This window comes from Oricola nitratireducens (genome assembly GCF_014904745.1).
GTDB lineage: Bacteria > Pseudomonadota > Alphaproteobacteria > Rhizobiales > Rhizobiaceae > Oricola > Oricola nitratireducens.
In genome coordinates this window covers 1-55262 of record NZ_JACZCS010000023.1, presented here as the reverse complement: position 1 = coordinate 55262, position 55262 = coordinate 1, and the positions used below count along the sequence as shown (strand labels likewise).

The 55262-nt window shown below is 65.7% G+C and carries 56 protein-coding genes and 1 pseudogene (1 of these 57 running past the window's edge); 30 read left to right on the top strand and 27 right to left on the bottom strand.

From position 1 onward, the window contains the following. Together IG169_RS12075 and polX are read left to right on the top strand one after the other, a co-directional pair. Positions 1-1341 carry the 3' portion of an alpha-glucosidase gene (locus IG169_RS12075; RefSeq protein ID WP_193176465.1) on the top strand. It extends 312 nt beyond the left edge of the window, so 1341 of the gene's 1653 nt are visible here — the last part of the coding sequence; the start codon falls outside the window, past its left edge; it ends in the stop codon at positions 1339-1341. A 99-nt stretch (positions 1342-1440) separates the two neighbouring features. Beyond that, entirely contained in the window at positions 1441-3159 is a 1719-nt protein-coding gene (gene polX, locus IG169_RS12070) for a DNA polymerase/3'-5' exonuclease PolX (protein ID WP_193176464.1), read from the top strand. 6 nt (positions 3160-3165) lie between these two features. Here the strand turns inward: polX and IG169_RS12065 are convergent, their stop codons facing one another. Then, positions 3166-4911: a sugar phosphorylase gene (locus tag IG169_RS12065; RefSeq protein WP_193176463.1), complete on the bottom strand. Its 1746-nt coding sequence runs from the start codon at positions 4909-4911 to the stop codon at positions 3166-3168. Between the two features lie 155 nt (positions 4912-5066). Here IG169_RS12065 and IG169_RS12060 point away from each other — a divergent pair, with 155 nt between their 5' ends. Then, positions 5067-6221, top strand: coding sequence for a 6-phosphofructokinase (locus IG169_RS12060; RefSeq protein WP_193176462.1), 1155 nt, complete (start codon positions 5067-5069; stop codon positions 6219-6221). 8 nt (positions 6222-6229) lie between these two features. Here the strand turns inward: IG169_RS12060 and IG169_RS12055 are convergent, their stop codons facing one another. The 5 genes from IG169_RS12055 to IG169_RS12035 form a co-directional block, all read right to left on the bottom strand. Further along, on the bottom strand, positions 6230-6718 hold the full coding sequence (locus IG169_RS12055; RefSeq protein ID WP_246717338.1) for a GFA family protein: 489 nt from the start codon (positions 6716-6718) through the stop codon (positions 6230-6232). 64 nt (positions 6719-6782) lie between these two features. Next, a complete protein-coding gene (locus IG169_RS12050; protein ID WP_193176461.1) occupies positions 6783-8678 on the bottom strand; it encodes a CHASE2 domain-containing protein in 1896 nt (631 codons plus the stop codon). After that, entirely contained in the window at positions 8650-9429 is a 780-nt protein-coding gene (locus IG169_RS12045; RefSeq protein WP_193176460.1) for a FecR family protein, read from the bottom strand. The genes IG169_RS12050 and IG169_RS12045 overlap by 29 nt, the downstream gene beginning before the upstream one ends. A 10-nt stretch (positions 9430-9439) precedes the next feature. After that, entirely contained in the window at positions 9440-10774 is a 1335-nt protein-coding gene (locus IG169_RS12040; RefSeq protein ID WP_193176459.1) for a tetratricopeptide repeat protein, read from the bottom strand. Between the two features lie 165 nt (positions 10775-10939). Continuing rightward, the gene (locus IG169_RS12035; RefSeq protein WP_193176458.1) at positions 10940-12142 is read right to left on the bottom strand and encodes a pyridoxal phosphate-dependent aminotransferase; all 1203 of its coding nucleotides are present in this window, start codon (positions 12140-12142) and stop codon (positions 10940-10942) included. Between the two features lie 186 nt (positions 12143-12328). Between IG169_RS12035 and IG169_RS12030 the strand changes: the two genes are divergently transcribed. The 5 genes from IG169_RS12030 (at position 12329) to IG169_RS12010 (ending at position 16153) form a co-directional block, all read left to right on the top strand. After that, positions 12329-13162 carry an EAL domain-containing protein gene (locus tag IG169_RS12030; protein ID WP_246717346.1) on the top strand — a complete coding sequence of 278 codons (834 nt, stop codon included), beginning with the start codon at positions 12329-12331 and terminating at the stop codon, positions 13160-13162. 11 nt (positions 13163-13173) lie between these two features. After that, on the top strand, positions 13174-13806 hold the full coding sequence (locus IG169_RS12025; RefSeq protein WP_193176456.1) for a glutathione S-transferase family protein: 633 nt from the start codon (positions 13174-13176) through the stop codon (positions 13804-13806). A gap of 161 nt (positions 13807-13967) precedes the next feature. Continuing rightward, the gene (locus IG169_RS12020; RefSeq protein ID WP_193176455.1) at positions 13968-14441 is read left to right on the top strand and encodes a hypothetical protein; all 474 of its coding nucleotides are present in this window, start codon (positions 13968-13970) and stop codon (positions 14439-14441) included. Positions 14442-14502: 61 nt separating this feature from the next. Continuing rightward, on the top strand, positions 14503-15636 hold the full coding sequence (locus tag IG169_RS12015; protein WP_193176454.1) for a PQQ-dependent sugar dehydrogenase: 1134 nt from the start codon (positions 14503-14505) through the stop codon (positions 15634-15636). A gap of 13 nt (positions 15637-15649) precedes the next feature. Then, on the top strand, positions 15650-16153 hold the full coding sequence (locus IG169_RS12010; RefSeq protein WP_193176453.1) for a DUF1499 domain-containing protein: 504 nt from the start codon (positions 15650-15652) through the stop codon (positions 16151-16153). Between the two features lie 293 nt (positions 16154-16446). Here IG169_RS12010 and IG169_RS12005 read toward each other — a convergent pair whose 3' ends face one another. Further along, entirely contained in the window at positions 16447-17511 is a 1065-nt protein-coding gene (locus IG169_RS12005; protein WP_193176452.1) for a DUF1176 domain-containing protein, read from the bottom strand. A gap of 105 nt (positions 17512-17616) precedes the next feature. Continuing rightward, positions 17617-19242 (bottom strand): EAL domain-containing protein, encoded by a 1626-nt coding sequence (locus IG169_RS12000; protein WP_193176451.1) that lies wholly within the window; start codon positions 19240-19242, stop codon positions 17617-17619. A gap of 117 nt (positions 19243-19359) precedes the next feature. Between IG169_RS12000 and IG169_RS11995 the strand changes: the two genes are divergently transcribed. Beyond that, positions 19360-20247 (top strand): DMT family transporter, encoded by an 888-nt coding sequence (locus IG169_RS11995; protein WP_193176450.1) that lies wholly within the window; start codon positions 19360-19362, stop codon positions 20245-20247. A 31-nt stretch (positions 20248-20278) separates the two neighbouring features. Here the strand turns inward: IG169_RS11995 and IG169_RS11990 are convergent, their stop codons facing one another. Beyond that, on the bottom strand, positions 20279-21043 hold the full coding sequence (locus tag IG169_RS11990) for an SDR family NAD(P)-dependent oxidoreductase (protein WP_193176449.1): 765 nt from the start codon (positions 21041-21043) through the stop codon (positions 20279-20281). 177 nt (positions 21044-21220) lie between these two features. On the opposite strand from IG169_RS11990, the gene IG169_RS11985 reads away from it, so the two are divergent. The 3 genes from IG169_RS11985 (at position 21221) to IG169_RS11975 (ending at position 23199) form a co-directional block, all read left to right on the top strand. Beyond that, positions 21221-22114 carry an AraC family transcriptional regulator gene (locus IG169_RS11985; RefSeq protein WP_193176448.1) on the top strand — a complete coding sequence of 298 codons (894 nt, stop codon included), beginning with the start codon at positions 21221-21223 and terminating at the stop codon, positions 22112-22114. Between the two features lie 344 nt (positions 22115-22458). Beyond that, positions 22459-22713 carry a DUF1344 domain-containing protein gene (locus tag IG169_RS11980; protein WP_193176447.1) on the top strand — a complete coding sequence of 85 codons (255 nt, stop codon included), beginning with the start codon at positions 22459-22461 and terminating at the stop codon, positions 22711-22713. A gap of 243 nt (positions 22714-22956) precedes the next feature. Next, positions 22957-23199 (top strand): DUF1344 domain-containing protein, encoded by a 243-nt coding sequence (locus IG169_RS11975; RefSeq protein ID WP_193176446.1) that lies wholly within the window; start codon positions 22957-22959, stop codon positions 23197-23199. A 53-nt stretch (positions 23200-23252) separates the two neighbouring features. On the opposite strand, the gene IG169_RS11970 is transcribed toward IG169_RS11975, so the two are convergent. Genes IG169_RS11970 through IG169_RS11960 form a run of 3 tightly spaced genes read right to left on the bottom strand, consistent with a single transcriptional unit; the run spans position 23253 to position 25934 of the window. Continuing rightward, positions 23253-23606, bottom strand: a complete 354-nt coding sequence (locus IG169_RS11970; protein ID WP_193176445.1) for a cupin domain-containing protein — start codon at positions 23604-23606, stop codon at positions 23253-23255. 11 nt (positions 23607-23617) lie between these two features. Then, positions 23618-24829, bottom strand: a complete 1212-nt coding sequence (locus IG169_RS11965) for a mandelate racemase/muconate lactonizing enzyme family protein (protein ID WP_193176444.1) — start codon at positions 24827-24829, stop codon at positions 23618-23620. Positions 24830-24839: 10 nt separating this feature from the next. Continuing rightward, positions 24840-25934, bottom strand: a complete 1095-nt coding sequence (locus IG169_RS11960; protein ID WP_193176443.1) for a Zn-dependent alcohol dehydrogenase — start codon at positions 25932-25934, stop codon at positions 24840-24842. Positions 25935-26100: 166 nt separating this feature from the next. Here IG169_RS11960 and IG169_RS11955 point away from each other — a divergent pair, with 166 nt between their 5' ends. Together IG169_RS11955 and IG169_RS11950 are read left to right on the top strand one after the other, a co-directional pair. Further along, on the top strand, positions 26101-26493 hold the full coding sequence (locus IG169_RS11955) for an acyl-CoA thioesterase (RefSeq protein WP_193176442.1): 393 nt from the start codon (positions 26101-26103) through the stop codon (positions 26491-26493). Positions 26494-26639: 146 nt separating this feature from the next. Continuing rightward, a complete protein-coding gene (locus IG169_RS11950; RefSeq protein WP_193176441.1) occupies positions 26640-26879 on the top strand; it encodes a BrnA antitoxin family protein in 240 nt (79 codons plus the stop codon). 23 nt (positions 26880-26902) lie between these two features. On the opposite strand, the gene IG169_RS11945 is transcribed toward IG169_RS11950, so the two are convergent. Both IG169_RS11945 and IG169_RS11940 read right to left on the bottom strand, forming a co-directional pair. After that, a complete protein-coding gene (locus IG169_RS11945) occupies positions 26903-28858 on the bottom strand; it encodes an elongation factor G (protein WP_193176440.1) in 1956 nt (651 codons plus the stop codon). Positions 28859-29017: 159 nt separating this feature from the next. Beyond that, positions 29018-29623: a HupE/UreJ family protein gene (locus IG169_RS11940; RefSeq protein WP_428982247.1), complete on the bottom strand. Its 606-nt coding sequence runs from the start codon at positions 29621-29623 to the stop codon at positions 29018-29020. A 172-nt stretch (positions 29624-29795) separates the two neighbouring features. Here IG169_RS11940 and IG169_RS11935 point away from each other — a divergent pair, with 172 nt between their 5' ends. Together IG169_RS11935 and IG169_RS11930 are read left to right on the top strand one after the other, a co-directional pair. Further along, a complete protein-coding gene (locus IG169_RS11935; RefSeq protein WP_193176439.1) occupies positions 29796-30707 on the top strand; it encodes a peptidase inhibitor family I36 protein in 912 nt (303 codons plus the stop codon). A gap of 122 nt (positions 30708-30829) precedes the next feature. Then, complete coding sequence (locus tag IG169_RS11930) at positions 30830-32239, top strand: 1-acyl-sn-glycerol-3-phosphate acyltransferase (protein ID WP_193176438.1); 1410 nt, start codon at positions 30830-30832, stop codon at positions 32237-32239. Positions 32240-32266: 27 nt separating this feature from the next. Here the strand turns inward: IG169_RS11930 and IG169_RS11925 are convergent, their stop codons facing one another. From IG169_RS11925 to IG169_RS11915, 3 genes are all read right to left on the bottom strand, one after another. Beyond that, complete coding sequence (locus IG169_RS11925; RefSeq protein ID WP_246717337.1) at positions 32267-33181, bottom strand: extensin-like domain-containing protein; 915 nt, start codon at positions 33179-33181, stop codon at positions 32267-32269. 94 nt (positions 33182-33275) lie between these two features. Beyond that, entirely contained in the window at positions 33276-33818 is a 543-nt protein-coding gene (locus IG169_RS11920; RefSeq protein ID WP_193176437.1) for a PRC-barrel domain-containing protein, read from the bottom strand. Positions 33819-33928: 110 nt separating this feature from the next. Continuing rightward, positions 33929-34786 (bottom strand): alpha/beta fold hydrolase, encoded by an 858-nt coding sequence (locus tag IG169_RS11915; RefSeq protein ID WP_193176436.1) that lies wholly within the window; start codon positions 34784-34786, stop codon positions 33929-33931. Positions 34787-34928: 142 nt separating this feature from the next. On the opposite strand from IG169_RS11915, the gene IG169_RS11910 reads away from it, so the two are divergent. Then, positions 34929-35357: a hypothetical protein gene (locus IG169_RS11910; protein ID WP_193176435.1), complete on the top strand. Its 429-nt coding sequence runs from the start codon at positions 34929-34931 to the stop codon at positions 35355-35357. Between the two features lie 6 nt (positions 35358-35363). On the opposite strand, the gene IG169_RS11905 is transcribed toward IG169_RS11910, so the two are convergent. Next, positions 35364-36455: a GGDEF domain-containing protein gene (locus tag IG169_RS11905; protein ID WP_193176434.1), complete on the bottom strand. Its 1092-nt coding sequence runs from the start codon at positions 36453-36455 to the stop codon at positions 35364-35366. Positions 36456-36579: 124 nt separating this feature from the next. Continuing rightward, complete coding sequence (locus IG169_RS11900) at positions 36580-37524, bottom strand: hypothetical protein (RefSeq protein WP_193176433.1); 945 nt, start codon at positions 37522-37524, stop codon at positions 36580-36582. Between the two features lie 199 nt (positions 37525-37723). On the opposite strand from IG169_RS11900, the gene IG169_RS11895 reads away from it, so the two are divergent. The 3 genes and pseudogenes from IG169_RS11895 to IG169_RS24335 all read left to right on the top strand — a co-directional run bounded on the left by IG169_RS11895 (position 37724) and on the right by IG169_RS24335 (position 39423). Continuing rightward, positions 37724-38614, top strand: coding sequence for a DMT family transporter (locus IG169_RS11895; protein ID WP_193176432.1), 891 nt, complete (start codon positions 37724-37726; stop codon positions 38612-38614). 121 nt (positions 38615-38735) lie between these two features. Next, positions 38736-38924: pseudogene (locus IG169_RS24340) on the top strand (zinc metallopeptidase); the annotation flags it as partial. A 112-nt stretch (positions 38925-39036) separates the two neighbouring features. Next, positions 39037-39423, top strand: a complete 387-nt coding sequence (locus IG169_RS24335; RefSeq protein ID WP_343225643.1) for a zinc metallopeptidase — start codon at positions 39037-39039, stop codon at positions 39421-39423. Positions 39424-39429: 6 nt separating this feature from the next. Here the strand turns inward: IG169_RS24335 and IG169_RS11885 are convergent, their stop codons facing one another. Next, positions 39430-41478: an NADH:flavin oxidoreductase gene (locus IG169_RS11885; protein ID WP_193176431.1), complete on the bottom strand. Its 2049-nt coding sequence runs from the start codon at positions 41476-41478 to the stop codon at positions 39430-39432. A gap of 49 nt (positions 41479-41527) precedes the next feature. Between IG169_RS11885 and IG169_RS11880 the strand changes: the two genes are divergently transcribed. The 3 genes from IG169_RS11880 to IG169_RS11870 all read left to right on the top strand — a co-directional run bounded on the left by IG169_RS11880 (position 41528) and on the right by IG169_RS11870 (position 45448). Beyond that, entirely contained in the window at positions 41528-42136 is a 609-nt protein-coding gene (locus IG169_RS11880; protein ID WP_246717336.1) for a SixA phosphatase family protein, read from the top strand. Positions 42137-42214: 78 nt separating this feature from the next. After that, positions 42215-45169 (top strand): excinuclease ABC subunit UvrB, encoded by a 2955-nt coding sequence (gene uvrB / locus IG169_RS11875; RefSeq protein ID WP_193176430.1) that lies wholly within the window; start codon positions 42215-42217, stop codon positions 45167-45169. A 120-nt stretch (positions 45170-45289) separates the two neighbouring features. Then, positions 45290-45448 (top strand): hypothetical protein, encoded by a 159-nt coding sequence (locus tag IG169_RS11870; protein WP_193176429.1) that lies wholly within the window; start codon positions 45290-45292, stop codon positions 45446-45448. Positions 45449-45650: 202 nt separating this feature from the next. Here IG169_RS11870 and IG169_RS11865 read toward each other — a convergent pair whose 3' ends face one another. Then, on the bottom strand, positions 45651-47561 hold the full coding sequence (locus IG169_RS11865; RefSeq protein ID WP_193176428.1) for a methyl-accepting chemotaxis protein: 1911 nt from the start codon (positions 47559-47561) through the stop codon (positions 45651-45653). Positions 47562-47781: 220 nt separating this feature from the next. On the opposite strand from IG169_RS11865, the gene IG169_RS11860 reads away from it, so the two are divergent. The 3 genes from IG169_RS11860 (at position 47782) to IG169_RS11850 (ending at position 49130) form a co-directional block, all read left to right on the top strand. After that, positions 47782-48051 (top strand): hypothetical protein, encoded by a 270-nt coding sequence (locus tag IG169_RS11860; RefSeq protein WP_193176427.1) that lies wholly within the window; start codon positions 47782-47784, stop codon positions 48049-48051. Beyond that, positions 48048-48644: a DUF922 domain-containing protein gene (locus IG169_RS11855; protein ID WP_193176591.1), complete on the top strand. Its 597-nt coding sequence runs from the start codon at positions 48048-48050 to the stop codon at positions 48642-48644. The genes IG169_RS11860 and IG169_RS11855 overlap by 4 nt, the downstream gene beginning before the upstream one ends. A 117-nt stretch (positions 48645-48761) precedes the next feature. Further along, on the top strand, positions 48762-49130 hold the full coding sequence (locus IG169_RS11850) for a hypothetical protein (protein ID WP_193176426.1): 369 nt from the start codon (positions 48762-48764) through the stop codon (positions 49128-49130). 133 nt (positions 49131-49263) lie between these two features. Here the strand turns inward: IG169_RS11850 and clpS are convergent, their stop codons facing one another. From clpS to IG169_RS11835, 3 genes are all read right to left on the bottom strand, one after another. Continuing rightward, positions 49264-49575, bottom strand: coding sequence for an ATP-dependent Clp protease adapter ClpS (gene clpS / locus IG169_RS11845; protein ID WP_193176425.1), 312 nt, complete (start codon positions 49573-49575; stop codon positions 49264-49266). A 74-nt stretch (positions 49576-49649) separates the two neighbouring features. After that, on the bottom strand, positions 49650-50510 hold the full coding sequence (locus IG169_RS11840) for a DUF3037 domain-containing protein (protein WP_193176424.1): 861 nt from the start codon (positions 50508-50510) through the stop codon (positions 49650-49652). Continuing rightward, the gene (locus tag IG169_RS11835; RefSeq protein ID WP_193176423.1) at positions 50507-51331 is read right to left on the bottom strand and encodes a HipA family kinase; all 825 of its coding nucleotides are present in this window, start codon (positions 51329-51331) and stop codon (positions 50507-50509) included. Before IG169_RS11835 ends, IG169_RS11840 begins: the two co-directional genes overlap by 4 nt. Before the next feature lie 156 nt (positions 51332-51487). Between IG169_RS11835 and IG169_RS11830 the strand changes: the two genes are divergently transcribed. After that, positions 51488-52081: an HdeD family acid-resistance protein gene (locus tag IG169_RS11830; protein WP_246717335.1), complete on the top strand. Its 594-nt coding sequence runs from the start codon at positions 51488-51490 to the stop codon at positions 52079-52081. Positions 52082-52164: 83 nt separating this feature from the next. Next, on the top strand, positions 52165-52779 hold the full coding sequence (locus IG169_RS11825; protein ID WP_193176422.1) for a hypothetical protein: 615 nt from the start codon (positions 52165-52167) through the stop codon (positions 52777-52779). A 353-nt stretch (positions 52780-53132) separates the two neighbouring features. Here the strand turns inward: IG169_RS11825 and IG169_RS11820 are convergent, their stop codons facing one another. The 3 genes from IG169_RS11820 to IG169_RS11810 all read right to left on the bottom strand — a co-directional run bounded on the left by IG169_RS11820 (position 53133) and on the right by IG169_RS11810 (position 54195). Beyond that, positions 53133-53420, bottom strand: a complete 288-nt coding sequence (locus IG169_RS11820) for a GIY-YIG nuclease family protein (protein WP_193176421.1) — start codon at positions 53418-53420, stop codon at positions 53133-53135. A 120-nt stretch (positions 53421-53540) separates the two neighbouring features. Then, positions 53541-53804: a YARHG domain-containing protein gene (locus IG169_RS11815; RefSeq protein WP_193176420.1), complete on the bottom strand. Its 264-nt coding sequence runs from the start codon at positions 53802-53804 to the stop codon at positions 53541-53543. A 22-nt stretch (positions 53805-53826) separates the two neighbouring features. Then, complete coding sequence (locus IG169_RS11810; protein WP_193176419.1) at positions 53827-54195, bottom strand: protease inhibitor; 369 nt, start codon at positions 54193-54195, stop codon at positions 53827-53829. Positions 54196-54563: 368 nt separating this feature from the next. On the opposite strand from IG169_RS11810, the gene IG169_RS11805 reads away from it, so the two are divergent. Continuing rightward, positions 54564-54779 (top strand): cold-shock protein, encoded by a 216-nt coding sequence (locus IG169_RS11805; RefSeq protein WP_193176418.1) that lies wholly within the window; start codon positions 54564-54566, stop codon positions 54777-54779. Positions 54780-55037: 258 nt separating this feature from the next. Then, positions 55038-55262, top strand: a 225-nt coding sequence (locus IG169_RS11800) for a hypothetical protein (RefSeq protein ID WP_193176417.1), incomplete at its 3' end; no start/stop codon positions are given.

Genomic DNA, 55262 nt, shown 5'->3' with positions numbered 1-55262 from the left:
CTCGTCGTCAACCACACTTCCGACCGGCACGCATGGTTCGAGGCCGCCCGCTCGTCCCGCGACGATCCCAAGCGCGACTACTACGTCTGGCGCGACCCCGCCCCGGACGGCGGCCCACCCAACGGGTTGCGTTCATATTTCGGCGGCCCGGCCTGGAAACGCGACGAGGTGACGGGCCAGTATTACCTGCATCTCTTCGCCGCCGGCCAGCCGGACCTGAACTGGCAGAACCCGGTCCTGCGCGCCGAAATCCACGCCATGATGAACTGGTGGCTCGACCGCGGCATCGCCGGCTTCCGCATGGACGTGATCGACCTGATCGGCAAGGACCCGGACCGCGAGATCCTCAATAACGGCCCGCGGTTGCATGACTATATCCGGGAAATGCACCGCGAGACGCTTGCGGGGCGCAATGTGCTCACCGTCGGCGAGACCTGGGAAGCGACGCCGGAGATGGGCCTGTTGTTTTCCGGCCGCGACCGCCATGAACTCTCCATGGTTTTCCAGTTCCGGCATGTCACGAGCTTCTGGGGCGAAGCCGGCAAGTGGGACCCGAAACCCTTCGATCTCGTCACCTTCAAGCGCGCCCTTGACGACTGGCAGCGGGCGCTCGCGTCGGATGGCTGGAATTCGCTCTTCCTCTCCAATCACGACCTGCCGCGCGCCGTTTCCAAATATGGCGACGACACGCGCTACTGGCGCGAGTCCGCGACATTGCTGGCGACCGTCAACCACCTCATGCGCGGCACGCCCTATGTCTATCAGGGCGAGGAGATCGGCATGACCAATGCCGGCTTCACCGAAATCGGCCAGTACCGCGACGTCGAGACGCTCGGCCTCTACGCCGAACGCATGGCTGCGGGCGACGACCCCGCCGGCTTCCTGCGCGGCGCGGCCGCCAATGGCCGCGATAATGCCCGCACGCCAGTGCAATGGACGGCCGGGCCGAATGCCGGCTTCACCACTGGCACGCCATGGATCGGCGTCAACGCCAACCATGTCGCGATCAACGCCGAAGCGCAGATCGGCGACGACGCCTCCGTCCTCGCCCATTACCGGAAACTGATCGCGCTCCGCAAAACCCATCCCGTTATCGTCGACGGCGATTACCGCCCCTTCCTCGAGGACGATCCGCAGCTCTTCGTCTTCGCGCGCAATCTCGCCGGCACGCAGCTCGTCGTTGTCGCCAATTTCAGCGGCGAACCGGCCGCCTTCGAAACGCCGAGCGAACTGGAGATCGCGGGCGAATGCCTGATATCGAACCATGTGCCCCGCGACGCTGTCTCCGGCACGATGCGGCTCGCGCCGTGGGAGGCTTTCGCGGTCCTCGCCTCGACCTGATCCTTCGGACACACGAGTTAGAACCCGCCGCAGCGGCTCGGCGTTGCCGATAGTGGTCGGGGAGGGCTACTCTCCTGCAACGTCCAACGGGAAACAGCGATGCCGGTCCACAATGCCGATATAGCGGCCGCCTTCCGGCGTCTCGCCGACCTCCTGGAAATCGAGGGCGAAAATCCGTTCCGCGTGCGCGCCTACCGCAATGCCGCCGCCACCGTCGGCGGCCTGCCGCGCGATGCCGCCGGGATGATCGCCGACGGCGCCGACCTGTCGGAGCTTCCCGGCATCGGCGACGATCTCGCCGCCAAGATCGCCGAAATGGTCGAGAAAGGCTCGCTTCACCTGCTCGAAGAGATCGAGACCCGGGTTCCGCCCGGCCTGTCCGACATGGCCCGCGTTCCGGGCCTCGGCCCGAAACGCGTCAAGGCGATCCACGACGCGCTCGGCATCGATACGCTCGAGGCGCTCGAACGCGCCGCCCGCAAAGGCCGGCTGCGGACGTTGTCAGGCTTCGGCGCCAAGACCGAAAAGAACATTCTCGATCAGCTCGCCCGCTTCGAAGGCGTCGAGAAAAGGCTCCGCCTGATCGACGCCGAACACATCGCCGAACCGCTTGTCGCCTATATCCGCGGCATCGACGGCGTCAAACAGGCTGTCGTCGCCGGCAGCTACCGCCGCCAGAAGGAGACCGTCGGCGATCTCGATATCCTGGTAACGGCGAAGGACGGCGCCGCGGTCATTGCCCGCTTCGTCGCCTATGACGAGGTCGGCGACATCGTCTCGAAAGGCACGACGCGCTCCACCGTCATGCTGAAATCGCGCTTCCAGGTCGATCTGCGGGTGGTGCCGGAAGTCTCCTACGGCGCGGCGCTGTTCTATTTCACCGGCTCCAAGGCGCACAATATCGAGCTCCGCAAGCGGGCGATCAGACGGGGCTGGAAGCTCAACGAATACGGCCTCTTCGAAGGCGACGACCGCATCGCCGGCAAGACCGAGGAGGAGATCTACGAAAAACTCGCCCTCCCCTTTATCGTGCCGCAATTGCGCGAGAACCGCGGCGAGATCGAGGCCGCCGAAAAAGGCGCCCTGCCCGATCTGGTCTCGCTGCAGGATATTCGCGGCGACCTGCATTGCCACACCACGGCAAGCGACGGCAAATATTCGATCCGCGAGATGGCCGAGGCGGCGAAAGAGAGGGGCTATGCCTATCTCGGCATCACCGACCATTCGAAGAGCCAGACCGTCGCCGGCGGCATGAGCGAGGACGAGCTTGCCGCCCAGATCGACGAGATCGACGCGCTGAACGAGGAGCTCGACGGCATCCGCGTCCTGAAATCCTGCGAGGTCGATATCCTCTCCGACGGCAAGCTCGATTTTTCCGACAAGCTGCTTTCCCGGCTCGACTACACCGTCTGTTCGATCCACGGCGCGTTCAACCTGTCGCGCGAAAAGCAGACCGAACGGGTTCTGCGCGCCATGGACAACCCGCATTTCACCATTCTCGGCCATTCCACCGGTCGCCTGATCAACCAGCGCCCGCCTTACGATATCGACCTCGAAGCGGTCATGGACGCGGCCCGCGAACGCGGCTGCTATCTCGAACTCAACGCCCAGCCGAGCCGTCTCGACATCGACGACATCCACTGCAAGATGGCCAGGGACCTCGGACTGAAAGTGCCGATCTCCACCGATGCCCACTCGACCGACGGGCTGGAGATGATGCGCTTTGGCATCGCCCAGGCCGGGCGCGGATGGCTGGAGGCGAAAGACGTGCTCAACACGCTTCCGCTGGAAAAACTGCTGAAGGCGTTCGGGCGCTGACGGGCATCAGCCGCGGTTGGAAATCCACCGGCACTGATACGGCGCGAAGGTGATTTCGCCGCGCGACGGGTCGATCGCCTCGCCCGACAGCAGGTCCTTCCACTCCATCCCGGTGATCAAATTGACAGCCATCACCGGGATCGAGACCTCTTCCTTCGTGACGTTGTGAATGGCGAAGATCGACTGATCGCGGTCGAGGCTCTGGCGCCAGAAACCGAACAGCTGCTCGCCGAAATGCAGCGTGAACTGCGTCGCGTTCGGGTGGAACCCCGGCTGGCGCGCCCGGATGCGGATGCGCTCCTTCATCGCCGCCAGCACCCGCGCATGCTCGTTTTCCGGATCGTCGAGATACCAGCGCAATTCCGGATAGTCCCAGCGCTTGCGGTTGATAGCCCGGTTGTGGCCGGTCTTCTCGACGCCGGCATGGTCGTTGCCGGTGCCGAGCAGGGAATGGATGTAGAAGGCCGGGATGCCCTCCAGCCCCATCATGATCGTCTGGCTGGCGATAAAACGGTCGAACTGCCATTCGTCCTCGCCGTCGACCGTCCCCTTCATCGCCTCGTAGAAGGCGATGTTGAGTTCGTACGGCTTTTGCGTCCCGTCCGGCATGGAGCGCATGCTCACCAGCCCGCCGAAGCGCTGCACCGTGTCGATCACCCGGCCGAGCTCTTCCTCGTCGAGCAGGCCTTCCGCCGGGCGCATGCCGATCCCGTCATGCGAGGCGGTGAAATTCAGATAGGCGCAACCGAGCTGCGCCGGCGGCATCGCCATCTGCCAGGCATTGAGATAGCGCGACGTGCCGTTCATCAGCGCATGCAGCATCAGGGGCGGCAACGAGAAATTGTAGATCGCATGCGCCTCGTTGCGGTTGCCGAAATAGGACAGGTTCTCCGCGTTCGGCACATTGGTCTCGGTCAGCAGCACCACCCGCTCCTCGCAATAGTCCGCGAGCAGCCGCATCAGCCGCACGATCGCATGCGTCTGCGGCAGGTGAATGCAACTCGTGCCGATCTCCTTCCAGATGAACGCGACCGCATCGAGACGGATGATCCTGACCCCGTTGGCGATGTGCAGCCGCATGATCCGCAACAGGTCGACCAGCACGTCCGGATTGGCGAAGTTGAGATCGACCTGGTCGTAGGAGAAGGTGCACCAGACGTGCCGCGGACCGTTGGCGGTCTCCACCTCGCGCAACAGCGCATGCGCGCGCGGCCGCACCACGGCGGAGAGATCGTCGTCGGGCGAGGCCTCGAAGAAATATCTGTCGTACGGCTCGTGCCCTTGCAGATATTCGTTGAACCACTTCGACTGCGCCGACATGTGATTCAGCACCAGGTCCGACATCAGCCGGAAATGGTCGCCGATGCGGTTGATGTCGGCCCAGTCGCCGAGCGTCGAATTAACCTGCTCGTAATCGGTGACCGCGAAGCCGTCATCGGAAGTGAACGGGAAGAACGGCAGGATATGCACGCCGGTGATCGCGTCGGCGAGATAGCGCCGCAGGAAATCGCTCAGGAGGTCGAGCGGCTTGTGCTGGCCGTCCATCACCGAATTGCCATAGGTGATGACGACGGAATCCTTTTCCGACCACAGCGTGTTGCCGGGCTGGCGGGCGCGCTGGCGCGGGTTCTTTCCGTCCGGCCAGAACGCCTCGATGATCCGCCGCGACAGATGCGCGGCATCCTCGTCGGGATAGATTTCCTTGACGAGGCTCATCAGCTTCGCCCGCAACTGCGAATTGACCGCGATCATCCGTTCCGCAATGTCCCGCTACCGCACTGCACAAAAATGCATCGTGCCCCGATTTTGGGCGCATTTGCAAGAGCTGCACGAAAAGGGATAAACAAATCGATTTAAACCCGGCGGGACTTGCTCTAACATTACTTTCGCGAAACGAGGAGGCAGACATGCATCTGGGTATCCTGACGGGCGGCGGCGATGTTCCCGGCCTGAACTCGGCCATCAAGGCCGTCGTCAACGAAGCCTTTCATCATGGCTGGACCGTCACCGGCTTTCGCCGCGGCTGGGCCGGGCCGGTCGCGACCGATCCGCTCGATCTCGAAGGCACCGCCGCTTTCCGCCAGGAACTGACGCCGCAATTCGCGCGCACGATCGACCGTTCCGGCGGTACGATCCTGCATTCCTCGCGCACCCGCCCGTCGCGCATGAAGGCCGACGGCCTGCCGGCCCATGTGAAGAAGAAGACGCCGCACGCCGACGCCGGTTATGTCGACGCGACCGACCACGTGCTCGCCGTGATCGAGGCGATGAAGATCGACGTCCTGATCGCCATCGGCGGCGACGACACCCTGTCCTATGCCGCCGAACTGCACGAGCGCGGCGCGCCGACCATGTGCATTCCCAAGACCATGGACAACGACGTCTTCGGCACCGACTACTGCATCGGCTTTTCCACTTGCGTCACCCGCTCGGTGGAGATGATCCATCGCCTGCGCACCGCCGCCGGTTCGCACGAGCGCTTCCTGATCGTCGAGATGTTCGGCCGCAATTGCGGCATGACGGCGCTGTCCGCCGGCTATCTCTCCGACGCCGACCGCACGCTGATCGCCGAGATCCCCTTCGAGATGGAGCGCCTCGCCGAGCTGATGACGCGGGACCGCGCCGCCAACCCGTCGAACTACGCCGTCTGCGTCGTCTCCGAGGGCGCGATGGTAGCCGGCGAGCACATCATCGAGAAGGGCGAGGCCGACGCCTACGGCCACAAGAAGCTCGGTGGCATCGGCGAGCGCATCGGCGTCGGGCTGAAGGGCCTCACCGGCACCAACATGATGATCCAGAATCTCGGCTACCTGCTGCGCTCCGGCCCGCCGGACGCGGTCGACCTGATCGTCGCCAAGAATTTCGGCACCATGACCGTGCAGCTGATCGAGGAGGGAAAGACCGGCCTGATGATGTCAGTGACCGACGGCCACTACACGACCAAGCCCGCCAACATCTCCACGAAGGGCGAGCACCGCGTCAATGTCGCCGGCATGTACGACACGCAGAACTACCGGCCGAAGATCTCGAAGGTCGAGGGCACGACCATGTATCTGCGATAGGGCTGCGTTCAGGTTTCGCCGATCACGTGATGGCATTCATAGGCGATCGGTTCGATCGGCGCGCCGTCTTTGGTCGTTGCGTGCTCCCGGAACGTGTTGAAGCCCGCCGGAATGACGGTGCCGGTCTGCGCCATGTCGAGAAAGATGTGCTTTGAGATGGCTGGCGAGCGTTCGAACCAGTTCGGGTTGTCGAACGTTCCGGCGAAAACGCCGACGATGTCGGGAAACCGCTCAAACGTCATGAAGAGCTTCGTGCCGCATGTCTCGCAGAAATGGACATGGATGATTTTTCCGCTGCCTTCCGAGCGGTGGTCATAGGTCCTGGGTGTTCCTGCGGTCACCGCGAAAGCGCCCTTTTCGAAGATCGGTTCGACGAGATACGCGCCGCCGGTTCCCCTTTGGCAGAATCGGCAATGGCAGAACGTCACCCGCATCGGCGATTTGGTAACTGCGTAGCCGATCGCCCCGCACAGACAGCTTCCGTTTTCCATGTTCATCCTTGTCCCCCCGGGCTCCCGCCGATAACCGAGCCTATCGGAACGCCGGACCGGTGGCTATGACTCAGGCCGGACGGAACACCGCGCACGGCTTGTCCATGCCGCGCAGATGCACCTCGCCGAGCGGCGTCAGCGCGAAGCGCGTGCGCGCCGCCGCGCCCGGACCGATCAGCATCTCCTGGCCCATCTTCTTGGTCTCGGCCTCCAGCCGCGACGTCATGTTGATCGCCGGGCCGATCGCCGTGTAGTCGATGCGCCGCTCGGTGCCCATGTTGCCGACCGAGCAGACGCCGCTTTCGATCGCCGCGACGACCTCGATCGCCGGCAAGCCCCGCGCCTGCAATTGCGGATTGGCGACCTTCAGCGCCGCGATGATCGCCCGCGCGCAGTCGATGGCGCGGTCGGCATGGTCCGGCGCCTCCAGCGGCGCGTTCCAGAACGCCAGCACCGCGTCGCCCATATATTTGTCGATCGTGCCGCCGCGCGCGAAGATTTCGCGATTGGCGATCTCGAGGAAATGGTTGACCACCTCGACCGCCTTGTCCGCGCCGAGCGCCCCGCTCATCGCCGTGAAGCCGCGCACATCGACCAGCATCGCGGTGATCTCGCGGTCTTCCACTTTCAGCGCGGCGGCCGTGTCGGTCTCGGCGAGGTGGCGCACCACCTCCGGCGACAGGAATTGCGAGAACTGTTTCTGCAGTACGACGCGCCGCCGTTCCGCCTCGCGGTAAAGCGCGTAGCCCCCCGCCGCCCCCATCGCGAGCAGTCCCGCCGCCGGCTGCACCCCGTCCAGCAGCAGGTCGCGCGATGCATAGGCGTAAGCGCCGGCCGCAAGCGGCGCGGCGATCACCGGCGCCGAGGCCAGGACCGCCAGCAGCGGTCGCCGCGCCAGGCCGGTCAGGATCAGGAACAGAAGCAGGATTCCGCCGAGGAACAGCCCGCGCTCGATCGCGCGCGCATGCGGTGCCTCGAACAGATACCGCCCTTCGAGCATCTGGGTCGCGAGAATGGCGTGGATGTCGGCGCCGAGCCGGTGCCCGCCGCGCGCCGTCAGGTGATACTGGTCGATCCCCGCCGCATCGACCGCGATGATCGCGATCCGGCCGTCGAGCCCGTCCGCCCGGCCCGTGTCCAGCAGCCCCGTCGCCGAAACATGCGGCACCGGCACGGTCGTGTCGATGATGCGGATGCGCCCGTCGCCGCCGAGCGGGACAGTTACACCGCCGACGCGCACGGCGTCGCTCGGCAGGCCTTCGAGCCTGAGCGTGTAGCTCGGCGCGCCCTGCGCCACCCGCAGAAGTTCCATCGACAGTGCCGGCCACAGCCGCGTCTCGCCGCCCGGCGTTTCCGCCCACACCAGCGGCACCTTGCGGATCACGCCGTCGGCGTCCGGCAGCGTGCGCACGATCCCGAGCCCGCTGGCCGCCTCGGCCAGGTCCGGCAACGGCGCGATGCCGCCCGGCACCGCTTCGGCCGCCGCCGGATCGAGCCCGACGACCGTCCAGCCGGCCTTTTCGCCGATTTCGATCGGCCCCGCCGAGGGATCGAGCGACATGGCGAGTAGCGAGGGCGCGCGGGCAAGCGCCCGGGCGAAGGCGGCATCGCTTGCCGCCCCGTCCGCGCCGGAGTCCGGTTCCGCGAAAAACAGGTCCAGCCCGACCGCCGCCGCGCCGCTTGAGGTCACCGCGTCGACGAGCTTTCCGATCTCGGCGCGCGGCCACGGCCAGCGTCCGAAACGCGCCAGGCTTTCCTCGTCGATCGCGACGATCGCGACCTGGTCGAGATCGAGCTCGATCGGGGAGACGGACTGATAGGTGTCGTAGGTCTTTTCGCGCAGGCCCGCAAACATGCGGTCGAAGGCGACATGCGCGCCGAACAGCAGCACCGCGAGAACGGCGAACGGGACGATCAGGCCCCGCGGGCCGAAATGTCTAGCGCTTGGGGTAGTCGTCGTATCCACCCGACGGATTGCCCATGTCTGTTCCGTTGCCGGTGTGGGTTCCGGGCCGCGGCAGCCCGCCGTCGCGCGAGTTGCACATTGCCGTGGCCGCCGCGCTGGCGCAATGGGCGCCGCCGTAATTGCCGCCGCCTCCGGGCGCGCCCTGGCCCTGGTTGGCCGGCGTCACCATCTGGCGGCCATTATTGGCGATATGCCGGATCTCGAGCGTCTGCCCGTCCGAGATGCACGACATGCCGGGCTTGGTCACGGTCCTTTTCTTCTTGCCGACCTTGCACACCATCAGCCCGCCGCGCAGCGTCGCGATCGACTGGTTGCCGATGACGGCGAGATCGACGATGCCGCCGCGCACGCCGAGAACGATATGCGGCGTGCGCACTTCCGACGATCCACGCTTCGATATCTGGCCGCCATAGATGCGTGCGAGGCCGCTGGTCTGGCGCAGCCGGATCTTGCCGTTGCGGCGCGCCGGATCGTAGACGAACTCGTCGATGGTCAGCACCGCGTTCGGGCCCATCCGCGCGCTCGATTCGTCCTCGAAGACGATCACGCCGGAGCCGCTGGCATTGCTCGCCAGCCGGTCGCCGAGCGAAACCGCGCTGCCCGCCGCCATCCGCGAACCGCCGCGCGAGATCGTCGCCTTTTCGGCCGTCAGCGTTCCGACGCCCTCGGCCTGCGCGGCCTGCGGCAGGACGGCACCCGCCGTCACCAGCGCGGCGATCGCAAAACCCCTGATTGTCGTCGCTGCGTGCATCGTCACATCCTCAGTTGAACCTGTAGGTCAGGCCGGCCCTTGCGCCCCAGGTCTCGCCGCTTCGGTCGACCGAGGGAAAGACCGTGTCGGTCAGCTTTTCCTCGCCGTAGGATACGCCGAAACCGAGTTCGACATGTGTGGCAATTTGCACAGTGTGGTCCCAGAAGATCTCCCATGCTTCCCGGTCGGCCAGATCCGCGTTGGGCGATCCGAGGCTCGTCACCGAGGTGTAGTCGAGGATGCGTTCGCGCGAATAGCGCACGCCCGCCTCGTGCACCCAGCTGCGCCCGTCGGCGAAGACATGCAGCAAATGCGAAACCGATGCGCCGACTTCCACGCCATGGGCGTTGAAGTCGAACGATCCGTCGGTGAAGGCGCGCGGCGTCGTGCCCCAATCGTAATAGCCGGAGACATGCGCGCCGACGGCGACGCCGGGCGCGATCCGGAGGTCTCCCGTCAATCCCGCGCGCATCCGGCGGTCGCTGTAGAGGCCATGCGAATTGCCGAGCCAGCCATAGCCGAGATTCGCCTTGATCTGGCTTTCCACCGTCGGCTGGACGGAGACCACCGTTTCCGCGCCATATTCCTGCAGATCCCGTCCGCCGCCATAGGTCTGGAACCGGCCGTAACCGCCAACATCGAGCCGCAGCGTGTCGATGATGTCCGGAAGCCCCTTCGAAAAGGTGATGTTGAAATGCCCCGCCTTGGCGTCGAACGCGCTCAGGCTGCCGATGAAATCCGGGTCGCCGAGACTGCGCCCGTAGAGCAGCGCGCCGCCGAAGCGGATCTCGTCGCGCGTCGCGGTCTGCAGGTCGCGGATGATGACGCCCTCGATCGAACCGTAGGGCGAGGTCAGTTCCTCGCTGTCGTTGGGGCCGGACAGCCCGATCTTTTGCGTCGTGTTCTCGTAGGCGCCGCCGGCGCTGACCGCCATGCGGATCTCGAGGCCGCGCTGGCCGCGTTCGACGCGCGCCTTGAGTTCCTCGATTTCCTTCGCGAAATCCTCCCAGCCGGGCGTCAGCAGCGCCTGTTCGAGATGCGCGGCGGCGGTGTCGTAATCGGCGATCTGGTAATAGATGCGCGCCAATGCCAGCCGCGCGCCGAGATCGTTCGGCGTGCGGAAGATGATCTCCTCCAGCGTCGAAAGGGCCTGGTCGTATTGCCCGCGCCGCGCCGCCTCGACGACGAAATTGTCCAGCGAAGCGCGGTCGCCTGTTTCGCTCACCCGGCGTTCGAAGGCATTGTGGTAGCTGATGGAGTCGGCCAGCGCCGGCAGCGCGACCATGGCCGGAATGGCGGCCAACGCAAACCGCGACAGATGACGGAATCGGTTGATCCGTTTCATGCTGCGACGCACCCTCGTGTTTCCGTTCTGCCCCGCAGCGCTTATAGCCCGCAAGAAACGGTCAGTTCCAGTGCAATTGCGCCACACTCGTGTGCTTACGCAAGGGGATTGCGCGTAAAAATTGTTGTCCCGGCGCCACGAAGGGCGCCGGATCGCATTGGCCGGTCAGCGGCAATTGCCGCAGAAACGCTGGATGCGCTTGCAGGCTTCCTCCAGCAATTCCTCCGACGTCGCATAGGAGATGCGGAAGTTCGGCCCGAGCCCGAACGGCTCGCCATGCACCACGGCGACGCCTTCCGCTTCCAGCAGCTCGCTGACGAAATCCTTGTCGTTTTCCATCACCTTGCCGGACGGCGCCGTCTTGCCCATCAGCCCCGCGCAGGACGGATAGACGTAGAACGCGCCTTCCGGCGTCGGGCATTCGATGCCTTTTGCCTGGTTCAGCATCGAGACGACGAGGTCGCGCCGCCGCTGGAAGATTTCCTTGTTGCGGCCGATGAAGTCCTGCGGCCCGTTCAGCGCCTCGACCGAGGCCCATTGCGCGATCGAGCAGGCGCCCGAGGTCTGCTGGCTCTGGATCATGTCCATCGCCTTGATCAGCTCGATCGGTCCCGCCGCATAGCCGATGCGCCAGCCGGTCATCGCATAGGCTTTCGAGACGCCGTTCATCGTCAGCGTGCGGTCCTTCAGGCCCGGCTCGACCTGCACCGGTGTCACGAACTCGAAATCGCCATAGACGAGATGCTCGTACATGTCGTCGGTCAGCACCCAGACATGCGGATGGCGCATCAGCACGTCGGTCAGCGCCTTCAGTTCGTCACGGCTGTAGGCAGCGCCCGACGGGTTCGACGGCGAGTTGAAGATGAACCACTTGGTCTTCGGCGTGATCGCCGCTTCCAGCGCGTCCGGCGTCAGCTTGAACGCGTTTTCCTGCGTCGTTTGCGCCGGCACCGGGTTGCCGCCGCACAACAGCACCATTTCCGGATAGGACACCCAGAACGGCGCCGGGATGACCACCTCGTCGCCCGGGTTCAGCGTCGCCATCAGCGCGTTGAACAGGATCTGCTTGCCGCCGGTCGCGACAATCGTCTGCGTCCAGTCGTAGTCGAGATCGTTCTCGCGCTTGAATTTGGCGGCGATCGCCTTGCGCAATTCCGGGATGCCGGAGACCGGCGTGTACTTCGTTTCGCCGCGATTGATCGCCTCGATCGCGGCCTTCTTGATGTTGTCCGGCGTGTCGAAATCGGGCTCCCCGGCGCCGAGGCTGATCACGTCGCGGCCCGCGGCTTTCAGTTCCCGGGCCTTCTGGGCCACGGCGATGGTGGCGGAGGGTTGCACGCGGGAAAGAATGTCGGCGAGGAAAGCCATGTCGGTGTCTCCTGAGAAAGTTGGCGCGCCCCTGTCCGGACGGCGGATGCTATCTGCTCCATTACCGCCAAATGCGCAAGCGTTGCAGGCCCGCTGGAAACGCGCTAACCCTTGATTAACTATAAATTCATCGCTTCGCGCGCATTTTGGGCACGGCAGGCGAAGGAGACACCAGCTTTGTCCGACATGCCCCCCTTCGAAATCGGCAGGCGCGATAACGGGACGTTCTTCGCCCGGCACGGCGATTTCGTCCTGCAGACCGCCTTCCAGCCGATCTTCCGTTTCGAGAAGGGCCGCATCGTTCCCGTCGCCTGCGAGGCGCTGCTGCGCGTGAGCCGCAACGACGTCCCGGTCTTGACCGACGCCTTTTTCGCGATGCTCGATCCGGCCGAATTCCGCGCCCTGGAGCCGGAACTGCGCCGCCTGCATATCCGCAATGCCTGCCACCTGCCGGCCGACATGCGCCGCCTGTTCCTGAATTTCGATCCCGGCGTGCTGGACGACCCGGCCGACTTCGAGACCCAGTTGCGCATCCTCGGCGACGAATTGCGCGATGCCGGCATCGCGCCCGCCGACATCGTCTGCGAGATCACCGAGGCGGAAACCCGCAGCAGCGAAGCGCTGACGCATTTCGCCTACGAATTGCGCGCCCGCGGCTACCGGGTCGCCGTCGACGATTTCGGCGCGCAGGCCTCGCGCCTGCAGCGCGTCGCTGCGCTGGCGCCCGACATCGTCAAGTTCGACGGCGCGCTGGTGAAGCGCCTGATGGCGACAGAGGCCGGCGTCGCCGCGCTGCGGATGCTGATCTCCCGCTTCCGCAAGGACGGCATTGTCTGCATCCTCGAAGGCCTCGAGGCGCTATGGGAAGTCGGCGTCGCCGAAACGACAGGCGCCGAGATGGTCCAGGGCTTCGTGCTTGCCGCGCCGCGGCTTGCCGGACTGGATCTCGCCGCCTGGATCGCGCAGTACCAGCCGCTCCCCGAGGAACCGGCCATCCGGGTAGCCAAGCGGTCCCGCTGAAGGTTTCCGGCATGATCACGCTCTATTCGATGCCGAGTTCCGGCAACTCCTACAAGGTGCGCCTGCTGCTCGCGTTTCTGGGCGTCCCCTACCGCCATGTCGACGCCGAATACGGCAGCGGGCTGACCGAAACACCCGAATTCCGCGCCCTGAACCCGGCCGGCAAGGTGCCGCTTCTGGTCCTCGAAGACGGCCGCCTCCTGTCGGAATCCAACGCCATCCTGCTCTATCTCGCGCATGGCACGCGGTTCCTGCCGGACGACGCTTACGAACAGGCGCTGTGCCACCAGTGGATGTTCTTCGAACAGAACGCCCACGAGACCTCCGTCGCCGTGCGCGCCGCGATCCTGACCTATCCGCAGCGCGCCCATCTGCGCACGCCCGACCGTCTCGATCCGCTGCTCGAAAGCGGCCACCGCGCGCTCGGCGTCATGGAAGCCCGGCTCGAAAAGACGCCGTATCTGACCGGCGACCGGCTGACCGTCGCCGACATCTCGCTTTACGGCTACACCCACAGCGCCGGCGCCAAGGGCGGTTTCGAGATGGCCCGCTTTCCGGCGATCGATGCGTGGCTGGAGCGAATCGCTGCCGAACCCGGCCATGTGCCGTTGTCGTTTGTCCCGGAAGCGCAAGCGAATTCGTAAACGTTTCGGTAACAAACTTCTTCAAATTGCCACAAAATCTCCCGCTGCGCGCCGCTTTGTCTCCGCGAACAGGTCGAATTCGCAACCGACTGTGAGCATGCGCACAGATTCGTGCCCGAATACCGGATTGAAGAGGCCGGCCAAGACCGGAGTGGGAAAAAATGTTCACGGCTTCAAGACGCATCCGAAACGAGCGGACCAGCCACAACAGGAGGACGACGGCGCTCATCATCGCCGTGCTGATCCTCGCCAACGCCGCGGCGATCGTCGGCCTCGGTTCGAGCGCGCGCGCGGAAGGATTTCCCAATGCGCTGCGATACGCGCCGATGACATGGGAAAAAGAGGCTCCGCCGCTGCCCGAAATATCCGGACCGCACCCCAAACCGGCACAGACCGCGACAATCGCCCCGGTCGAGCGCCATTTCCTCGAACCGGCGGCCTCGGCCACGACGACGGCGCATGAGTTCGCGCAGGTCCGCACGACGGCCCGTTCGGCGGCGACCGGCGACAGCCGCTTCCTGCTGATCGCGCTGATGACCGTCGCGCTCGGCACCATGGCCGGCGTCAGCATCCACATGTTCCGCACGCTCGCCCGCGAGATTTCCGAAGCCGAGCGCAAGCGCGCCCGCCTCTGAAAACAAAGCCGGATGTGGAGGGCTTGGCGCGCCGGCGTTCGCGACTAGATAACCGGTCGTCATGAAACATTTCGCCCTCCCGCTCGCCTTTGTCCTGGCGTCGGCCGCCCTCCCGGCCGCCGCCGAAACCGTCACTGAAACCACCGAAAAGGCGGACATCGCCGCGTCGGTCGTCGCCACCGGTCTCGCCCACCCGTGGGGCATGGATTTCCTGCCCGACGGGTCGATCCTCGTCACCGAGCGCGAAGGCGCGATGCGCGTCGTGCGCGACGACGTCCTGTCGGAACCGGTTTCCGGCCTCCCCGAAATCGCAGTCGCCGGACAGGGCGGCCTGCTCGATGTCGCGCTCGCGCCCGATTTCGGGAAGACCGGCGAGGTCTTCTTCACATTCTCCGAGCCGGGCCCCGGCGGCGCCGGCACCGCGCTGGCGAAAGCGGTCCTCCGGGACTGGGACACGGCCAGGCCGCGTCTTTCCGAAGTGGAGACGGTCTTTTCGATGAACCGCAAGTCGGACACCACGCACCATTTCGGCTCGCGTATCGCCTTCGCGCCCGACGGCACCGTCTTCGTCACCACCGGCGACCGCGGCGATTCCGCCCGCGCCCAGGATTTCGGCGATCACGCCGGTTCGGTGATCCGTATCAACCGCGACGGTTCCGCCCCCGCCGACAATCCCTTCGCCGGCGATACGAAGGCCGCGCCGGAAATCTGGTCAAAGGGCCATCGCAACATCCAGGGCGCGGATCTCGATGCGGAGACGGGTATCTTTTGGACCGTTGAACACGGTGCGCGCGGCGGCGACGAGATCAACCGCCCGCAGGCCGGCCTGAATTACGGCTGGCCGGAAATCTCCTACGGACGCCATTATTCCGGCGCGCAGATCGGGTCCGGCACCCGCGCGCCCGGCTACGAACAGCCCGAATATTACTGGGATCCGTCGATCGCCCCGTCCGGTCTCGCCGTCTATCGCGGCGCGATGTTTCCCGAATGGGACGGCGATCTCCTCGTCGGCGCGCTGAAATACCAGCTGCTCGCCCGCCTGGACCGCGACGAAGCCGGCGCGATCGTCGCCGAGGAACGCATGCTGAAAGGCAAGTTCGGCCGGATCCGCGACGTCTCCGTCGCCCCCGACGGCTCGATCTATCTTCTCACCGACGACGATCCCGGGTCGATCGTCCGCATCATCCGCAACTGAAGTGGTAAAACTCATGCTGACGATTGCGCTCGCCATCGCCGCGGCTCTTCTGGCCGCGGTTCTGGTCTTTGTCGCCTATGGCCGCGCCGAAACCTGGACGTACATTTTCGGCAATCCCGATCTCGGCCAGTTCGATCGGGCGGATCCCGTCCGCTCACCGTCCCCGAACGATGCGCTCCTGTGCACGCCCGGCCTGTGCGGATCGGCGGAAGTGGACGCTACTCTGCCGGAATACGATGCGACGCCGGCGGAGCTGATCGCGCGCATCGACGATGCAATGCGTAAATCCGGCGCGATCTACCGCCGCGTCGACGACGGCTCGGATCCCGCGAAGGCGCGTTACGTGACGCGGACGCCGCTGATGCGTTTTCCCGACACCAATTCGTTCGAGGCCGTGCCGCTGCCCGGCGGGCGCACCGGTCTCGTCGCCTATGCCCGCGCGCAGATCGGCCGCGGCGACATGGGCGTCAACCGCGCCCGGTTGGAGAAGATAACCGCCGCGCTTGCCAGCGGCTAGCCGTTTATCTTTAAATGGAATCGTTTGAACGCCGGGATTTCGTGGCCTGGCAAGGAGCGTGAGGCGACGCGGTGCAAGCACCGCTAGCTTCGCGCGACGCCGTCCATGACTGGAAAGACCAAGTTCACACGATTGCAGTTTGGAACGAAGTTCCAAAGCCTTGCCGGCTTGGATGGCTTTTCCGCCCCGTCAGCGTCGAAATCCTCGCGCGATATTCATATCGCGCTGCGGTGTTCTCCTTGCCGGAACGAAAAATCCATTCCATCAAACTGCTTCCATTTAAAGATGAACGGCTAGGGCTGTCCCTCCGGCGGCCAGACGAGCGGCCAGGTGTCCGGCCCGCCGGCAGCATCCCCGTCGCACTCGCCATTGACCCGCGCCTCGACCAGCACGAAGGCATACCGCCCGGAGACCTCGCGCCATGCCCAGCGATTGTATTCGCCGCAATCGCCGTTTCCGCGCCCCTCGAAATAGCCGGTAAGCTGCAGGCTGTCCTGGTCCCAGGCGATGTTCCACGCCTCTTCCGCCGTCGATGGACCGTCCCCGGTCATCACCGGCAGCGGCACGCTGCGGAACCGCGATCCCGTCCGCTCCCAGAATGCATAGGGCTGGTTGTCGGCATCACCCGCCCCGCAGGGCAGTCCGATCAGGAATGTCTCGTTGCCCGTATTGGCCTCGAACCCGCCAAGACCGGCGAACCGCTCTTCCGCGAGGCCGCCACAGGCCGCTGACGGCCTGTCGGCGAATTCGTTGCGGATCTGGAACGGAATCGCCGCAAACGACGTGATTTCCCGCACCGTCTCGCCCCCGGCCGCCGGCGCGCCGCCGTCCGCCTGCAATGCGTCCTCCCGGCCGACGCGCCCTTGCTGCTCGTCCATGAAGGTCAGCCCGGCGACGAAACCCGCCAGCGAGAAGGTCGACACCGTATCGGCACCGCGCGCGCGAAACGAGACCCGCAGCTCCTGCCCGCTCCGGGCCGCGTCGACCAGCGCCGCGATCTCGGCCTCGCCCTTGAAGGTATATTCGTAGACCGCGGCCCGGTAGGACAACTCCGACACCGGCAGGCGCAGGATTTCCCGTCCGTCGACCTGCATCACCACCTCGGATCCGGCGGCAAGCGTCTCGCGCACGCCGAGCACCAGTTCCAGCGGCGCATCGCGGCTCGAGCGGCGCCGGAAGATCACCGTGTAGAGCTCCGACTGTGCGTTATAGGTGGACACGTCGCAGATCAGCGCGTCCGAGCAGTCGACGCTGACATCGCGAATGCGCTTGAACTGGCGCGCCTCCGCCGCCGTGGCCGGAAGAAGGCCCGCGATCAGCAAGAGGACCGCCGCGGCTCGCATCAGGTCGAACCGCATGTTTCCCCGCTGAAGACATCGCATCGGCGTTTTCATTCCCTGTTGATCCGTCGCGGTGAACCTATAGCAGGCCCGGCAAGCAAGGAAGCCAAAACGGCTGCTCTTCTACGCGCATTTTGCGGGTTGCGTCCCGGCTTCGGCGGTCCCGCCGGCTTCGCGCATCCGCCCGCGCGCCAGAACCGCCTGGTGATGCGCCAGTTCGAGGATCGCGTTGTCGGCGTCGAGCGGCTTGCACAGGAAGAAACCCTGCACCTCGTTGACGCCGAGCTGGTGCAGCGCTGCCAGTTCTTTCTCGCTCTCGACGCCTTCTGCCACGGTTTTCATGCCGAATTCGCGCGCCACGTCGACCAGCATCTGCACCAGCGCCCGCGCGCGCGGATCCTGCGCGATGCCGTCGATGAACAATTTGTCGATCTTGAGGATCGCCGCGCCCAGCCGCTGGATCGACGCAAGCCCGTTATGCCCCGTCCCGGCATCGTCGATAGCGACCTCGATTCCCAATGCCCTCAGTGCTTCGATCGAACGGCGCGCCTTGTCCACGCAGCAGATTTCCTCGCGCTCGGTGATCTCGATCACCACCCGGCCGGGATCGAGATCAGCCCGTTTCAGAACGTCGTCGAGCCAGGCCGGAAATCCGGATTCGCTGAATTGCGCCGGAGACGCATTGAAGGCGAATTTCACATGCGGCGCGGTCTCGGTGACGCTGCGCATCGACTGCGCCGTCTTGGCGATCATCAGTTCCAGCAGGTCGCCCGACCATCCGTTCGCTTCGATCAGCGGCACGAACGCCGCCGGTGACATTTTCATGCCGTCCCTGCCGGGCCAGCGCGCCAGCACCTCGAAGCCGGTCATTTCGCCGCTCGCGACATCATAGGCGGGCTGGAAATACGGAACGATTTCGCCGCGTCTCAGCGCTTGCCGGATGTGATTCGCCGAGTTCGGCCGCGACACGAGACCGCGCGCCACGAGATAGGCAATGAGGAGCGCCAGCGCCACGACGCTCGCTTCGGTGGCGGGATTGCGTTCCATGTTCAGCTCGTGCATCAGCCGGGCCGGAACGTGAATCCGCACGACAAGCGGATAGCGCGTCGACTTGACTTCGAACATCTCGGCATCGCCGCCGATTTCCCATTGCGGGCCTTCGAAACTGCCGATCGTGCGCCCGTTGGTCAGCGACAGCTTGATCGCGCCGCTGTCGCGGAACGCCGCCGGCAGGATGTCGAAGACGAGCGACTCCGTGTTGACCAGAGCGGTTGCCAGCGCTGTCTCGTCGAATTTCAACGTCACCGCGACGGCGGATGAAGTCCGCATCCTCACGGGATTGAGGACGATCTTCGGATCGCGCGCGGGCATACTGTCTACCGGATCGCGATAATTGCGTGTCAGCGTCTCGTTGTTCATCGCCACCGAGCAGATGACACCGTCATGCGCCGTCAGGATATCCTTGATCGAGCCCGACTGGAAAACAGCGTTGTTAAGCGCCGCCACCGCCTCTGCGTCGCAGTCGGTATGGCCGGCTTCCCCGAGTTCGCCGAGCTTGATGACGGCGTAGTCGGTCGCGATCTCGGCCCGCGTCAGCGCGCTTTGCGCGAGACCCGCCACCGTCTGGCGGTTGAAGGCGGTGACGATCTGACGATGTGCGGTAACGGCCATCAGAACGAACACGGCCGCGATGAGCAGCGTGAGCACGCCGGTCAGCAATCCTGCCGATATTCGCGTTGCCGATTGCATCAACATTCCCGATTGGATAGCAGTCTTTGGCTTACCAACCGATAAACGCCGTCTTGGTAGATCTGCCATCCGCGATCGAGGCCGGCCGATCTCGTAAACCGCCCCGGAAACCGCCCGATGAACCGCGCCTCCGCCAATCTCCTGCTGTTGACAACCGGCGCAATCTGGGGCGGCGGTTTCGTCGCCCAGTCGACCGCCATGGCCTCGATCGGCCCGGTCTTCTTCACCGGCCTGCGCTTCCTGGCGGCGGCGCTCGCCGTCCTGCCCTTCGCCCTGTGGGAAGCCCGCAATGCCCGGGCCCCGCTCGCGCCGACGCCGGCGCAATGGAAACGCTTCACCCTGCTCGGATCGCTTCTCTTCGCGTCGCTGGCGACCCAGCAGATCGGCCTTCTGACCACCAGCGTCACCAATTCCGGCTTCCTGACCGGCCTTTATGTCGTCATCACCCCGGTCGTCGGCATCGTGCTCTGGCGCGTCTGGCCCCACCCGGTGATCTGGCCAGCCGCCCTGTTGTCGCTCGCCGGCATCTTCCTGCTGTCCGGCGGAACGCTGACCGGCCTGACCGCCGGTGACTGGTGGACGATCCTGTGCGCCGCGATCTGGGCCTGCCATGTCCAGTTTCTCGGCCGGTTCATCGCCGATGCCCGTCCGCTGCAACTGGCCTTCTCGCAGTTTATCGTCTGCGGCCTCGTCGGCCTTTCGCTCGCGCCGCTCGTCGAACCTGTCGGTTGGCACATGGTCACCGGCGCGGCCAGCGAAATCCTGTTTGCCGGCGTGTTTTCCGGCGGCGTCGCCTTCACCATCCAGGCCATCGCGCAGCGCCACACCACCGCGCCGCAGGCGGCCATCTTCATGTCGTCGGAGGCGCTGTTCGCCGCCTTTTTCGGCGCGCTTCTTCTCGGCGACCGCATCGGCGCGACCGGCCTTGCCGGCTGCGCCCTGATCTTCTGCGCCATGCTCGCCGTCGAACTCGTGCCGATGATGCGCGAAAGACGGACGGCCTGACGCCGCAGGCCGCCCGCATCTTTCTCCGGGGTCAGAGGAACATTCCGCCCGAGACCTCGATGCGCTGTCCGGTCATCCAGCCGTTCTCTCCGGCGAGCAGGCTGGAGATCGCGCCGCCGATATCGTCCGGCAGGCCGGCCCGGCCCATCGCCGTCATCGAGGCGACCATCTTGTTCATCTCCGCATTGTCGCGCACCATGCCGCCATTGAAGTCGGTCTCGATCGCGCCCGGAGCCACCACGTTGACCGCAATGCCGCGGGAACCGAGTTCGCGCGCCATGTAGCGCGTCATCGTTTCGACCGCGCCCTTCATCGTGCCGTAGGCCGACGAGCCCGGCAGGTGGAAGCGGGCGAGCCCCGACGACAAATTGACGATCCGGCCGCCGTCCTCGATCACCGGCAGCAGCGCCTGCGTCAGGAAATAGACGCCCTTCACATGGACGTTCATCAGCGCGTCGAATTCCGCCTCGCTCGTCTCGGCGAACGGCTTGTGCAGCCCGATCCCCGCATTGTTGACGAGGAAGTGGAGGGTCTCGCGGCCCCAATTGTCCTTCAACGTCGCGATCAGCTTTTCGACGAAGGCGGCAAAGGCCGGGACGTCGGATGTGTCGAGCTGGAGCGCCACCGCCTTGCCGCCGGCGGCCTCGACCTCGCGGACGGCCGCCTCGGCCGCCTCGCGGTTCGACTGGTAGGTCAGGACGCTGTCGATTCCCTTGCCGGCGAGGTGGACCGCCGTGTTGCGGCCGAGCCCGCGGCTGCCGCCGGTGATCAGGGTGATTTTGGTATCTGTGGTCATGTCCGGTCTCCTGTGTTGGATAGCCCGGAGCTAGTCGCCCGCGCCCCCGCGCGCCTGCCATTTCGTCCGCGGAACTTGCCTGATCCTCCAGGATACCCAGATAGGAGACTGGCGAAGGGTTGAGCCCGCGCCCGCCGGCAGGCATCACCGCCGGCAGTGATTTCGGAGAATGACGCCATGATCGACGACGACTTCATCGCCCGCGTCGCCGCCTTCGCCGAGGCGCGCGGCATCCGCGACGAACCGGTGGAATGCGGCGCCGGCGGGCTCGCCGTCTGGCGCAGCCTCGCCCCGACCCCGATCCGCCCGGCCCATTACCAGCCTGTGATCTGCCTCGTCCTGCAGGGTGCCAAGCAGGTCTCGGTTGGCCGCAGCGAGACCCTTCTCTCGAAAGGCAAGTCCCTGATCGTCTCGGTCGACCTGCCGACCATCTCCCGCGTCGTCGAGGCATCGCGCGAAAAGCCCTACCTGACCTTTTCCCTGCCCATCGACATGGCGCTGCTGCGCGAGGTGGCGGGCGAGGTGGACCTCGCCGGCGTCGAGGCGCGAGAGGCGAACGCGATCTCCGCCGCGGAGGCCGACAAGGCGCTGGTCGACTCCATGGACCGCCTCTTTAGCGTTGCGAACAAGCCCGCCGCGGCCGCGATGCTGGCGCCGTTGATCCTGCGCGAGATCCACTTCTGGATGCTGATGGCCGATCACGGCGGCATGCTGCGCGAACTCTGCCGCGCCGACAGTCGCGCCGCGCGGATCGCGCGTTCCATCGGCATCATCCGGCGCGACTTCACGGCCCGGCTGCGCGTCGAGGATCTCGCCAGAGCCGCGGCGATGAGCAGTTCGGCATTCCACGACCATTTCAAGACGATCACCGGCACGACGCCGCTGCAGTTCCAGAAGCAGCTGCGGCTGATGGAGGCAAGGCGCCTGATCGCCTCCGGTGAAATCTCCGTCTCCGCCGCGGCCTATCACGTCGGCTACGAAAGCCCGACCCAGTTCAGCCGCGAATATGCCCGCGCCTGGGGCGCACCGCCGCGCACCGACCTGCCCGCGCGGATCGCCGCACCGGCCTGACAGGCTCATCACCGACTGTGACAGCGATCAAATCGCACCGCCGCGAAGTTCGACGTGATCGCTCCGGGCAACGCCGCGAGCCCGCCCGCCCGCGCCCTGCCACATTTGCCGGCGCGCGATCGCCCGTCCGGCCGGGCCCGGCGTCAAAACTGTGTCGGAAACTGGGCCGGATGGCAGGATTATGTCATTGTTTTCATTTCGGTTTCTACACGCAACGTGATTTGAATTCCGCCGTCGCCGCGGCCTTATTCGCCCCGTTGCCGGCGGCGTATTCCACGCCCCGCTCCCTACCAGCCGGAAGCGTCGCTGGCAGCAAACAGAAAAAACGGGAAAGGACCCTGACCATGAAGAAACTCGTTACCGCCACGCTCGCCGGTGCAATGCTCGTCGGTTCCGTCGTCGCCTCGCTCGCGGCAGTCGCCCAGGGCGTCGTCGCCAATGTCGACACGGAAACGCGCACCATCACGCTCGAAGACGGGTCCAACTGGGTTGTCGCCGACAATGTCGACCTGGAAGCGATCGCCGCCGGCGACAAGATCCAGGTCACCTATGACGACGGCACGACCAATGTGACCGCGGTCGAAAAGGAAACGATGTAGGCTTTACGCCACGCATCGAGGGGATGGCGGCGCCCGGCTCCGGGCCCGTCATCCCTTTTTCGTGTCCGAGCGCCGGTCGCGGCGGATTTGCGGCGTTTTCGCGTCTTTTTCAAGCTACTGTTTTTAAACAAAGAATCCAGTTGAAAACGGATTTCTTCGTGCTAGAGGTGATGCGCCCGGCAGCGCTCACCGGAAACGGCGGGCCTCCTGAGCCCGGGTGTATTTCATGGAAAAACCGACAAAATGAGAAAGCTTCTCATCGCCTTCGCAGCGATCTTCGTTGCAACCGTATCCGTATTCGCTGCCCAGTTTCAGGGCGTCGTCGCCGAAGTGGACGACGAAAACCGCACCGTCACGCTGGATGACGGCAGCACCGTGCCCGTCGCCGACGGCGTCGACATCTCCTCGATCGCGCCCGGCGACACCGTCGACATCATCACCGACGACGCGTCCGGCGAGATCACGGAAGTCATGATCGCCGAATAAGCGCCAGCGCTTCGCATGCCCGCGGCCGGACCCCAGGTCCGGCCGTTTTCCAGTCAGATCGCCGTCTTTTTTGCCGCCGTTTCCGGATCGCCGGTATTCGGCGTTCCCGCCGGCTCGATCAGCAGCAGTTCGACTTCCTCTTCCGCCACTGGCCGGTGTTCCACGCCCTTCGGCACGACATAGATCTCGCCCGGCCAGAGCTCCACGTCGCCGTCGCGCATCTCGATTTTCAGCCTGCCCTTCAGCACGTGGAAGAAATCGTCTGTGTCGGGATGCGAATGCCAGACGAATTCGCCCTTCAGCTTCACCACCAGAAGATCGTGGCCATTGAAACTGCCGACGATCTTCGGCGACCAGTGCTCGGAAAACATCGCGAGCTTCTCGGCGAGGTTGATGGACTCGGGCATATCGCTCTCCTTCAGGACTGCACCGGCTTCTCCGCCATACCGAGATGCAGATGCGGTCCGTCATAGGGGTTGGCGCGCGCCACCGCCTCGTCGATCTCGATGCCGAGCCCCGGCGTTTCCGGTATCACCGTGTAGCCGTTCTCGAGCGTGAGCGGGACCTTCAGCAAATCGGCGTGGAACCCGCCCCAGTCCTTGATCGCTTCCAGGATCAGGAAATTCGGACATGACGCCGCCAGCTGGATATTCGCCGCCGCGGCGACCGGCCCGCAATAGCAATGCGGCGCGACCAGCGAGTGATGCACCTCGGCAATCGCCGCGATCTTCTTGCCCTCCAGGATCCCGCCGGAACGGCCGAGATCCGGCTGGACGATCTGCGCCGCGCCCAGCGCCAGCAGCCGCGCGAACTCGTATTTCGTCGTCAGCCGCTCGCCGGTCGCCACGGGAATCGAGGTCTTGCGCGCGAACTCCGCCATCGCCTCCGGCATGTCCGGCGGCACCGGCTCCTCGAACCATAAGGGATCATAGGGCTCGATCGCCTTCGCCATCCGCGCCGCGCCCGACGGCGTGAACTGGCCGTGCGTCCCGAACAATATGTCGGCGCGCGTGCCGACCGCCGCGCGCACCGCCTTCATCATCGCCGCCGACCGCTCGATGTCGGTCAGGAGCGGCTGGTGCGGATCGTATATCGTATAGGGACCGGCCGGATCGAATTTCACCGCCGTGAAGCCCTGTTCCACCCAGTGGAGAGCATTCTCCGCCGCTAGGTCCGGGTCGTTATAGACCGTGCGCCCGCTCGTCTCGTCGGGATAAATCGAGCCGGTCGCCGGATAGAGATAGGTGTAGGAGCGCAAAGCCTCGTGCACGCGGCCGCCGATCAGCGCGTGCACCGGCTTGCCGGCCTCCTTGCCGATAATGTCCCAGCAGGCCATTTCCAGCGCCGAATAGCAGCCCATCATCGACAGATCCGGCCGCTGCGTGAAGCCCGACGAATAACAGCGCCGGAAGAACGCCTCGACATTGTGCGGATCGTGCCCGGCGAGATGCCTCGCCGCGACGTCTTCGATCGCCGCCGCCATCACCTTCGGCCCGAAACTCGCGCCATAGGCCTCGCCCCAGCCGGTCACGCCGCCATCCGTCGTCAGCTTGACGAACAGGAAATAGCGCCCGCCCGGCGCGCCGTCCGGCGTGCCGACAATGAAGGTTTCGATGTCCGTTATCTTCATGGCAGTTCACTCAATCGAAAACGATCACATTGCGCAACGCCTCGCCGCGCTTGGTCGAGGCGATGGCCTCGTTGATATCGTCCAGCGCAAACCGCCCGGTCACCAGCTCGTCCAGCTTCAGCCGGCCCTCCTGGTAGAGCGTCACCAGATACGGGATGTCGCGCGCCACCTGCGCCGAGCCCATCTTCGAGCCGATGATCCTCTGGCTCCAGCCGGCCAGCGTGCCCGGATCGTATTCGCCCATCACGCCCGACGGCGGCATGCCGACGATGACGATGGAACCCGCCTTGGTAATGTATTGCGCCGCGCTGTCGATGGCCGGTTTGACACCGACCGAGACGAACACGAAATCGACGCCGCGCCCGCCGGTCAGCGCCATCAGCTGTTCGCGGTGGTCCGGGGCCCCCGCATTGATCCCGTGCGTCGCGCCGAAGCGCTTCGCCGCCGCCAACTTGTCATTGGAAAGATCGATCGCGATGATTGTCTGCGCGCCCGAGGCGAGCGCGCCCTGCACAGCGTTCAGTCCGACGCCGCCGCAGCCGATCACCGCGACATGGCATCCAGGATGGATCTGCGCCGTGTTGGTCACCGCGCCAAAACCGGTGATCACGCCGCAGGCGAGCAGCGACGCGGCGTCGAAGGCGATCTCCTTCGGGATCACCGCGACCTGGCTCTTCTCGACCACGACCTTCTCGGCGAACGCCCCGGTTCGAAGCCCGTGCACCAGCGCCTCTCCGCCCGCGCCCGCAATCGGTGACTGCCGGTCGAGCGGGAAGACTTCCTCGCACAGCACCTGATGCCCGCCGGAGCAGTAGTGGCAGGTCCCGCATGACCGGATCAGCGTCACCACCACATGGTCGCCCGGTTCGACGCCGGCAACACCCGGCCCGACCTGCTCCACCACGCCTGCCGCCTCGTGGCCGAGCACCATCGGCAGCGTGCCGCCCCAGCCGCCCTCGGCATAGATGATGTCGGAATGGCAGATCGCGCAGGCCTTCACGGCGACCTTCACCTCGCCCGGCCCCGGATCGGCCAGCGTCACCGCCTCGATGACGAGCGGCGCATTGAAATCGCGGCAGACCGCCGCGCGGATCGTCTCGGACATGGCACGCGCCCCGGTGGAACTCAGGTTCGAAGGCTATGTCCACCTTTGCGTACCCGGTAGCGGGCGCGGCGACATCGCCTGTCGGCTTTGTGATGCTCGGTTGCGTCGCGCCGGCTTTTGGCCTTCAAGGGAGGCAGAGGAATCGCAAAGAGAAGACAGGCGCGCCATGACCGAGAAGACCGACACCGACGCCCCCAAGGGTGAACTGACGCTTCGCACCCTCGCCATGCCGGGCGATACCAATGCCGCGGGCGATATTTTCGGCGGCTGGGTGATGGCGCAGATGGACCTGGCATCGGGCATTCGCGGCGCCGAGGTCGCCGGCGGACGCGTCGTCACCGCCGCGGTCAACGAGATGTCGTTTGCGATGCCGGTCAAGGTCGGCGACACGCTCTGCGTCTATACCGAGATCGAGCGCATCGGCCGCACCTCGATGGTCATGCGCATCGAGGCCTGGGCGCAGCGCTATCTCTCCCACGTGATGGAAAAGGTCACCGACGCCAGCTTCGTCATGGTCGCGCTCGACACCGCCGGCAAGCCGACCCCGATCCCGCGCTGACGGGAACCGCCACCGTCTGCCGTATCGCGCCGAGACCGGAAAATCCGGTTGACGGCGCGTCTTCTGTGAGGAAAACGCCAAGCCGTAAGGATTATCGGCATAATCTCGTGCGATACTTGTCGACATGATTCTCTAGGATATCGACCATGGCATACCCACCGCGCCGGACCTCGAGCGCTCGAGACAAGGCGGAAGCGCTGTTCAAATCCGCCACCACCAAGCCGGCCGAACCGTCGGAAAAGCCGCAGCGCGCGGCGATCCCCACCGGCAAGGAAAGCGTGACGCTACGCATCGACAGCGACGTGCTGGCCTGGTTCCAGGACGAGGGTCCCGGCTGGCAGGACCGCATCAACAAGGCGCTGCGCAAGGCCTCCGGCCTGAAATAACGCCAGACGGTTTTGCGGGGACGCTATTCCGCCCCGTTGCCGTGCGCCCGCACGATGGCGTCGGCCTCCTTGCCGTACAGCTCCTCGAAATGGTCGAATTCGCGCGAGAACCAGCCGATCCCTTGCGTCGCCGAGCGCAGCGAATGCGACAGCTCGTCGAGCGCGTGGCCGGGGATCAGCGCCCGGAAGACGTCCCAGCCCCTGGCGCTGTCGTCGCGGTCGAAACCGAGCACCTGTCCCTTGAACGACGAGACGATCGGCACCAGGCTGCCCGAGAACACCGACGGGATATGGAACTCGATCCGGTAGATCGGCTGCATCAGCACCGGCGCGGCCTCGCCCAGCGCCTGGTGGACGCCCATCCGGCCCGCCGCGCGGAACGCGAACTCGTTGGAATCGACCGAATGATGCTGGCCGTCGGTCAGCGTGACGCCGGCATCGATCACCTGGAAGCCGAGCGGTCCCTTGGCGAGCGCCTCGCGCGCGCCGGCTTCCACCGCCGGGATGAAATTGCGCGGCACCGCCCCGCCCTTCACCGTCTCGTCGAAAGTGAAGCCGTCGCCGCGCCCGTTCGGGTGGATGCTCAGTTTCACGTCGGCAAACTGCCCCGCCCCGCCGGTCTGCTTGCGGTGGCGGTAATGCACCTCGGCCTTCTTGGTGATCGTCTCACGATAGGCGGCGCTCGGCGGCCGCTCCGAAACGGCGATCTTGAACACCTCGGAAAGCGTGCGGATCAGGTCGCGCAGATGCACCGGCCCTTGCACCGCGACCAGCTGCGCGCCGGTGCCTTCCTCCTGCGTCACCGTCAGCCCCTGGTCGGTCTCGGCGATCTTCGCCAGCGTGCCCGAAAGCTTCGTCTCGTCACGCTCGTTTTCGGGCGCCAGCACCCGCTCGACCATCGGCGTCGGCGCCGTCGTCCAGTCGGGCGTGGCGACCGCCTTGTCGGCGGTCAGCACCGACGGCGCGGTCAGATGGTCGGATTTCACCGCGGCGAACACCTGTCCCGGCTCTTGGTCGCCCGATCCTGCCGCCTTGCCCGAGCCCGGCTCCTGCAGAGCGCCGAGGCCGGAGCCCCCAAGCTGCGCGCCCTGCTTCAACCCGCCATCAAGCGCCCGTAGCAGCACGGTCTTGCCGACATTCTGGCGGTGATAGGCATGGAAACCGACCGCCATGAGCGCGGTCTCCTTCGCCCCGCTCGCCGCGGCAAGGCGCTTGCGCAGCGCGGCGACCGGCGGCGCCTCGTGCCTGAGCGCCTTCATCAGCCGCATCACGCCGTTATTGTGGCTCGCCGCGCCGACCATCACCGGCATTACCTTGTTCTCGCGCAGCACCCGCGTCGAGATCGAAAAAACCGCGTCATTGGCCGGCTCGTGATCCTCGATCAGCTCCTCCAGCAGCCAGTCGTCGAATTCGGACAGATGCTCCAGCAGTTCGGCGCGTGCCTCGTGCTCGCGCTCGATCAGTTCCTCGGGAATCTTGACCAGCGTCGATGTCTGCCCCTCGCGGTAGCGCCAGGCGCGCTCCGAGATCAGGTCGATCACGCCGACGATCTGGTCGCCCTCGCGGATCGGCACCTGCCGCATCACCAGCGGATGGCCGCAATAGTCCTGCAGCGCGGCTATGATGTCGCGGATCCGCCCCTTCGGCTCGTCGATCTTGTTGATGAAGATGATGCACGGCGTGCCCGACGCCTCGACCACCCTGAGATAGGGCGCGGCCAGCACCGCCTCGTCCGGATTGGGCGAAACGCACAGGATGCAGGCGTCGCTTGCCAGGAGCGCATCCTGCGTGTGGGCAAGCGCCTCGATCGATCCGGACGCGTCGAGCGCGCACCAGTTCTCCCCCATGAAACTGAATTCGGCCACGCCCAGACCGTAGGGAGTGACCGATTTCTTTGCCGCGCCTTCCAGTGAACCGAGCTTGTCCACCAGCGTGGACTTCCCGGTCTGCGACGGTCCAAGGACAGTGAAGCAACGCATTGGCCAACCTCCCTTTTGGCGTGGAATTCAATCCGGTCTGACAGAATGCATCGAACCGGCGCCGGACGCCACCCCCGCGGCCCTTGCCTCGCAGCAGGCATGAAAAAACGCCGGCGGAAACCGCCGGCGCAACACGTCATGAAAAATTGTCCGTTTGGATCAGCCGGCGAGAAGGAAAAGGCCGCTCGCCACCGTTGCCCCGCCAAGCACGCGGGCCAGCGCTTCGGCACGGCCGCCCTGTCCGAACAGGCGGGTCACCCCGAAGCCGAGGCCGATGCCCGCCACATGCAGGCCAGCCGTCGCCAGCGCGAAACCGGCCGCGTAGGAGAATTCGCCCGCCGTTCCGATTTCACCGCCATGCGCATGCCCGTGGAACAGTGCGAAAACGCCGACGATCGCCGCCGCCGGCACGACCGGCAGCTTCACCGCCATGGCGACCAGCAGCCCGAGCGCCACCACCGATGCGAGGATCGCCGGCTCGACGAAGGGCAGGTGCACGCCGGCAAGCGCCAGCAAGAAACCGGCCAGCATGGTGCCGACAAAGGCCGACGGCACGATCCAGATCGCCTTTCCGCCGTTGAGATAGGCCCACAGGCCGACCGCGACCATCGCGAGAATATGGTCCGCCCCGAATAGCGGATGCGAGAAGCCCGCCGGAAACGAGCCGTGCTCGGCCGGATTGAGATGCGCGAAGGCCGGTGCCGCGGCGGCGAGCAGAAAGATGGATGCAAGGGAGAGGCGCTTCATGTTCGATGATCCTTTCATGGGTTTGTCCGGCGTCCCGGGTTGGGTCACGCCTCGAAGCGTCGCGATGATAGGGTTGATTCCGCCTCTCTGGCAACGTGCCGCAGCGGCACCTTCGGCGGTGTTGATGTCGGTCAATGCCCGCGCCCCCGCCAGGACGCAGCATGTCGGCAACTCGAAGGAGGAGTGCGTCATGACCATGATGAAATATCTGCGTGGCATCGGCCTTGCCGCCATCGCGCTTGCGGCATCGGTAATGCCCGGCGCCGCGCTCGAGGCCGCCGCCACGACGGCCGTCAATGTGCGGTCCGGCCCCGGCACCGGCTTTTCGGTCGTCGACACGCTCCATGCCGGCGAGATCGTCGATGTCGTCGAGTGCAACGCCGCCAACACCTGGTGCCGGATCTATCACGAGGGGCCGGACGGCTGGGTGTCGCGCAGTTATCTCGGCGCGCCGCCCGCCGGAGGGAGTTCTGGTTCGCAACCGCAGTTCGGCATCACGATCCCGCTGCCCGGCGGCGGATCGATCACCTTCGGCACGCCCGGCTACACGCCGCCGCCCGGCAGCCCTCCCCCGCCGCCGCCACCTCCGGGTCCGGCGCAGGTTTGCGTCTACGACCTGCCGAACTATGCCGGCGCCAGCATTTGCGCCGCTGCCGGCACCAGCGCGGCCAGTATCCCCGGCTTCTGGAACAACCGGGCGACGTCGCTGCGCGTCTTCGGCGGCGCGTCGATCCGCCTGTGCGATGGCATCAACTATGGCGGCTTCTGCAACGTGTTCAACTCGGACCAGCCGGCACTTGGCGCGGCGCTGAACAACAAGGCCTCGTCCTACGACGTGATGCCGCCGCAACCCAAGCGCGTCTGCGTCTACGACCTGCCCAATTATCAGGGCGCGTCGATCTGCGTGAACGCCGGCGCCAGCGCCCCGATGATCCCGGGCGTCTGGAACAACAGGGTCACCTCTCTCAAGGTCTTCGGAGGCGCCCGCATCAGGCTTTGCCAAGCCCCCGGCTTCGGCGGCTTCTGCAACGTCTTCTCGACCAACGTGCCGGTGCTCGGCGGGCCGCTCAACAACAACGCCTCGTCCTACCAGACCTGGTGACCGTAACGCGGATCGCATCCTTGCCGATCGGGACGCGCCGCCCCGGAAGGGGCGGCGTTTTTGCGGCAATCGACTTCGCCGCCCGCCCCCGCTAACCTTGCGAAAAAGCGAGGGGAGACAGCATGTCGGCAACGATCGAACTGCCGGTCTGGCTGGTGGCGCTTGCCGGCGCCCTGGCGGCGGTCGCCTTCGTCGACCGGCTGCTGACACCGGCCGTACGCTGGTTTTTCCGGCGTCGCGTCAACCGCGCCATCGAGGAGCTCAACACCCGCCTGCAGCTGAAGATCAAGCCCTTCGGCCTGACCCGCCGCCAGGTGCTGATCGACCGCGTCGCGCATGATCCCGACGTGATGATCGCCGCCGAGGAACATGCCCGCGAACAGAACATGCCGGTCGCGGTCGCGATGGACCAGGCCGAGCGCTACGCCCGCGAGATCGTCCCCGCCTTCAACGCCTATGCCTATTTCCGCATCGGCATCCGCATCGCGCGGATGCTGTCGACGGCGCTCTACCGCGTGCGCCTCGGCTACACGGACACCGAGGCGCTTTCCAGCGTCAATCCGGATTCCACCGTGGTCTTCGTGATGAACCATCGCTCCAACATGGATTATGTCCTCGTCACCTATCTCGCGTCCGCATCGACGACGCTCTCCTACGCGGTCGGCGAATGGGCGCGCATCCCGGTCCTGCAGACGCTGATCCGCGCCATGGGCGCCTATTTCATCCGCCGCGACACCCGCGACCGGCTTTATCGCCGGGTGCTCGCCGCCTATGTCCGCATGGCGACGGATGCCGGCGTCACCCAGGCGATCTTTCCCGAGGGCGGCCTGTCGCGCGACGGCGCGCTGCGCCCGGTCCGTCTCGGCCTCTTGTCCTACATCCTGTCGGCGCACGAACACGGCGACCGCGACACGGTCTTCATCCCGGTCGGGGTGAACTACGACCGCGTGCTGGAGGACCGCTCGCTCGTCGCTGACGCCACCGGCCATGCCGCGCCGGTCTCGACGCTGCAGAAGACCGCGACCACCCTCGCCTTCCTGTTCAGGAACCTGCGCCTGCGCATGGCCGGAAAATGGCACCGTTTCGGCTATGCCTGCGTCTCTTTCGGCAAACCGGTTTCGCTGAACGCGATGCTGGCAAGGCACGGCGCCGCCCGCTGGACCGATCTCGCCGAGGCCGAGCGTCCCGCGCTGACCGAGGAGATCGGCGCGATGCTGATGGAGGAAGTCGGCAGGGTCATTCCGGCCTTGCCGGTGTCGCTGGTTGCCGTCGCGCTGCTCGATGCGCCGGCCGGCGAGCTCGACCTCCTCGCGCTGAAGGCGCGCGTCGGCGCGCTGATCGACCGGCTCGCCGAACGCGGCGCCCATGTCCATGTCGCCCATGCCGACCGCGACTACGAGGTGACGGCGGGCCTGCGCATGCTGACGTTGCGCCGCATCGTCACGCGCGGCGAAGACGGCCTGCTGCACATCGCGCCGGGCGAGGAAATCCTCGTCGCCTATTACGCCAACGCCATCCGCCACCTGCTTTAGAGCTTTTCAGGGAGACGGCGTTGGCGGTCAGTGACACGCCGTCCGGCGCCGTTGCTTCAGGTCGATGTGGAAATGGTCCCTGTGATCGCGATTGTAGCCCGGGCCCAGCACGGTGCCGAAATGATCGCAGGCCTCGCCGCGCACCCGGCGCAGGAACGAGCGTTCGCGGAAGGCGAACAGGCCCGGCTTGTGCACGTCGATGACGCGACCGTTCTTCAGCTTGATCGCGCCGATATCCAGCGCATTGCCCTTCGAATGCTCCGACATGGTGCGCGACCCGGCGATGCGGCGGCACGAATAGGACGAGATCTGCCGGATCTCGGCGACGCCGGAGAAATAGCGCACCCGTGCCGCCGGGGCGAGATCGCTCTGCACCCAGCGCGCCGCCTCCTCGGCCATGGCGCAGTTCAGCTTCGCCGCCGGCTTGAGTGCGATCGTGCGGCCGAGCGAGGAGACCTCGACCGGGTAGTCGATGCCGCAGCTGGCGGAATCGTGGATCGCCGGAATGTCGCGGAACCGCACGCCGAGCCGCTTCAGCCGCTTGCGGCACTGCACCTCTTCCGCCGGCATGCCGCCGTCCCGGGACCCGAAGCGCGGCAGCGAGACCCGCGGAAAACCCAGCGTGACCGGGGGCGCCGCGGTCATTTGCGCGCTTGGCGACGGTGTCGGCGCAAGCGCCGGTGAAGGCGTTGGCGCAGGGGATGTCATGGGTGCCGGTGCGAGGACTGGCGATGACGCAGCCGACGCCATCTCGACGGGCGCCGCCGGCGCCGTCATCGCGCCCGGCGCGGGCGCGGCGGACACCATCTCGACATTCGTTACGGGGGTTGCAGAGCCGACATCGGCATTCGGAATCGGCGCAAGGTCGATCACCGTGCAGGACGCGACAAGGGTCGTGCAGACGAAAAGCGCGGCGATCGCCGCAAGCGGCTTGCGTGTCATTTTACATCCATCCGGTCTCGTCCCGGACGGGATGCTAGGCGATCAGGGTAAACGCGCCGTTGGAAAACACCGTTAACGCGCGGTTAACGCAGGCTCATTCGCCGGCCATGGCGAGATCGGTCGCCGGTTCCAGCCGGGCGACGGCGCGGGCGTCGAGCGCCACATGCACGCTCTCGCCGCCGAGTTCCGCGTAGGATGCCGGCACATAGACCGCCGTCGAAAGCGCCCCGCCGTCGCCGGCCGGCGCGATGACGATCTCGTCGACCGAGCCGTCCTCGTTGATGAAGGCATCGGTGACGTAGCCGAGGACGACGCCGTCGGAAGAGACCGCGGTCATCCCCATCCAGGCGTCGTTCAGCTCATGCTCCTGGTCACGCGAGAAGACGCCGTCCAGCGCGCCGCCGAACCGTTCCGGCACCGGCTCGGCATAGGCGAGCGCGATATCCGCCTCGCCCGCGGTGGCGTTCAGCTGCATGGCGCGCGGCTGTTGCGCGGCGAACAGCGCCAGACCGGCGAAGACCGTGGCGGCCATGATCGTCAGCACCAGGGCGTGGCGCAGGCCGCGCGCCTCTGCGGCGCGGTCGGCGTGAAAACCCGGGATGTCGTGGCTGTTGCGGATTGCGATTGTCTTGGTCATTTGCCGTGCCGGTGATCGTCCTGTCACCGCCTCCTTGACCGTGAACTTACGGCCGGAGGCGCGGGAAGGATGTGCATTCGGTCACAGGGCGGCGGACGTCTTCGCCCGGCTCAGCCGCCGGACGCGATCTCCGCCAGGATGTCGGCCAGCGGCCCCGGCTGGGAATCGAACGGCGAATGGCTTGCGGCAAGCGTGTGCACGGCGGTCGCGTTGCCCATCGCCTCGTCCATCATCGCGATCATCTTCCTCTGCCCGGCGGGCGTCACCGCCCGGTCCTGCGTGCAGTGGATATAGTGGCGCGGCACCCGGCCGAAACGCTCCCGCGTCACCGGGCTCGGCACGGTGGTCACCTGCGCTGGCTCGTCGCAATGCAGATGCGCCAGCGCGGTCTCGAACGCCTCGCCGTCGATGTCGCCGCAATAGGCCTGCCGGATGCGCTCGCGATACGCCGGATCGGCGCTGCGGAAATCGACCCGCATCGCCCCGATCGACGGCGGGTCGGCGGCAAACAGCGACGGCACCAGCGCATCCGCCATCGACGGGTCCCTGATCATCTCGACCGGCGGCATGCCGGGCGGCAGCAGGAAGGCCGAGACATAGACGGCGGCCCACAGCAGGTCCGGTACCGCCTCGGCGACATGCGACACCGTCGCGCCGCCGAGCGAGTGGCCGACCAGCACGACGCGGCCGTTTGCCCGCGACGCGGTCTCGCGCACCTCGTTGACGACCGCCTCGGTGCGTTCCGCCTGGGTCACGTCCGCGTTCGGCGACGGTTCGCTCGCAAAGGCCTGCGCGTCGAACGGGCGTTTCAGCCAGGATTGCGGCAGCTTCGCATTGACGCCGGCGCCCGGCAGGTCGAAGGCGCGCGTCACGAAGCCCTTTGCCTGCAGCCGCCGGGCGACCGCGTCCCAGGTGTTGTGATTGTGCCAGGCGCCATGAACGAAGACGAATCCCGGTTTGTCGGTCATTGCTGCTCCTCCCTGTGAAATGCCGTGCCGCCTTCCTGACACGACGGCGCCCGTATCGCCAAGCCGCCCGCGCCGTTTTCGCATGCTATTGTGTCGCGGTGCCGGACGCCCGCGCCCGTCGCCCCGAAACAGGAGGATTTCCGTGATCGCCAACCCGACCGCAAAACGGCTCAAGCTTTCCGCCGCCTTCGTCGTCCTTGCCGGCATCGTCATCGCCTTCGGCGCCTGGCCGGCGACCGCATGGCCGGTGACCCTCCTCGCCGACCTGACCTTCTGGCCGCCCGACGGCGCGCAGTCGCTCGCCGCGCCGGAGACGCGGCTGGCCTACGGCGTCTGCGGCGGCGTCATGGCCGGATGGGGCGTGATGATCTGGCTGGTCGCCGACCGGCTCTACGACAGGGACCCGCAAACCGCGCGCCTGCTCGTCCTCGCCGGTCTCGCAGTCTGGTTCGTCACCGACAGCGCCGCCTCGCTGGCCGCCGGCGCACCGCTCAACCTGATCGTCAATTTGGCGTTTCTGGCGATATTCCTGGTGCCGCTGATGCTTGGCGGCAAGGCGCGGCCGGCCTGACGAAAATCAGGCGGCGAGCGCCTTTTCGATTCGGTTGCGCCCAGCATTCTTGGCCCGGTAGAGCGCCGCGTCGGCCTCGTCGAAGGCGCCCTGGAAACTCAGCATGGGATCGGCATTGACGATATAGCCGATGCTGACCGTGACCTTCAGCCGGATGCCCTGAAGTTCGAAAACCCCGGTTTCGACGCCGCTGCGGATGCGGTCGGCGACACTGCCGGTGCCGGCGTCGTCGCAACCCGGCAGCACCAGGACGATTTCCTCGCCGCCATAGCGCGCGACCAGGTCGGCGCCGCGTGCATTGGCCGAAATGATGTCGCAGATCTGGCACAAAACACGGTCGCCATTGGCATGGCCGAAGGTGTCGTTGATGCTTTTGAAATTGTCGACATCGACGATCATGATGGCGTAGCGATTGCCCTTCTCCACCTCGGCCCGCGCCATTTCCGGTCCGTTGACATCGAAGGCGCGCCGGTTGGCGAGCCCGGTCAGCGGGTCGGTCGCCGTGTCCCTGACCAGCGCCTTTTCGCGCACGACCTGCTTGCGGAACTTGTTCAGCGTTTCGCCGGCGATGATCACGCCGAACAGGTTGATGGCGATGAACGGCGCCGCGATATTCTGGAAGATGTCCGTCGCCGCCGACCAGGGCAGCAGGAACACGCTGATCAGCGACAGCGACGCGGCGAGACCGAGCAGGCCCAGCCGGAGGAGCGACAATTCGCGCTGCTTGTGCAGGCTCGCCAGTCCGAGGCCGATCGTGGTCGAGATGCCGATCCCGACGAGCCCGGACACGAGGCCGATCCCGCCATCCATCAGCCGGAATCCGCTCGCCGCGGCCGCTGTCAGAAGCGCCGCAGGCACGCCGCCATAGGAGGCGGCCATCACGAGAAAGACATGGCGCAGGTCGAACACGACGCCCGGCGAGAAATTCAGCGGAAAGCCCATCGAGACGATGACACCGGCCACGAATGTGAGCGAGGCCGCGGTTCTCTCGCAGCGCTTCGAGGCGCATTGCGCGACGGCCATTTCATACAGCCGCATCGAAATGGCAACAATGCCGAGCCCCTGCAGAAAGGCCGAGAAAATAGCGAAGGTATTCATTACCCACCCCGGTTAATGTGCGAAAAACTATCGTCCGGGACGCTTGCGATCCGGTTAATGGCAAGATTTTGTAATCGGATTCTCGATTGCTTGCCGAAAACAGGCTTAACGAAAGGAAAACGGCTCAGAGGCCTTCGACGCCGATCGCGTAGCGCGTCGTCCACCTCTCTCCGGCGGCAAACCGGCGTCCGCCGGTGATCGCGCCCTCGCCGTTCCTGTCCGCGAAACGCGCGTCGAGCGGCTCGACGCCGAAACCGCGGAAGCGCCCGTTCCACGGCTTCGCCGTCCGCCCGCCGGTCGAGATCCAGAACAGGCAGGTCGGATAGTCGCCGGCATCCCAGTCGAGCCGGACCGCGTGGCCGGATTGCGGATAGACGACGCGCAACGCCCCACCAACGCCGAAAAGCTGGAACGCCTCCTCGGTTGTCTTGTTCAGCAATGCGCCGAACGGGATCGTCCCTCCATCAGTCAGCGGCAGCGATTGCGTGGTTTCGAAGCGGCGCCCCGGCCTGAGCCGCGAGACGCCCGGCTCGAACACGACCGGAAAGGTCTCGCCATGCGAAAACGCCCCCTCGACGCGCACCGCCTCGCCCGGCCCGCCGGGCGCCAGGATCGGATGCAGCCCGACCGGCAAGACGCAGTCCCGCCGCGCCGTCACCTCCAGCGAGAACGCCACACGTGCCTCGCCCGGCACGCCGCGCACCGTCCGGCGCAGCCCCGCGATCGGCCGGTCGTCCGGATAGTCGATCGCAAGCGCCACGCCGTCATCGCTCTGCTCGAAGGTCCAGCAATTGTCCGTGCCGAACCCGTGCACGATCCTGTCGGCCTCGCTCTTGCCGAACGGCACGCAGGGCCACTCCCCGCCGAGAAACCGCAAATGCGCCGGGATCGTCCCATCCCCCGTCGTCGCGACATCATCCTGCCACGGCGCCTCCGCCAAGGGAGCGACCGCCGATCCGTCAGGGAGCCAGAATTCCAGATGGTGGATCGCGCCCGACAAGGCCCAGACCTCGGCGGAGCCGTGCGACCAGGAAAGGGGGTGTTTGGGGCCGGGGAATATGGGCGGCATGAAAAGTATCTCCTGAGTCACCAGTTCCCGGAGCGATAATTCGAGCGCTCACCGCCAAAAGTTACCGCGCCAGCATTTGCGATCAAATTCTTGAAATAGCAGTTCAATGCAAGTCGATTGACCCGGCCCCCGCCGCCTGCCAAGACACGCGCCACAGGCGCCGGGGTCCCGGCCCACACAGATTCCGGGATCGTCCTCCATGCTCATGCGCGCCGCGCCCATTGTTTTCGTGTTGCTGTGGTCGACGGGCTTCATCGGCTCGAAGCTCGGCGCATCGGACGCCGAGCCGTTCACCTTTCTGGCGTTGCGTTTTCTGATCGTCCTGGCGCTACTGGCCCCGGTCATGCTCGTCACCGGGCGCCGCGCGCGCGGCGGGCGCGAGCGCGGCCACGCGATGGTCGTCGGCATGCTCATTCACGGGCTCTATCTCGGCGGCGTCTTCTGGGCCATCCGCCACGGCATGCCGGCGGGCGTCGCGGCGCTGATCGTGTCGCTGCAGCCGATCCTGACATCCGTGCTGTCGGCCCCGCTGCTCGGCGAGAAACTGGCGGCGCGGCACTGGCTCGGTCTGGCCCTCGGCCTCGCCGGCGCGGTGCTCATCCTCGCGCCGGGGCTGGAACACGTGCTGCAATCGGGTAGCGGGATCACCGTCCCGACCATCATCGCCACGGTGATCGCGCTCGCCGGCATCACCGCCGGCACGATCTACCAGAAGCGGTTCGCCACCGGCACCGACCTCCTCGCCGGCACCGTTTGGCAATATACCGGGGCGCTCCTGCTCGTCGGCGCCTTCTCGCTAGCGTTCGAGACCCGCGTCATCGACTGGACGCCGAAATTCATTGTCGCGCTCGCCTGGCTGGTCCTCGTGCTGTCGATCGGCGCGATCTCGCTGCTGATGCTGCTGATCCGCCAGAACGCGGTCGCCAGCGTCTCCGGGCTGTTCTATCTCGTCCCGGCGGTTACCTCTGTCATCGCCTGGTTCATGTTCGGCGAGACCCTCGGCCCCGTCCAGGTCGCCGGCCTCGTCCTGGCGACTCTCGCCGTGCTGATGATCTCCGGCGTCCGGCTGCCGCGGCGGGCGCGCTGGTAGCGCCGGACACCCATCCCGGCCGAGCGAGACGGTTGCGATTCAACCGGATTGCAACCTATGCGGGATTCGTGCAATACTGCGCGCATGGTGCCTGCGCCTGTCCTGTCTTCGGAGACCCGACATGCACATCCTCGGCCTTGTCCTGATCGCGCTGCTGCTCGCGGCCATCTTCGGCCCGCAATTCTGGGTGCAACACGTCATGCACCGTCACGGCGCGGAGCGGCCGGACTTTCCGGGCACGGGCGGCGAACTCGCCGAGCACCTGATCGCCGAACACGGCCTCGACGGCGTGCGGGTCGAAACCACCGGTGAGGGCGATCACTACGATCCGCAAACGCGCACGGTCCGCCTGAGCCCGGAAACCCGCGACGGGCGCAAGCCTGACCGCCGTCGCGGTCGCCGCGCACGAGGTCGGTCACGCCTTGCAGCACGCACGCGACGAGAAGGGCCTGAAACTGCGCCAGTCGCTGGTCTCGGTCGCGGCGGCGACCGACACCGTCGCCTCGGTCTTCTTCCTCGCCGCCCCCGTCCTGACCGTCATCGCCCGCTCGCCGCTGGCGCTGCTCGCCATGGCCGGCGTCGGGATCGCGCTTCTGGCGGTCCGTATCCTCGTCCACCTCGTCACCCTGCCCGTCGAGTTCGACGCCAGTTTCGGCAAGGCGCTGCCGATCCTGCGCGAGGGAAACTACCTGTCGGAGCGCGACCTCTCGGGCGCCCACGGCGTCCTGCGCGCCGCCGCCCTCACCTATGTCGCCGGCGCCCTTGCCAGCCTGCTCGACCTCGCCCGCTGGATCAGGGTGTTGCGCTAACCGGCCTCAAAGCGTCCTGACCAGCCGCAGCGCATCGTAGATCGCGGCGTGGATATTCCTGGCCGCCACCGCGTCGCCGATGCGATAGAGCGCGTAGGCGCCGTCCGGATTGCCTCTCATCGCCTGCGGCCGGCCGGCGATCAGCGCCTCGTAATCGACCGCGCCGAGATTGCATGATCCCGGCTTCAGCTCGAAATAGAGATCGTCCAGCGGCCGCGTGGCGGCGTTGACGACCACCTGGTCGACGCGGCGTTCGCGCGCCGCGCCGCCATAGTCGCTGCCGACCCGCGCCACCAGCGCATTGCCGTCCGGCGTCACCGCATCGAGCTTCCAGGTCACCGTGAACGTGACGTCGTACTTCTGCAGCGCGCGCATGGCAGGCGTCAGCGACATGCCCATGACTTCCGACGCGAAGACGCGGTCGCGCGTCATGATCTCCACCTTCGCCCCCGTCGCGGCGATCTTTTCCGCCGCCTGCAGCGCCGCGTAATCGCCCGCATCGTCGTAAACCAGCACGGTCTCCCCCGGCCGAGCGTCGCCGGACAGGATGTCCCAGGCCGAAACCACCAGTTCGTTGCCGGCCTCCAGCACGTCGGTATGCGGCAGCCCGCCGGTCGCGACGATCACCGTGTCGGGCCTGTCCGCCAGCACCGCCTCCGCATCGGCGAAGCTGTTGAAGCGGAAGCTGACGCCCAGCCGCTCGCATTCCGCGCCGCGCCAGTCGATGACCTGCATCATCTCGGCGCGCCGCGGCGTCTGCGCCGACAGCCGCACCTGCCCGCCGGGATCGTTCGCCGCCTCGTGCACGATCACCTGGTGACCGCGTTCGGCGGCGACGCGCGCCGCCTCCATCCCCGCCGGTCCGGCTCCGATCACCACGACGCGCTTTTTGCGCCCGGCCGGCGCGATGCCGTGCGGCTGCTCCAGTTCGCGGCCCGTCGACGGATTGTGCACGCAGCGCGCCCCGCCGCCCTGGTAGATGCGGTCGAGGCAGTAATTCGCGCCGACGCAGGGCCTGATACGATCCTCGCGGCCGGACAGGATCTTCGCCACGATATGCGGGTCGGCGATATGCGCCCGCGTCATGCCCACCATGTCGAGCTTGCCCTCGGCGATGGCATGCCGCGCCGTCGCCACGTCCTGTATCTTCGCCGCATGGAATGTCGGGAACCGCGTCGCGGCCCGTATCTCGCCGGCGAAATCCAGATGCGGCGCGCTGCGCATGCCCTGCACCGGGATCACGTCGGTCAGCGCCGCGTCCGTATCGATATGGCCGCGGATCACGTTCAGGAAGTCGATCGTGCCGCTGACCTTCAGCCGTTGCGCGATCTCCAGTCCCTCCGCCTTCGTCAACCCGCCGGCCATGTCCTCGTCGGCGACCAGCCGGATGCCGACAATGAAATCCGGCCCGACCCGCTCGCGGATCGCCGCAAGCACGTCGAGGGAGAGCCGCATCCGGTTGTCGAGGCTGCCGCCATGTGGCCCGTCCAGCGTGTTGGTGGCCGGCGACCAGAACTGGTCGAGCAGATGGCCGTAGGCTTCCAGCTCGATCCCGTCGAGCCCGGCCGCCTTCATCCGCTCCGCCGCGTCGGCATAGTCACGCACGATCCGCTCGATGTCCCAGTCCTCGGCCTTTTTCGGAAAGGCCCGGTGCGCCGGCTCGCGGTCATGCGTCGACGAGACGATCGGCAGCCAGTCGCCCTGGTCCCACCGAGTCCGCCGGCCGAGATGGGTCAGCTGGATCATCACCGCCGCGCCATGCTCGTGGCATTCTTCGGCGAGCATGCGCATCCAGCCGACCACCTCGTCCTTCCAGGCGAGAATGTTGTTGAAGGCCGGCGCCGAGTCGCGCGCCACCGAGGCCGAGCCGGCGGTCATGGTCAGCGCGACCCCGCCCTTCGCCCGCTCCACGTGATAGGCGCGGTAGGCGTCCTTCGGCATGCCGTCCTCGGCATAGGCCGGCTCGTGCGCCGTGATCATCAGGCGGTTCTTCAGCGTCAGGTGCTTGAGCCGGTAGGGCTGCAGCAGCGGATCGTTCGGGACAGGGGACGGCATGTAAAACTCGTGCGGCTGGTTCCGCGCGAAACTCTTCCAGAAAGCGCGCATGGCGTCCATCGCGAAGGCGACGGTCATGCGTCGAAGCGCGGCAGAGTTTCCCCTTCCCCTCGCACGCGCCCGCTCCCATACTGGCGACATGAAGACCCTCTGTCTCCTCCGCCACGCCAAGTCGTCCTGGGACGATCCCGCCCTCGACGATTTCGACCGGCCGCTCACGAAACGCGGGCGCAAGGCCGCGGCGCTGATCGGCGCGCTCATGGCGGAACGCGGCTGGCTGCCCGATCTCGCCCTCGTCTCGCCGGCGCGACGCGCCCGCGACACCTGGGAGCGCGTCTCCTCCGCTTTCGCCGCGCCGGTCGAAACCCGCTTCGAACCGGCGATCTACATGGCCGCGCCGGAGGATATCCTGGCGCTTCTGCGCGCATTGCCGGACGCGCCGCGCTCGGTCATCCTGGTCGGCCACAATCCCGGTCTCGAGCAATGCGCGGCGCTGCTCGCCGGCCCGGGCTCCGATCAGCGGGCGCTCGCCCGCATGACCGAAAAATTCCCAACCGCCGCGCTGGCCCGCTTCGATGTGACAACTTTGGCGGCCGACGATGCGGCGCTGACCGATTTCGTCCGGCCGAGGGATCTCGCAAGCGAACCGCCCTCCTGACACCGCGCTGTCAGCATCTCTGCGCGATGTTCCCGGTTTCCCCTTCCCTTCTCGCCCGCCATTTCCCATATTGGCCGCATGGCCAAATCCCCTCCCAAGAAAACCGGCAAACCCTCCGGGTTTGAGGAAGCTCCGCAAGCCGACTTCGAAGGCGCGCCGCTGTCCGGCAGCGTGGAGGACTGGGTGCGCCAGCTCGAGTCCGAGGCCGAGCGCGACGCCCGAGCGCAGGAGACGCGCGAGATCCGCTCCAAGGCCGGCAAGCACCGCAGGAAAGCGGAAAAGAAGGCCCAGGGGCCCGCCAGCGAGGGCGTTAGCCCGAAGCTTAAGGGTGGGACAAAAAAAGCGGATAAAACCTACACGGTCGGCGACAAGCGCACCGGCGGCGGCGTCTCCATCGGCGGCACCAACGATCCGCGCCAGCGTGCCGCGGCGGGGCTGATGCCGGTCGCCGGGCTGGACGTTTCGCTGGAAGAGGCCGGGCAGCTCGCCTCCACCGCCGGCGTCACCGCCACGGTGGAAGCGCTCAAGGCGCTGATCGACTCGGGCAATCCGCTGTTCAAGGACGGCGAGTTGTGGGTGCCGCACCGCCCGGCCCGGCCGGAAAAATCCGAGGGCGGCATCACCATCCGCATGCAGTCGGACTACGAGCCCGCCGGCGACCAGCCGACCGCGATCCGCGACCTCGTCTCCGGCCTCGCCGACGACGACCGCACCCAGACGCTGCTCGGCGTCACCGGCTCGGGCAAGACCTTCACCATGGCCAAGGTGATCGAGGAGACGCAGCGCCCGGCGCTGATCCTCGCCCCCAACAAGACGCTCGCCGCCCAGCTCTATGGCGAGTTCAAGTCCTTCTTCCCGGACAACGCGGTCGAATATTTCGTCTCCTATTACGATTATTATCAGCCCGAGGCATATGTGCCTCGGACGGATACCTACATAGAGAAGGAGTCCTCGATCAACGAGCAGATCGACCGCATGCGCCACTCGGCGACGCGCTCGCTCTTGGAGCGCGACGACGTCATCATCGTCGCCTCGGTCTCCTGCATCTACGGTATCGGCTCGGTCGAGACCTACACCGCCATGACCTTCCAGATGTCGGTCGGCGACCGCATCGACCAGCGCCAGTTGCTCGCCGACCTCGTCGCCCAGCAATACAAGCGCCGCGAGATGGATTTCCAGCGCGGCTCGTTCCGGGTGCGCGGCGACACGATCGAGCTGTTCCCCGCCCACCTCGACGACCGCGCCTGGCGCATCTCGCTGTTCGGCGACGAGATCGACGCCATCGACGAGTTCGACCCGCTGACCGGCCAGAAGACCGACCAGCTCAAATCCGTCAAGATCTACGCCAACTCGCATTATGTGACGCCGCGCCCGACGTTGAATCAGGCTGTGAAGTCCATCAAGGAGGAACTCAAGCTCCGCCTCGAAGAGCTTGAAAAGGCTGGACGTTTGCTGGAAGCGCAGCGGCTGGAGCAGCGCACCCGCTACGACATCGAGATGCTTGAGGCCACCGGCTCCTGCCAGGGCATCGAGAACTATTCGCGCTACCTGACCGGCCGCAATCCCGGCGAGCCGCCGCCGACCCTGTTCGAATATGTCCCCGACAACGCCATCGTCTTCATCGACGAGAGCCACGTCACCATCCCGCAGATCGGCGGCATGTATCGCGGCGACTTCCGCCGCAAGGCGACGCTGGCCGAATACGGTTTCCGCCTGCCCTCCTGCATGGACAACCGGCCGCTGCGCTTCGAGGAATGGGACGCCATGCGGCCGCAGACCGTCGCCGTCTCGGCGACGCCCGGCAACTGGGAACTGGAACAGTCGGGCGGCGTCTTCGCCGAGCAGGTCATCCGCCCGACCGGCCTGATCGACCCGCCGGTCGAGATCCGCCCGGCCAAGACCCAGGTCGACGACGTGCTCGACGAGATCCACCAGGTCTCCAAGGCCGGCTACCGCACGCTGGTCACCGTTCTGACCAAGCGCATGGCCGAGGACCTGACCGAATATCTGCACGAGCAGGGCGTGCGGGTGCGCTACATGCACAGTGACATCGACACGCTGGAGCGCATCGAGATCATCCGCGACCTGCGCCTCGGCGCCTTCGACGTGCTGGTCGGCATCAACCTCTTGCGCGAGGGCCTCGACATTCCCGAATGCGCCTTCGTCGCCATCCTCGACGCCGACAAGGAAGGGTTCCTCCGCTCCGAGACCTCGCTGATCCAGACCATCGGCCGCGCCGCGCGCAACGTCGACGGCAAGGTCGTGCTCTATGCCGACCACGTCACCGGCTCGATGGAGCGCGCCATCGGCGAGACCACCCGCCGCCGCGAGAAGCAGCTCGCCTACAACGCCGAACACGGCATCACGCCGCAATCGGTCAAGGCCAACATCGCCGACATCCTCGACTCGGTCTACGAGCGCGACCATGTCCGCGCCGACATCGCCGGCGCCAAGGGGCTGGCGGCCGACGAGGGCGCGCTGATCGGCGCCAATCTGGAGGCCCATCTCAAGGCGCTGGAAATCCAGATGCGCGACGCCGCCGCCGATCTCGACTTCGAGACCGCCGCGCGCCTGCGCGACGAGATCAAGCGCCTGCGCGAGACCGAACTGGCCGTGATGGACGACGCGCTCGCCCGCGACACCGGCGTCGAGAACACCAAGGCGTCGCGCAAGGCGAAGGCCACGGGGAAACCCGTCAAATCCGGCTTCAAGAAGCCGAGCCTCGACGACATGGGCCCCGGCACCGACATGGCAAAACCTCTCGGCAAACCGCTGTTCCGCAAGAACACGCTCGACGAGATGACGGTCGGCCGGACCGAGAAACCGCTGGGCACCGGCAAGCTCCCCAGGAAGCCCGGCTCCGTCCCCGCTCCCGCCAGCGACGAGCCGGAGGCGAGGAGCTTAAGGGCGGGAGAAGACAACGCCGCCAACCCTGTCAAGCGCCACAAGATCGGCGTCGGCTCCTACGAGGACCCGGCCGACCAGCGCGCCGCCGCCCGCCGCCCGAAGAAGTCGGGAAGGCCGGGGCAGTAGGGCCCCGCCGGCGAGCGACACGCAGCTAGATGGCGGAACAGAAAATCCGCCCCGCCACCCCACAGGACAAAAACCATCTCCGACATCGGCGGCATCTTCTCACCCCTCGACCTCCTTGTGATGGCGCTGATCGCCGGGTCGCCGGGCCTGGTCCTCGGCGGCATCGCCGGCGCATGGCGCTGGCGCACCCGCCGCGTTTTCGGCGCGCTCGTCGGCGCGGCGGCCGGCTTCGCGCTCTGCCTCGGCGCGGTGCTGATCTGGCTCATGGTGGTGAAGTGATACCGCGACGGCAAACGAAAACCGGCGGACGCATCGCGCCCGCCGGTCCGGTTCAGTTAATCGCCAGAGGCCCGTCAGCGACGGTGAGGAGCGTTCGGCATAGCCGACCAATCGACAACGATTTGTCGATTGGAATGACGAACGCCCGAAGCGAACGCGAAGGGCCGGAACGCGAGGAGCTTAAGGACGGGAAAGAGACCCCTTAAAACTCTTCCCAGTCGTCCTGCTTGACCGCGGCGTTGCCGCCGAAGGTCTTCATCTGCGGAACGGCGCGCGAAGCCGCGCGGCTCGGCCCGGCCGCACGCGCCGGCGCGGCTGTCGGGGCGGAATGCGTCTTGCCGCCCTTGGTCTTGAACTGCGCCACCGTGCGGCCGAGCGTCTCGGTCTCGTCGGAGAGCGACACGCTCGCCGCCGTCGCCTCTTCCACCATGGCCGCGTTCTGCTGCGTGACCTTGTCCATCTCGTCGGCGGCGATCGAGACCTCCTTCAGGCTGGCTGCCTGCTCGCCGGCCGCAGCTGCGATCTGGCCGATCACGCTCGCCATGGTTTCCACCGCGGCGACGATCTCGTTCAGCGACTGGCCGGACGAAGTGACCAGTTCCACGCCGTCCTCGACCTGGCCCTGCGACTTGTTGATCAGGCTCTTGATGTCCTTGGCCGCGTTGGCCGAGCGCTGCGCCAGCTCTCGCACTTCCTGCGCCACGACCGCGAAGCCCTTGCCGGCGTCGCCGGCGCGCGCCGCTTCCACGCCCGCGTTGAGCGCCAGCAGGTTGGTCTGGAACGCGATCTCGTCGATCAGGCCGATGATGTCGCTGATCTGCTCCGACGACGACTTGATCTCGTTCATCGCGCCGACGGCCCGGGCTACGATCTCGCCGCCCTGCTGGGCCTTGGCGCGGGCGTCGGCCGCCGCGTCGCGCGCGTTGCCCGCGCCCTTCGCCGTCTCGTTGACGCCGCTGGACACCTCGGTGATCGCCGCCACCGTCTCTTCCAGGCTCGCCGCCTGCTGCTCGGTGCGCCTGGCGAGATCGGCCGACGCCGTGGAGATTTCCTGCAGGCCCGAGCGGATCGAGTCGACCGACGTCACCACCGAGCCGATCGCATCCTCGAGCTTGCCCACGCTGTCGTTGAACATGGCGCGGATCGGCTCGAACTCGCCGGCCACGGGATCGGCCATGCGCACGGTCAGGTCGCCGACCGACAGCCGCTCGAAGCCGACCTGCACGGTCGCGACGAAGGCCCGCAGGTCTTCCGCCTTGGCGTTGTCGAGCGCCGACTGCCGTTCCTTCGCCTTTTCCCGGTCGATGCGCGAGGCTTCCGCCTCCGTCGCCAGCCGGTCACGCTCGATCGCGGCGTCCTTGAACACCTGCACGGCCTCCGCCATGGCGCCGATCTCGTCCTTGCGGCCGAGCGCCGGCACGTCGACCGACGTGTCGCCTTCCGAGAGACGGCGCATTGCGCCCGTCATCGCGTCGATCGGCCGCGAGATCGAGCGCGCGATGAACACCGCCGCCGCGATCAGCCCCACCAGGAACGCCGCCGAATAGCCGATCAGCTGCAGGCTCGACGCCCAGCTGATGGCGCGCAGGTCGTCCATGAACACGCCGGTGCCGATCACCCAGTCCCAGCCGGGCACCAGCGTCGCGTAGGAGATCTTGTCGACGGGCGGCGTGTCGGGCTTGCGCGCCCACTGATAGGCGACGAAGCCGCCGCCGGCCTTGGCCACCTCGGTCATCGCGCGGGTGAAATAGACGCCGTTCGCGTCCTTCAGCCCGTCCATCTTGGTGCCGATCAGCTTGGCGTTCGGGTGCTGCAGCGACGTGCCGTCGATGCCGTTGACGAAGACATAGTCGCCATTGCCGTAGCGCATCGCGCCGATATCGGCGAGCGCGGCCTTCCTGGCCTCCTCGTCGCTGATGGTGCCGGCCTCGGCCTCCTTCATCCAGCGCGTGGCGATGCCGGCCGCGGATTCGACCTGCGTCTTGACCAGGCTCTTGCGCTCCTGGAGCAGCAGGCTGTTCTGCGACACGATGGCCAGCGTGATCAGCGCCGCGCAGACGGCAAGGCTGACCGCCACGAGTGAAATCAGTTTCCTGGAAATGGTAAATCTCATTGATGTCCCCGATGGTCCCCAGCCCGCGACGCGGGCGATACCGACACCAAAGTGGGAAATGGTTAAAGAATCCGATTCCGCGCTGCACAAAATCTCGCAGTATCGACGCGTCCGCGTGACGCTTTCTCGCGCCCGCGGGCACTCCGCCCCGCGACGGGCCGCTTCCGCCCGTCGCGCAAACCCGCTAGTCTCGCGCCGGACAGCGGCAGGGAGGCCGGACATGCGGGGACTTTACGCCTTTCTGGCCGCCATCGCCGGCCTCGTTGCCGGCTATGTCGCGGGCTTCGCCATCCTCTATCCGTTCTTCACGCAAGTCATGGGCTATCACGACATGGACGGCGGCATCGCCATGGGCGTCGCCTTCGGCTTCGCGCCCCTCGTCGCCGTCGTCTGCGCCATCGCCGCCGCCGTCGTGGTGTTCCGCAAGGCCGGGGGCCCCCGCCAGCGACGAGCCGCAGGCGAGGAGCTTGAGGGTGGGGCGGAAAACTGACCCGCTACGTTCACACCGCGACCGCCGCCGCCCTCCTCCTCCTCGCCGCCCTCCCCGCGCGCGCCGACATCCGCGCCGGCCATGTCGAGAAAACCTACGCGATCGCCGGCGCCACCGGCCGGGCGCTTTACGAGTCGATTGGCGAACGCGGCCCGCGCCTGCGCGGCGGCGCGGCGAGCGCCGTCGCCAAGACCGAATTCGACCTCAAATGGCACCGCGACTACAGGCGGGACGGCAACGCCTGCATCCTCGCCGCCGCGAAGCCCTTCCTGACGATCACCACCACGCTGCCGAAACCCGCGCAAAAGCTGCCGCCGGACACCGCCGCGCGCTGGCGGGTCTTCATCGCCGGCATCCGCGCCCACGAGGCCGTGCATGGCGGCTATGTCGCGGAGATGGCGCAGGAGATTTACGACGCCACCGTCGGCTTCCGGCAGGAAAACGATCCCGGCTGCAAGGCGATCCGCCAGGCCGTCGTCGCCCCGATCAAGGACGCCTTCGACCGCTACAAGGCCAGAAACGCCGCCTTCGAGAAATCCGAAATGGCCAATGGCGGCCCGGTGCAGCGGCTGATCCTGGAGTTGATCCGCTAGGGGCCCGCCAGCGACGAGCTTCGCGAGGAGCTTAAGGGCGGGACAAACAGCGCCTCCCCCCGATTCCGCCCCGCCCGCCTTCCGTGCTATACTTCCCTTGGGGAATGGGATGGTTCGATGACGGGAGGAACCCGCATGGCCAACCCGAAGAAGAACCCGTGCCACGGCCTCGTGGTCGAGCGCCGCGAGGCCGGCCGCGTCACCTACACGCTGGAATGCCACGGCGACTGCGACACCGGCGACTGCAAGATCCGCTCCGAGACCGACCATCACGGCACGAAGACCGAATGGTGCGGCTGCGACGACGGCGTGCGCGGCTGCAACATCTATATCGAGACCGACGCGCGCGGCCGCCAGCACATCGACTGCTTCACGCTCGGCTGCGACGAGGGCTACGAGTGCAAGCTGGTCGAGCACGGCCGCGTCGAACATGACGGCGTCACGATCATCCACTGGGCCTGCGCCTGCGTGAAGATAGAGAAGTAGCCGGCGTCCGCCTCCCCTCAGGCGGGAGGCGGGGGCGCGCCTATCTCCCCCCTTGCGGCGGGGTGAGGAGCGGTCGGCGAAGCCAGCCAATCGACAAATCGTTGTCGATTGATCGCCTGTCGGCGACCGCTCCTCACTCCTCAGGCTCCGTCGTGAACATCAGCGGGAAGCCTAATTTCTTGCCGTAGTCGCTGGCCCGCGTCGCCTTGGTCTCGGCGACGTCGCGCGGATAGACGGCGATGACGCAGACGCCGCGCCGGTGTGCGGTGATCATCACCTTGTAGGCGCGCTCCTCGCCCATGCCGAACTCGGCCTTGAGCACCATGACGACGAAGTCGCGCGGCGTGTAGTCGTCATTGATCAGGATGACCTTGTGCAGCCGCGGCCGTTCCAGCTTCGGCCTGGTCTTAGTCGTGGTTTTCGGTTTGACGGGCGCATCGACCATGCCGGCCTCGATACACGCAAAAATGGGCTGGATTTTGGAAAGGGCGGGGATGGGAGCTTAGGAAGGGGAGCCTCTTATTGAACCTGACCCGACCGCACATGCTCTCGATATTCATCTTCGATCTCACTGACCAATTTGTCGGTGTCTTTTTCCTCAAAGATTTCGGGATTAAAGGGGGAACCCTTTAAAATATCAATCGCGCTCTCATATGCATCGCGTAAGGATTTTTCACGAGGTGCTCCCACAAGGAAGTGCACTTTAACGGTGTCACTAGCACCGTCAGCTACTGCGGCCAAATGGCCTCTCCAGCGGCGAACTTTGTCTTTTATCCCGTCTGCATCGACAAGGTCTAAAGATATGGGCTCGTAGGCATGCCATTGACCATTTTTCCAAGCATTACTGAACTTGATAGCATCAGAATTGCCGACAACAATTTTTGGCTGAAAATCAACATGAACGTCCCGTTCGGCTAACAGTTTTCTGACGGGCCGCCAAATATCCTCATCAGTGCGCCGATGAGCCCCCTTCACATCGTATCGAGCTACAAACCGCTCAAATACCTGCTCGAAAGTTTTCTCGACATCGCTCGTTATCCCAGCAGCCGGAGCCCCCCATTGAAGAGCGCTGTCATCTACTGGGACCACTCGTCGGACATAGCTAAGAAGAAGCTGTTTATCTGCGAATAGCCCCTCCGATAAAAGTTGATTTTGAGCCTTCTTCATCCCCCGTTCAACACCGCGCATAGTGTCCACAAATGCTTGCCGATCGAGATCGGGAAAAATGGATTTCAAGCGCCCTATGGTCTTTCGCGTCCTCACAAGGATTTTGTGCTCCGAAGGGATATAGAGCACGAGTCCAACGTTTACGAATTCGCCGGAAACCACGTCGTGAACGTACCTTAACACTATGTAGTCGTAGGGTGTTTTTCCGCTCATTGTAGAATCCTCCGCATCTCATCGATGCATCCATCAATTCGATCACGCGCTTCTTTTATCAAATCAATGCCAGCCTGTATTGTCGCTCGCGCATCGTTCCATTCACCCGGCAAGGCATCAAGATACTCCTCTAACCTTGCGTCAGAGATATTCTGCCATCGCTCGCTTATAGGTTCATAGTTTATAGGGAGTCCTCTTAGCGGTTCCCTAAAAATATGAAAACCCGGAGTTTCGAAGCTCCGCATCCCGCCCGGTTCCCAAGGTGGACGCCACCCGAGCACAAGCCCATGCGTAAATGCCAACTCGTGATCGATGATACGAACATCGCCGCCTCGGACCAAGCAATTCGGATTTTCAGAACGACGATCAGGATTCTGAATGATCCCATCGAAAAGCAGAATCCCGGCCGCTGTCTCAACCAGTTCGGCAGTCAGCGAGGTAGTCGGTGTCCAAATCGAAAACTGGTTTGGTACGCGTAAGGAACCAAACGCCAAATACTCACTCCTCCCTGCGACATTTCTAAAACGTCCTTCGGGTAGCACATCCAGAAATACCGGATCCAGTTCGACCAAATATGGCCGAGGCACAGGTAGTTCAAGATCAGCCGCGAGGTAGGCGGATAATAACTCCCGAGCAAGGTTCCGAACACCTTCATCGCAACCAGCCGACAGCTTGCAAAAAAGCTCAATTCTTTCGTCGTCCTCATCCTCACAGACAAGGATCGCGGGACCAGTTCTTCCGCTTGTTGCCTCTTTTACGAACTCTACCGCCCTGACTCGCTCAACCAAAAATATTTTCCATAATAAATAATAGAAGCACACATGAATACACGTCTTGATTGAAATATTCTAGTCAAACCAACATTTTGGCGCCTAGAAAGTACGTCAGCTGTAGCGCCCCGAAGCGCCCCCCCCCCACACTTTACCCCTCCCTCGCCCGCGCCTATCATCCGCCCGTCCCCACGATGGAGTCGCCCCATGAGCGAGATCATAACCGTCGACCAGGCCGCGCGGATCCTGCGCGCGGCGATGCGCGACGCGATCAGGCGGCATTCTTTCTGGTATCTCGCCCAAGGCGTGCTGATGATGCTGGCCGGGGTCGTCGCGCTGCTGTTTCCGGTCTTCTCCTCCGTCGCCGTCATTCTGGCGCTCGGCTGGCTCCTGATCTTTTCCGGCATCCTGCAGGCGATCAGCCTGATCGGCGCGTCCAACGTGCCGCATTTCTGGCTTCAGCTGATCTCGGTCGCGCTGTCGGTGATCGTCGGCTTCCTGTTCCTGACCAGCCCCGGCGAGGGGCTGGTGGCGCTGACGCTCCTGCTGATCGTCTTCTTCATCGTCGGCGGCATGGCGAAGATCGTCTTCGCGCTGACCATCCGCCCCTTCCCCAACTGGGGCTGGATTCTCGGCAGCGGCATTGTCGGCCTTCTTCTCGGCGTCATCCTGTTCGCGCAGATGCCGGTATCGGCCGCCTGGCTGCTCGGCCTGCTGGTCGGCATCCAGCTCGTCACCGAGGGCGCCGCGCTCGCCTGGATGGCCTGGCAGATCCGCCACGCGGTCCACGACGCGGCCTGAAGATCCCGCCGGACCCGTCCGCCGATCCCCGTCATCCCCGCGCCCGGCTTGAACATCGCCGCCGCCCCGCCTACCTCAGATGCATGGACACCCTGCCGCCGCAATTCGTCGAGATCGTCGACGCCGTCCGCGACCTCTATGTCAGCCAGTTCGCCGAGACCGTCGCCGGATTTTCCGAGGAGACGCATGTGGTCGAGCCGGTGCTGCTCGACGCCGAGGGCGATATCGCCGTCGAGGGCCCGCTGCGCCTGCCCTACCGCGCCGACTACGCCTCGCTGGAAACCGGCAGTCTGGAATCCTTCACCGCGCCGAGGGAGCTCAGCTTCGAGCCCTTCTCCTTTACGCTGGGCGGCACGCGGATCGTCGTCGCGCCCTTCGCATGGGATTACGCCACGCTGCGCGTTTCCGGCGACTGGGACGCGCTGGCCACGCGCCTCTTCGCCGACTGGCACCGCCGCGCCTTCGGCGACGACGAGGCGGAGGACAATATCCGCCTGCAAAACGTCATCCACGTCGCCTCGACGCCGGAGGTCACAGATGCCGGCTACGTCTTCGAGGCCGATCTGGGCACCGCCCCGGCCTCCACCATGAGCGACCTGCTCCTGGCCCTCCTGGCGAATTCGCCGGAGCGCATCGAGATCGGAACCGGTGAGCAGAGTCCGGCACAGGGGCCCGCCAGCGAGCGGAGCGAAGCTTAAGGGCGGGACAGAAATCCGGCCCGCCAGCAGTGAGGAGCGGTCCGCGTAGCGGATGAAAAGCCAACGATTTGGCTTTTCAAGAGACGAACGCGCGGAACCATAGTGGAGCGCCGAAAGCGAAGCTTGAGGGCGGGACAGAAAAGTCTCCCCCTTGCGGGGGAGAAAGCCTTTTCCTGCGCTTAAGAGAGCGAAAGCCCCTGCAAGTGCTTAGAAAAGGCAAGAGAGGGGCTCGCGATGGCGCATGTTCCGATGTTGACGACTGGCTGCTAAATCAAAGCAAGATCATCATCCTCGGGCATCCAACCCTCCTCCGTCATCCTCGGGCTTGACCTGAGGATCCACGGCCAGGGCACTCAGTTGTTGAGGACGAGATAGAGATCATTCCAGTGCGGGTTCATCGCCTCGATCAGGTCGATCTTCCATTGCCGGTACCAGCGCTTGAGCGATTTCTCGCGCTGGATCGCGTCGCTGATGTGGTCATGCTGTTCGTACCAAACCAGCCGTGTGCAGCCATAGCGCGACGCGAAGCCGGGCGTCAGGCCCTCGCGGTGTTCCCAGATGCGTCCCTCGAGGTCGCTGGTCACGCCGATATAGAGCGTGCCTTTCTTGTGGTTTGTGACGATATAGACATAGCCCGCCATGACCATCGAGGTTCCTTGCCGTGGATCCTCGGGTCAAGCCCGAGGATGACGGAGGATGGGTTAGCTTCTACTTCCTCTCCTACAAGGAGAGGAAAGTGTCCTGGCCGGTACCACCGCCCCTCAGTTCACCTTGCAGCCGCGCCGCTTTTCCTCGGCGCGGATGGCGTTGACGCGCGCCTGCTCGTTGCGCGTCAGCTGCGGGTTCTTCGTCCAGCAGTCGTAGTCGGCGAAGGTGCGCTGGCCGAGATCGGTCGAGAAACAATAGCCGTTCTCGGCATAAATCAGGTTGCGCGCGTACCAGAGGTCCCAGCAGCTCTGCGCCGCGGCGGGCGTGGCGAAACCCGTCGCCACGGCAAGCATGATGGCGATCGTCAGTCTGGACATGGCGTTCTCCCCTCTGATGTCCTCAGCACGGCCCCGGATGGACCACTCGCGCGCCGGCGCCGCCGGCGACGCAGTCATTCGGATAGGTCGCGGCCTGCCCCGCTGCGACGGCGCAGACCGGCATGTAGATCTTCGGGCAGATGCGGTCCGGCTTCGCCGACTGGCATGCGCCCGGCGAATAGGCGCGGAAGCCGGCGGCCTCCGCCGTGCAGGCATTCGGATAGCTACGCGAGCCGTTCGGCGTGCGCGCGCAGACCGGCTGATAGACCTGCGGGCAGAATTGCTGCGGCTGCGGCGGTTCCTGCATCCGTTCGCTGGTGCAGGCCGAAAGCGCCAGCGCCAGTGCTGCGATCGCGGCCGCCGCCGCCAGTCTCCGTTCCGGTTCGCCCATCGCGGTCTCCTTTTTTCGGCCGCGATGCTAAGCTGCTTCGCCCGTCATGTCATCGGGTGAGCCGCGGCGTTTTGACCGCCATTGCTTAAAATTTGAACATCGCGTCACGAAACTTTTGCTTTACTTCCGCCCCGGAATGAAGCAACGCTTTGGTCGTTCGGGCAATTTGCGAACAAACGGAAGTCGGAAATACCGCGCACCGGCACGCTAATCATAAGCCGGGCGTCTGTCGTAAGGCAGGCGCGAGAACTGGTTCCTTTCCCTGCATTCGAGAACTGCCTGCCCTGTCCGTTCGCATAGTGCGTGCGGGTTAAACGCGTGGCGGAATGGGGGCAGCCGCGCATAGAAACGGAAAAGGATCCGGATACATGTCGCAGACTGGTATAGTAAAATTCTTCAACACCGAAAAAGGCTTCGGCTTCATCAAGCCGGACGATGGCGGCGCGGACATCTTCGTCCACATCTCCGCCCTGCAGGCTTCCGGCCTCGCCTCACTGATGGAAAACCAGAAGGTTTCCTACGAGACCGAGCCGGACCGCCGCGGCAAGGGCCCGAAGGCCGTCAACCTCCAGGTTGAAGACTGACGCAGCGCCGAGCGGCGCAAAACCGCCGTCTTTTACTGCAAGAATTCGAGGCGTGGACCGGGAACCCGGTCCGCGCCTTTCGCGTTTTGGCGAGCAAGGCGAAACGAAACGCCGCCAGACACCGTGCGAGACAAGGCGCAAGACAGTGTGATCCGCCGTTCAGCCTGCGTTCAGCTTGGCGCTGCTAGTTTCGGATCACGCGTTCGGGCCGCCTCCATGGCCCGCCGGATGAACGGCAAGACGCGAACGGAGTACACGATGATGAAACAGATTTTCTCCAGATCCGCGGTCAGAACCCTGGTCACCGCCTGCGCAGTTTCGGCCACGACGCTGTCGCCGATCGTCACCGCGCCCGCCGCCGCCGACGGCTGGGGCCGCCCGGAATCGACCCGCCAGTTCCACCGCTACAGCGATGACTGCACCTATCGCGGCGACCGGCCGGGTTGCAATCTCGGCAACGACCGCAAGTTGCGCGGCTACTAC

Coding starts and splice junctions, on each gene's coding strand:
- polX (WP_193176464.1), top strand. CDS start 1,441: ATGCCGGTCCACAATGCCGATATAGCGGCCGCCTTCCGGCGTCTCGCC.
- IG169_RS12065 (WP_193176463.1), bottom strand. CDS start 4,911: ATGATCGCGGTCAATTCGCAGTTGCGGGCGAAGCTGATGAGCCTCGTC.
- IG169_RS12060 (WP_193176462.1), top strand. CDS start 5,067: ATGCATCTGGGTATCCTGACGGGCGGCGGCGATGTTCCCGGCCTGAAC.
- IG169_RS12055 (WP_246717338.1), bottom strand. CDS start 6,718: ATGAACATGGAAAACGGAAGCTGTCTGTGCGGGGCGATCGGCTACGCA.
- IG169_RS12045 (WP_193176460.1), bottom strand. CDS start 9,429: ATGCACGCAGCGACGACAATCAGGGGTTTTGCGATCGCCGCGCTGGTG.
- IG169_RS12040 (WP_193176459.1), bottom strand. CDS start 10,774: ATGAAACGGATCAACCGATTCCGTCATCTGTCGCGGTTTGCGTTGGCC.
- IG169_RS12035 (WP_193176458.1), bottom strand. CDS start 12,142: ATGGCTTTCCTCGCCGACATTCTTTCCCGCGTGCAACCCTCCGCCACC.
- IG169_RS12030 (WP_246717346.1), top strand. CDS start 12,329: ATGCCCCCCTTCGAAATCGGCAGGCGCGATAACGGGACGTTCTTCGCC.
- IG169_RS12025 (WP_193176456.1), top strand. CDS start 13,174: ATGATCACGCTCTATTCGATGCCGAGTTCCGGCAACTCCTACAAGGTG.
- IG169_RS12020 (WP_193176455.1), top strand. CDS start 13,968: ATGTTCACGGCTTCAAGACGCATCCGAAACGAGCGGACCAGCCACAAC.
- IG169_RS12015 (WP_193176454.1), top strand. CDS start 14,503: ATGAAACATTTCGCCCTCCCGCTCGCCTTTGTCCTGGCGTCGGCCGCC.
- IG169_RS12010 (WP_193176453.1), top strand. CDS start 15,650: ATGCTGACGATTGCGCTCGCCATCGCCGCGGCTCTTCTGGCCGCGGTT.
- IG169_RS12005 (WP_193176452.1), bottom strand. CDS start 17,511: ATGCGGTTCGACCTGATGCGAGCCGCGGCGGTCCTCTTGCTGATCGCG.
- IG169_RS12000 (WP_193176451.1), bottom strand. CDS start 19,242: ATGCAATCGGCAACGCGAATATCGGCAGGATTGCTGACCGGCGTGCTC.
- IG169_RS11995 (WP_193176450.1), top strand. CDS start 19,360: ATGAACCGCGCCTCCGCCAATCTCCTGCTGTTGACAACCGGCGCAATC.
- IG169_RS11990 (WP_193176449.1), bottom strand. CDS start 21,043: ATGACCACAGATACCAAAATCACCCTGATCACCGGCGGCAGCCGCGGG.
- IG169_RS11985 (WP_193176448.1), top strand. CDS start 21,221: ATGATCGACGACGACTTCATCGCCCGCGTCGCCGCCTTCGCCGAGGCG.
- IG169_RS11980 (WP_193176447.1), top strand. CDS start 22,459: ATGAAGAAACTCGTTACCGCCACGCTCGCCGGTGCAATGCTCGTCGGT.
- IG169_RS11975 (WP_193176446.1), top strand. CDS start 22,957: ATGAGAAAGCTTCTCATCGCCTTCGCAGCGATCTTCGTTGCAACCGTA.
- IG169_RS11970 (WP_193176445.1), bottom strand. CDS start 23,606: ATGCCCGAGTCCATCAACCTCGCCGAGAAGCTCGCGATGTTTTCCGAG.
- IG169_RS11965 (WP_193176444.1), bottom strand. CDS start 24,829: ATGAAGATAACGGACATCGAAACCTTCATTGTCGGCACGCCGGACGGC.
- IG169_RS11960 (WP_193176443.1), bottom strand. CDS start 25,934: ATGTCCGAGACGATCCGCGCGGCGGTCTGCCGCGATTTCAATGCGCCG.
- IG169_RS11955 (WP_193176442.1), top strand. CDS start 26,101: ATGACCGAGAAGACCGACACCGACGCCCCCAAGGGTGAACTGACGCTT.
- IG169_RS11950 (WP_193176441.1), top strand. CDS start 26,640: ATGGCATACCCACCGCGCCGGACCTCGAGCGCTCGAGACAAGGCGGAA.
- IG169_RS11945 (WP_193176440.1), bottom strand. CDS start 28,858: ATGCGTTGCTTCACTGTCCTTGGACCGTCGCAGACCGGGAAGTCCACG.
- IG169_RS11940 (WP_428982247.1), bottom strand. CDS start 29,623: ATGAAAGGATCATCGAACATGAAGCGCCTCTCCCTTGCATCCATCTTT.
- IG169_RS11935 (WP_193176439.1), top strand. CDS start 29,796: ATGACCATGATGAAATATCTGCGTGGCATCGGCCTTGCCGCCATCGCG.
- IG169_RS11930 (WP_193176438.1), top strand. CDS start 30,830: ATGTCGGCAACGATCGAACTGCCGGTCTGGCTGGTGGCGCTTGCCGGC.
- IG169_RS11925 (WP_246717337.1), bottom strand. CDS start 33,181: ATGACACGCAAGCCGCTTGCGGCGATCGCCGCGCTTTTCGTCTGCACG.
- IG169_RS11920 (WP_193176437.1), bottom strand. CDS start 33,818: ATGACCAAGACAATCGCAATCCGCAACAGCCACGACATCCCGGGTTTT.
- IG169_RS11915 (WP_193176436.1), bottom strand. CDS start 34,786: ATGACCGACAAACCGGGATTCGTCTTCGTTCATGGCGCCTGGCACAAT.
- IG169_RS11905 (WP_193176434.1), bottom strand. CDS start 36,455: ATGAATACCTTCGCTATTTTCTCGGCCTTTCTGCAGGGGCTCGGCATT.
- IG169_RS11900 (WP_193176433.1), bottom strand. CDS start 37,524: ATGCCGCCCATATTCCCCGGCCCCAAACACCCCCTTTCCTGGTCGCAC.
- IG169_RS11895 (WP_193176432.1), top strand. CDS start 37,724: ATGCTCATGCGCGCCGCGCCCATTGTTTTCGTGTTGCTGTGGTCGACG.
- IG169_RS11885 (WP_193176431.1), bottom strand. CDS start 41,478: ATGCCGTCCCCTGTCCCGAACGATCCGCTGCTGCAGCCCTACCGGCTC.
- IG169_RS11880 (WP_246717336.1), top strand. CDS start 41,528: ATGGCGTCCATCGCGAAGGCGACGGTCATGCGTCGAAGCGCGGCAGAG.
- uvrB (WP_193176430.1), top strand. CDS start 42,215: ATGGCCAAATCCCCTCCCAAGAAAACCGGCAAACCCTCCGGGTTTGAG.
- IG169_RS11870 (WP_193176429.1), top strand. CDS start 45,290: ATGGCGCTGATCGCCGGGTCGCCGGGCCTGGTCCTCGGCGGCATCGCC.
- IG169_RS11865 (WP_193176428.1), bottom strand. CDS start 47,561: ATGAGATTTACCATTTCCAGGAAACTGATTTCACTCGTGGCGGTCAGC.
- IG169_RS11860 (WP_193176427.1), top strand. CDS start 47,782: ATGCGGGGACTTTACGCCTTTCTGGCCGCCATCGCCGGCCTCGTTGCC.
- IG169_RS11850 (WP_193176426.1), top strand. CDS start 48,762: ATGACGGGAGGAACCCGCATGGCCAACCCGAAGAAGAACCCGTGCCAC.
- clpS (WP_193176425.1), bottom strand. CDS start 49,575: ATGGTCGATGCGCCCGTCAAACCGAAAACCACGACTAAGACCAGGCCG.
- IG169_RS11840 (WP_193176424.1), bottom strand. CDS start 50,510: ATGAGCGGAAAAACACCCTACGACTACATAGTGTTAAGGTACGTTCAC.
- IG169_RS11830 (WP_246717335.1), top strand. CDS start 51,488: ATGAGCGAGATCATAACCGTCGACCAGGCCGCGCGGATCCTGCGCGCG.
- IG169_RS11825 (WP_193176422.1), top strand. CDS start 52,165: ATGGACACCCTGCCGCCGCAATTCGTCGAGATCGTCGACGCCGTCCGC.
- IG169_RS11820 (WP_193176421.1), bottom strand. CDS start 53,420: ATGGCGGGCTATGTCTATATCGTCACAAACCACAAGAAAGGCACGCTC.
- IG169_RS11815 (WP_193176420.1), bottom strand. CDS start 53,804: ATGTCCAGACTGACGATCGCCATCATGCTTGCCGTGGCGACGGGTTTC.
- IG169_RS11810 (WP_193176419.1), bottom strand. CDS start 54,195: ATGGGCGAACCGGAACGGAGACTGGCGGCGGCGGCCGCGATCGCAGCA.
- IG169_RS11805 (WP_193176418.1), top strand. CDS start 54,564: ATGTCGCAGACTGGTATAGTAAAATTCTTCAACACCGAAAAAGGCTTC.